The organism is Amycolatopsis sp. NPDC033938 (assembly GCF_055575975.1).
Genome location: NZ_JBVIRO010000013.1, coordinates 112,606 through 156,243, shown reverse-complemented (window position 1 = coordinate 156,243; position 43,638 = coordinate 112,606). Strand labels below are relative to the sequence as shown.

The window sequence follows — 43,638 nt, the reverse complement described above, 5'->3', positions numbered from 1 at the left end:
GCCCTCGCCAAACTTTTATTAAATTTAAATAATATCCACCGCCTTTATCCGCTGACATATCCGTGCCCCGGGGTCGGGGGTGGGGCCGCCGCCCCGCCCCCCCACGACCGGCTCACGAGGAGATCAGTACTCGCCCGGTTGTTCGCAAGGCGGAACAGGGCCTGCTCACATTTCGCGGTCGCGCATGACCCACCTCCCTTTCGACCGGCGCACCGGTGGGGAACGGGCGCGTTCTCGCTCAGTTTGCGGGCAGCCTTTCCCCCTCCACGCACCCGGTGGCCGTGTTGTGACCCATGTAATGGGAAGGTTGTCGCACGCGGAGCCATTTCGCCCAGCGGCGAATCGGCAGATGGCCCTGCCCGCCTTCTGGCCCGTTGTGGCACGATCTGCCGCGGAGCAGGGAGAAAGGTGCTTCTGGTGACCGAGAATTCCGGCTCGGCCAGATCCGGGGAAGCCGGGAAAGCACGGGCGGAACCGCGGCCGGTTTCGACGGCGGCGTCGGCGTTCGGCCGTGCGCTGCGGCAACGGCGGCAGGCCAAAGGACTGGCGCTGCGCGAACTCCAGAAAGTCGCCTATGTCGACAAGAGTCTCATCAGCCGGGTGGAACGCGGACTCACCCCGCCGAGCGCGGAATTCGCCGAAGCCTGCGATCGCGCGCTGGAGGCGGGCGGGACGCTGATCGTGCTCGCCGAAGCCGCCCGTGCGGAACCGTACGTTCACCTTCCGCCTCCGCCGAGCCATTTCGTCGGCCGCGAGGAACACTTCGCCCTGCTCGACGAAAAAGTCCTCACCGGACCGGCCAAGGTGGTCTTCGTGGCCGGGCCGCCCGGAGTCGGGAAGACCGCGCTGGTCCTGAAATGGGCGAACCGGCGGCAGGAGGAATTCGACGGCGTCCTCTGGTCGGATCTGCGCGGCTACGCGGCGGGCTCCCCCGCCCAGCCCGCCGACATCCTCGACGACCTCCTCCGCTGCGTCGGCGTCCGCCCCGACCGCATTCCCGCCGAGGAGCACATGCGGCTCGCCCTCCTGCGCGGTCTCTTGCGGGGCCAGCGCACGCTCGTCGTGCTGGACAACGCGCTCGACTCGTCTCAGGTGCGGCCGGTGCTGCCCGGCACCCCGGACACCACCGTGCTGATCACCAGCAGGCGACGGCTCTCCGGACTGGTCGTCGGCAGCGGCGCGGTCCAGGTTTCCTTGGAGCCGCTGGAAGATCTCGAAGCGACGCGGCTCATGGCCGAGCTCATCGGGGACGACCGCGCGGCGGGCGATCCCGACGGTGTCGGCGAACTCGTCCGGCTGTGCGCGGCGCTGCCGCTGGCGGTGAACATCGCCGCCGAACGGGTCGCCACCCATCCTCACCAGAGTGTCGGAGACCTCGCCGTCGAACTCGTCGCCGAGGGGCGGCGGCTGGAACTGCTCGCCGTCGACGACGACGCCGTCGGGGTCCGGGCCGCCTTCAGCTGGTCCTACCGCGCGCTCGAGGCCGAAACCGCCCGCATGTTCCGGCTGCTCGGCCTCCACCCCGGTCCGCGATTCACCGCCGGCGCGGCGGCCGCGCTCGCCGGACTGCCGGAACACGAAGCACGGCGACTTGTCGACAAGCTCGTCCAGGCGCATCTCGTCCAGCAGGTCGGCCCGCTGTACTACCGGTTCCACGACCTGCTCCGCGTCTACGCCGCCGAAGAGGCCGCCGCCGAACAGTGGCGCGACGAGCGGCAGGCGGCCGTTTCCCGGCTCACCCACTGGTATCTCCACGCGGCCAACGCGGCGAGCTGGACGCTGACGCCCGCCCGCGACCACCACGTCGACCTCGGCCCCGCTCCCGAAGGCGTCGAGCCGCTGCGGTTCGCCACCTTCGACGAGGCCTACATCTGGTGCGCGTCGGAGATGCCGAGCATCACCGGCGTCGCCCGCCTGGCGCTGGACCACGGGCTGTACGAGATCGGCTGGCGGCTGCCGGTGGAGATGTTCGACTACCACCTGCTCGGCAGGCCGTGGCAGACCTGGATCTCCAGCCATGACGTGGCGATCGAATCCGCGAAGGCGGGCGGCGACCTCGGCGGGCTGGCGTGGTCGGCGATCAACCTCGCCGAGGCGCACCGGCGGCGGGGCGCCCTCGACCGCGCGCACGAGCTGTACAGCCAGGCCGTCGACATCTCCGGCGAGATCGGCGAGAACCCGAGCCTCGGCTGGGCGCTGGTGGGGCTCGGCAACATCGCGCACGAGCGAGAGGACTACGCCGAAGCCGTGCGGCTGGCCGAGCAAAGCGTGGCGGTGAACGCGCGGATCGGTTACCAGCTCGGCGAAGCGACCGCGCGGGTGCACCTCGGCCGGGCCTACCGTGATCGCGGGGACCGCGATCTGGCCCTCGACCACGGCCGTCGCGCCCTCGACGTCTACGCCAAGGACGCCGACCAGCACGGCATGGGGTTCGCGCTGGTCCCGCTGGCCAGGACCTGCCGCCGGTTCGGCGACCTGGACCAAGCGCTCGAGTACTGCGAGCAGGCACTGACCGCTTATCGGAACTGCGGCGACGTCTGGGGCCAGGCCGACGCGCTCGACGAACGCGGCTGCGCGCTGGCGGCGCAGGGCCACACCGAGGAGGCGATGGCGGCGTGGCGCGACGCGCTCCAGCTCGTCATGGATCTCGACGACCGGAAGGCGAGTGTCCTGCGCGGCAGGCTCGAAGGCTCGGCTCAGTAACCCGCATTTATTGAGAGGTAAGGCAAACGTGGCGTGATCGGCTGACTGTCCGACGGCAGGCGAGGAGCTCCCCGTTGAGGCGGGGCGCGTCGCGCGACTGTCCACAAGGGACACCTTTCGAGGACTCGGTGTCCGATTGATGACGCTATGTGCGGTTCCGCGTGGGGTCGTGAGTGGCAAATAGGGTTAGAACCCTCATTGCCACACACGACCCCAGCACAAAACCGCACAAACCGTCCAATCCGGACAATTTTCTTCAGAAAAGCGTCCCTTGTGGACGCTGGAGGGGCGCGGCCCGGCTTCCGTCAGTCAGTCCAGTCCCGCGCCGGGACCGTCACTTTTGCCTTACCCTCAATAGTCCGCTGAATGCGGTCGGGTCACTCTCGGCGTGCGTCGCCGGCCCGGCTCAGTGGCGATGTCGGCGCCCTGGGCGCCGGAGGTTCCGGGGAGACGGGGGCAGGAGGAGCCACGACGACCCGGTTCCGTCCGCTCCGCTTCGCCGCGTACATCGCCGAGTCCGCCGCACGGAACAGCTCGCCGTAATCCGTCGAGTGCTCAGGCGAGAGGCCGACGCCGATCGACACCGTGCAGCCGTGGATCGGCCCCACCGCGCGGGGTTCGTTGGTGGCGTGTCCGCTGGCGAGTTCCGTCAGCCCGGTGATCGCGGTCTTCGCCACGGCCTCCCGGATCCGCTCGGCGATCCGCACGGCTTCCTCGCGTGTGGTGTCCGGGAGCAGTACCGCGAATTCCTCGCCGCCCCAGCGCCCGACGACGTCGGAAGCGCGCGTGTTCTGCCGCAGTACCGCGCTGACGCAGCCGAGCACGATGTCGCCGCCGGAATGCCCGTACTTGTCGTTCCACTGTTTGAAGTGGTCGAGATCCAGCATCAGGAACGCCGTCGGACGCCGATCGGTCTGGTCTTCGAGCAACCTGAGCGCGGCGGGCGCGTGGAAGGAGTCCTCGGTCAGCAGCCCGGTCTTCCGGTCGCGCTGGCTGCGCGCGATCGTGTCCGCCAGTGCCTGCGAGAGCCGGGTCGAGCGCAACGCGACCCCGATCATCACCAGCGGCACCAGCGCGATGTTGACCGCGCCGAGGATCGTGGTGCACGCGGCGAGCTGCAGCGCGTAGACGAAGTCCGCGTTGTCGGCCCAGCTGCCGATCAGCTTCTGACGGCGCCAGCCGCCCCAGGCCAGGCCGCGCGCGATACTGATCAGGAGCGTCTGTGAAGCGAAGTACCAGAGCGCGGCGCCCACCAGCGCGACGGCGGCGAACACGATGTCACCCGCTCGCTGAGGGAGCGTGCCCGATTCGAGCCAGGTGTGCAGCGAGGTCAGTTCGGTGATCGTGTGCACGCCGAGGATGGACGCGGCGTGCGCGGCGGTGGTGAAGAGGAACGTCGTCATCGCCTTGTGCGCGATGGAGTAGCGCTGGACGCGCACCATCAGCAGCAGCGCGAGCGAATACGCGGGCGGGAGCAGGACGGCCGCACTACCCAGCCAGACCGCGGTCTGGTCGATGTGCTCGCCACGCCGGTCGTCGGCGCGCCGCTGTTCCTCGGGATGCTGGGTCTGGACGAGGTACCAGATGGCGCAGCCCGCGATCACGCCGAAGCGGACGAGGTCGGTGGTGGTGGAGGAGGCCTTGAAACCGCTGTAGAGCGCCCAGCCGGAGACCGCGAGTTCGGCGCCGAGCATCCAGCCGATGGCCGCGGGCGGCAGCCGCCACAGCTCCCAGCCCGCCGGATGGCGCAGGGTGTTCCAGGCACGGCTTCGCAGCCGCCAGACGCGGGCGGCGGCGAGCCCGACGGTGTCGGCGAACCCGCGGACCGAACCGGTCTGCCGTTCAGGGACCACGTCGCGGTTCGCGGTCTTCAGTTCCTCCCGTAGCCCGAAGTCGCTGACGAGGGCCACCTCCATCCGTTACGCACCGCACCCGCCTCGATCTTGCTGGTCACCACAAGAGGGTGACAGGGGGACCGCGTTGACGATCGCGTGAGACAACGCAATGCCTGCGTTCGCCGGACACGATGCCGCCACAAGCTGGCAGGGTGGCTCGTATGCCAGACGCCGCATACGACGCCGCCGCGGTCCCGGTCATGTTCGGCCCGGACTTCGACCGGGACCCCTCGCCCGCCTACGCATGGCTGCGGGCGAACGCCCCGGCGTTCCGGCTTCCGCTGCCGGGTGACACCTGGACCTGGTTGCTGACCCGGCACGCGGACGTCGTCTCCGCGATGGCCGACCCCCGGTTGTCCAAATGTCCCTCCGTGGCCGCGGAACACTGGCGCAAAGCCAATCTCGGCCTGCCGGCCGACCACCGCCCGACACTCATCGGGCATATGAACAACGTCGAGGGCGACGAGCACGCGAGGCTGCGGAAAGCCTGTGCCGGCGCGTTCGGCCCGCGAAGGCTGCAACACATGCGCGACCGCACGCATCAGCTGGCGAACGAACTGCTCGACCCGATCCTGGAGCGCGGCGAGGGCGATCTCGTCGAGGATTTCGCCTACCCGCTGGGCATCCGGTCGATCTGCGAGCTGATCGGCATCCCGGACACCCTCCTGGACGAGGTCCGCCCGCCCGCGCTGGTGGTCGCCGCCGGTGACGTCACCGACATGCCGTCGATGCTGAAGGCGACCGACGAACTGGACGAACTGCTCGCCGACGTCGTCGCGCGGAAACGCGCCGAACCCGGCGCGGACCTGATCAGCGACCTGCTCGCACAGGAAGCCGCCGGAAAGCTCACCGCGGAAGAGGTCGCCGCGACGGCGTTCCTATCGCTGATCGCCGGGCACGAGACCACGATCAGTCTCATCGCCTCCACCGCGCTGACCCTCATCACGCATCCGGAGGAGGCGGCCCGCGCCCGCGCCGACGGCTCGCGGCTGACGCTCGTCATCGAGGAGGTCCTGCGCCGCGACACCCCGCTGCAGAACACCAGCTGGCGGTTCGTCACCGAGCCGATGGAACTGGCCGGGCAGCGGATGGAGCCCGGCGACCCGATCCTGTTGTCGTTGCTGGCGGCCAATCGTGACCCCGACGTCCACCCCGAACCGCTCGCGTTCCGCCCGGGCGAGCGGCCGGTGCGGCACGTGGCCTTCGGGGTCGGCCCGCATATCTGCATCGGCGCCGCGCTCGCGCGGATGCAGGCGTCCGCGGCGCTGGAGACGTTGTTCGACCGCGCGCCGTCGATGACGCTGACCGTGCCCGAAGACCGGCTCGTCTGGTGGCCGAGCGCGATCACCCGAGGCCTGCACAACCTGCCGGTGAAACTCTGATCGTGAGTGATAAGTCAAACGTGGCGTGCTCGGCTCGCTGCCGTGAAGGTCCCCTTGCCTACCCTCAAGGTAGCGAAGGAGGCCTTCACTACCTTGAGACTGTCCACAAGGGATAGGCACCGGCAATTGAGTGCCCGATTGATGCCTGTATGTACGGTTCTCATGCGCGTGAAGGCCCCCTTCCCTCGGCTGAGCCGAGGGAAGGGGGCCTTCACGCGCAAAGACGCCACCACAAAAGTCCCCTTAGGCACACCAGCCTCAGGTGCAACGATTCACGCACCAACGCTCATTGACACTCACGACCCCTCGTGAAACCGTGCAGTTCGACCAAATCGGGCGCTTCGGTCTCGGAAAGTGTCCCTTGCGGACAGTCCAGAACCGGGCCGGGCCGGCAGCGCTGCGACTTTGCCGGAACCCTGCTGCGCGCATTCGGCTTACCTCTCCGAGACCTGCGTCAGCGACGGGTCACGAGGCGAGTCTCGAGCAGGTCGTCGACCACCCGGGTCTCCACCCCGGCCCGCCGTTCGAACGCGGACCCGCGCAGCGGCCACAGCGCGACCAGCACGATGCCCACCGCGGACAGCGCGGCCAGCACCAGCGCGGCGACGAACTGGGCGGCACCGGCGGTCGCGGTACGCAGGACGACGAACCCGATCAGCACGATGACGGTCGGCAGCACCGCGGCCAAGGCCACCAGGACGGCGGGGGTGCGGCGGAGGTCGCGGCGCCGGGTGGTCAGCCAGGCGGCGAGAAGGCAGGCGAAGGACGCGCCCAGCAGGCAGGCACCCGCCGTGTCGCTCAGTCGGTGCCAGCCCAGCGCGACGGTCGACGACGCGACCCAGGCGACGGCGACGCCGCCGATCCCGATGATCGCCGCACGGAATCGTTGCGGCAGAACGAAAGCGAGAGCCATCAGAATCGCCATGGCGGCGCTGACGTGTCCGCTCGGGAAGCTGTTGTGCCCGGGACCGTAACCGCCGTCGGGCAGTTCGGGGCGGTCGAGCACGTACAGCTTGAGCAACTGCGCGGTGACGAGCGGGAACACCAGGACACTCAGCGCGGGGACCAGAAGACCGGGCTTCCGGCGAAGCGACGCCAAGACGACCAGCCCGACGACGGCGGCGCCGATCACCAGCACCATGTCCTGGTCCCGCAACGGCCCCGCCCAGTCCATTGTGGACCACCGGCCGGACTGCGCGCTGCGGACGACGCCGTTCTCCGCGAGCTGCCCGGCCGAGGTGTGCACGAACAGCACGAAGGTCACGACGAACGCGGCGGCCAGTCCCAGTCCGGTGGCGAGCTGGAACACGGCCCTGGACAGGGTGCGCCTGGTCTCGGCGTGCCGTCCCGGCAGGGGACGGTGGGCGGGGGTCGGCTTCGCTTCCTGGATGAGTACGGCCATACGTCCCACTGTCCCCACGGCGTTTCGCGGTGAGGTCCGGACAATGTCATGGTTCTGCTACAAGATCGAGCCGACTCGCATCCGCGCGCCGTTGTCCGAATAATGGCGGCGTGGCAAGTGTCCTTGTGATCGAAGACGACGCGTCCGTCCGGGAGGGTCTGGAACTCGCGCTGCGCCGTCAGGCGCACACCGTCCACACCGCCGAGAGCGGTGAGCTCGGGCTGGAGAAACTGCGGGTGTTCCAGCCCGACATCGTCGTACTCGACCTGATGCTGCCCGGGATCGACGGCTTCGAGACCTGCCGCCGCATCCGCGCCGCGGGCGAGGTGCCGATCATCATGCTCACCGCCCGCAGCGACGACTTCGACATCGTGGCCGGACTGGAGGCCGGCGCCGACGACTACGTGACCAAACCGATCGAGCCCCGCGTGCTCGACGCCCGGATCAGGGCGGTGCTGCGGCGCGCGGTGAGCGAGAAACCCGCCGGCGAGGAGAACCCGGGCGGGGAACGGCACGGCGAGCTGGTCATCGACCGCGCCGGGCTGGTGGTCACGAAGAACGGCGTGCCGGTCTCGCTCACCCCGACCGAGCTGAAACTGCTGCTGGAGCTGTCGCGCACGCCCGGACAGGTCTACAGCCGCCAGCAGATCCTCTCCGCCGTATGGGATCACGACTACCTCGGTGATTCCCGGCTGGTCGACGCCTGTGTCCAGCGGCTGCGCGCGAAGATCGAAGACGTGCCCGCGAAGCCCGATCACGTCCAGACCGTCCGGGGCTTCGGGTACCGGTTCGGCCGTTCATGAGGCTGCTCTCCGGCCTGCGGCCCCGGCTCATCCTGGCCTTCGCGGCGATGACGATCATCGGGGCGGCGGCCGCGGCGGGAGCCAGTTACGTCTCGGCCCGCAACGCCATTCTCGAAGCGGTCCAAGACGCGGCGATGAACCAGCTGAAGGACCGGGTCGCCGCGTACGGCCGCCCGCTGTCCACGCCACCGACCCAGGAACAGCTCAACGACTTCGCGGGCAGCCTGCGGTTGAACGCCGTCGCGGTCTACCGGGATCTGCGGTCGGTCAACGGTCCGGACCTGACCACGTTCTCCCCCGAACTCCGGGAAACGGTCGCCAACGACACCCGGATCCAGTTCCAGCGGCTGGATCGCGACGCCACCCCTGAACTCCTGGTCGGCTTGCCGGTGCTGGCGCGGCAACCGGACGGCTCGATGGGTGCCACCGGTGTCGAGGTGTACTCGCTCACCTCCCTCGTCCAGCAGCAACAGGCCATCGAGGAACTCGCGAAGTCCGCGTGGCAGATGGCGGCGCTCGCGCTGCCGCTGGCCGCCGCGCTCGCCTTGCTGGCCGCCAGGCAGGTGCTGCGGCCGGTACGGGCGCTCAACACCGCCGCCGCCCAGCTCGGCGAAGGCAGGCTCGACGTCCGGCTGCCCGCCAAGGGGTCCGACGAACTGGCCGAGCTGGTCACCACCTTCAACAACACGGCCGCAGAACTGGAACGCACGGTCGGCGAGCTGAGAGCCATGGAGGCCGACGCCCGCCGGTTCGTGGCCGACGTGTCGCACGAACTCCGCACCCCGCTCGCGGCGATGAACGCGGTCACCGACGTCCTGGACGAGGACGCCGAAACGCTGCCGCCGGACACCGCCGTCGCGGCGCGGCTGGTCTCCGGCGAGACCCGCAGGCTGACCCGGCTCGTCCAGGACCTGGTCGAGATCTCCCGCTTCGACGCGGGCCGCGCCGAACTCGCGCTCGACGAATGGGATCTCGCGACGGCGATCCGGGACAGCCTCGACGCCCGTGGCTGGCGCGACGGCGAAGACCTGGTCACCGACCTGCCCGACGGCGTCCTCGCCCGGGTGGACCGGCGGCGGCTCGACCTCATCGTGGCCAATCTCGTCGGCAACGCGCTCCGGCACGGCGCCGCGCCGGTCGAAGTCCGCCTGCGTACCGACGAGGAGAACGTCACGCTGGAGGTCGAAGACCACGGCCCCGGGATCGACCCCGAGGTCCTGCCGCACGTGTTCGACCGGTTCACCAAGGCCGACACCGCCCGCGCCCGGTCCGAGGGCAGCGGGCTGGGCCTGGCGATCGCACTGGAGAACGCCCGGTTGCACGGCGGCGACATCACGGCGGCCGACACCGGGCACGGCGCCCGGTTCGTCCTGCGCCTGCCGCACCGGGCCGAAGGAGTGACGCGATGAGGAAGATCCGGCTGCTGCCCGCACTCGCGGCCGCGGCACTGCTGACGGCCTGCGGTGTGCAGCCGACCGGCGTCGTCCCGGCCGGGCCGGGACCGTCGATCCGCGCCACCTCGGGGCCGGCGGTCCTCGGCGGGCTGACCCTGTACTTCGTCTCCGATGGCCGGGTCGTCCCGGTGACCCGGGCCAGCGAAGGGTTCATCTCCCCCGAGGGCGCGATCACGCTGCTGCTGAAGGGCCCGACGGATCGGGAGGCCGCGCAGGGGCTCACCACGTTCGTTCCGACCGAAGTGGGCAGGGTCGAGGTGTACTCGGGCGACCCGGCGACCATGGTGCTGCCGTTCCCCACGCGGAAATTGTCCGAACAGGCCCTCAATCAGCTGGTGTGCACCGCGATTGCCGCCCCGTCGGCGACGGGGCAGCCCCAGCGCGCCCGAGGGATGAACGTGACCTCGCCGGACGACAAGCAGTACTTCCAAGCCTGCAAAGCCGGCTGACCTCGTCACTCACCGTGCTCACAACAAAGCACTTCTAGGGTCTGTACGGACGTGAGCCCTGTTCGGTTCACCGATCAAGGTAACTGTGGGCGAGCACACTCGCGCGTGACATCGCCGTGTCCATTTCGTAATGTTGCCCGGAGCTCGCGGCCCCCGACGCGAGTTCCCGTCCCCGAAGTGGTGAGTGATCAGAGAAATGGCCGGCAGACATCGCAAGAAAAAGGCTCCGCAGTGGAAGCTCCCCGCGGGTATCGCGGCAGCGGTCGCCACGGCGCTCCCGGCGTCGATGTGGCTGACCACCGCGGGCTCCCCTGACGTCGAAGCGGCCAGTGCCGCGCTCGCGCTGCAGGCTCCCCCGGTCTCCAGCGTGACTCCCCCGCCGTCGACCAGCACGACCCCGCCCTCCAGCACGACCCCGCCGCCCTCGACCACGCCGGCTCCCCCGAAGCCGACGACGTCGACCAAGGCCCCCGCCCCGATCAAGAAGACCGTCCCCGCGGCGACGGCGTCGTGTTCGACCAGCCTCGCCGGCACCAAACCGCACGTGGCCCAGGTCGGCAACCACATCAAGGCGAAGTTCGGTGTCACGAACATCGGCGGTGTCGCGGGCCGCGCCAACGCCAGCGACCACCCGTCCGGCCTCGCACTGGACTTCATGGTGGACACCGCCACCGGCAACGCCATCGCCGACTACATCCTGGCCAACCAGAAGGACTTCGGCGTCACCTACGTCATCTGGCGCCAGCGGTACAACGACGGCAGCGGCTGGGACACCATGGAGGACCGCGGCGGCGCGACCGCCAACCACATGGACCACGTCCACGTCTCCTTCGCCAAAAGCGCGAAGGTCAGCGTCAGCTGCTGACGACGCCTTACTGACGACGCCGAGCGGACCGTTCGCCGGGCTGGACCACAGGTCGACCCATGACCTCTTCCACGCCTTTGACGGCGAGCCGGTCCGCTCGCTCGTTCTCCGGATGCCCGGCGTGCCCCTTGACCCAATGCCATTCGACGTCGTGCTGTGAAGCGGCTTCGTCGAGGCGGCGCCACAGGTCGGCGTTCTTGACCGGCGTCTTGGCCGAGGTCATCCAGCCGTTGTTCTTCCAGTTCCGCACCCAGCTGGTGATGCCGTTCCGGACATACGTGCTGTCGGTGTAGATGTTCACGGTGACCCGGCGTTTCAGGCTTTCCAGCGCTTCGATCGGCGCGGTCAGCTCCATCCGGTTGTTCGTCGTCGGCCCGGGATCCCCGCCGTAGATCTCCTTCTCGACCGTGCCGTACCGCAGCACCGCGCCCCAGCCGCCGGGGCCGGGGTTCCCGCTGCACGCACCATCGGTGTAGATCTCGACTGAAGCCGCTGAATCCGCCACCGGGACACCCTAGCGACGGGGCTCAGTCCGGCAGGAGCGGCACCCACGGCTCCTCGGCCTGCCCGAGATGCACCGCGCGCGTGATGGATTTCGAGCCGAAGCGGTCCCGGACCGTGTCGAGCGTCGAGTCGAGCGCGTCCCTCGGCTTCGTCTCGAAGGGCAAGGCCAGCTGGATCGCGTCGTCCTTCGACAGATTCGTGAGCGCGAGGCCGATCAGGGTGAGGCCCCGTTCGTCGATCAGTGGTCTCGCCGCGGCGAACAGCTCGCGCGCCGCGGCGACGATCGCGCCGGTCTGTTCGGTCGCTTCCAGCAGCGTGTGCGAGCGCGTCGCCTTGGTGAAGTCACCGAATCTCATGCGCAGCACGACCGTCCGGCACACCCGGTGCGCGGCGCGCAGCCGCCGCGCGAGGCGATCGGCCAGCGTCAGCAGCATCGCGTCGAGCTCGGCAGGCGAGCGCGGCCTGCTGCCGAGCGCGCGCTGCGCCCCCATGGACCCGCGACGGCGGCCGGTCCGCACCCGCCGCGGATCGTCGTTGTGGGACAGGGCGTGCAGGTGGGTACCGACGCCACGGCCCAGCAAGCGCACGAGTTCCTTCTCGCCGAACCCTTCCATCTGCCCGACCGTCGTGACGCCGCGCTCGCGCAGCTTCCGCGCGGTCACTTCGCCGACGCCCCACAGCCGTTCGACCGGCAGCGGGTGCAGGAACTCCAGTTCCTTGTCGTGCGGCACGACGAGCAGCCCGTCGGGTTTCGCGACGCCGCTGGCGACCTTCGCGAGGAACTTCGTCCGGGCGACGCCGACGGTGATCGGCAGGCCGACCTGCTCCAGGACGTCCCGGCGCAGTTTCGCGGCGATCCGGCTCGGCGTGCCGGCGATCTTCAGCAGTCCGCCGACGTCGAGGAAGGCCTCGTCGATCGAAATGCCTTCCACCAGCGGTGTCGTGTTGTCGAAGACCTCGAAAACCGCCTTGCTCGCCTCCGCGTAGGCGTGCATCCGCGGCGGGACCACGATCGCGTCCGGGCACAGGCGCCGCGCCTGGCCGCCGCCCATCGCCGTGCGGACGCCGTAGGCCTTGGCCTCGTAACTGGCCGCCAGCACGACCCCTCCGCCGACGATGACCGGCCGCCCGCGCAGGCTCGGGTCGTCCCGCTGTTCGACCGACGCGTAGAACGAATCCAGGTCGGCGTGCAGGATGGGACCCTCGGTCGGCATAGAACATATGTTCGCATCAAGCCGTCCGGGCGGCCAAGCCCCGGATCGGCCGAACCGTCAGACCGGCGAAGGTTCCCTGCGCGAACCGACGCGGGCACGCAGGAAGTCCGTCACCGATCGTCCGCCCGCGAAGCACCAGATCGCGATCACCGGATCGCAGATCGCGCAGCCGAACGAGGAATCGTGCAGGAACGGGATGATCGGGGCGCCCTTGAGATGGTGCACGACGTCCCAGCCGGTGTGCAGGAGCCAGGCGATCCCGACGAACGTCCATGACTCGAGGCCGCGGTAAGCCACGTAGGTCACCACCGCGGCGAACGCGAATTCCCAGATCCCGAGGCCGCCACCGCTGAGATACGCGGCGCCCGCGCCCGCGACCATGATCGCGTTGAAGCGGCGGCGGTGCGGTTCGTGGATGAGCGACATCAGGACGACGTAGGCGAGGCCGACCAGAATCGGCGCGATGATCATCATGGCTCGACGCTAGAACCGGACCGCGTCCGCGCCCAGTGGCGTGAACGACGCCTTCCAACGGGATCCCGCCATCGGCGCGGTAGGTTCCGGATATGCACACCGTCGCCGTGCTCGCACTGGACCAGGTGATCCCGTTCGATCTGTCGACCCCCATCGAGGTCTTCACCAGGACACGGCTGCCGGACGGCGGCGCGGGTTACCGGGTGCTCGTCTGCGCCGAACGGCCGGACGTCGACGCCGGGCATTTCACCTTGCGCGCGCCGTGGGGGCTGGAAGCGCTGCGCGAGGCCGACACGATCATCGTTCCCGGCACGGCCGAACCCGCCCGGCCGGTGCCGCGGGCCGTCCATGACGCGCTCACTGCGGCGGCCGCGGCGGGTACGCGGATCGCCTCGATCTGTTCCGGCACCTTCATCCTCGCCGCCGCCGGGCTGCTCGACGGCCTCCGCGCCACCACCCACTGGCTCGCGGCCGAATCGCTCGCCGAGGCCTACCCGGCGATCGAGGTCGACCCGGCCGTGCTCTACGTCGACAACGGGCAGATCCTGACGTCGGCGGGCGCCGCCGCGGGCCTGGATCTGTGCCTGCACCTGATCCGCCGCGACCACGGCTCCGCGATCGCGGCCGACGCCGCCCGGCTTTCGGTGATGGCGCTGGAACGTGAAGGCGGCCAGGCCCAGTTCATCGCGCTGCGGCATCCCCCGGCACCCCGCGGTTCGGCGCTGGAACCCACATTGCTCTGGATGCAGGAAAATCTCACGCGTGACCTCAGCCTCGCCGACATCGCCGCGCACGCCGGGATGAGCACCCGCACACTGATCCGGCACTTCCGCGAACAGACGGGGACGACACCGCTGCAATGGCTGCACCGGACGCGTATCCGGCAGGCACAGCATCTGCTCGAGACCACGCAGGACGCGGTCGAGCGGATCGGCGCCGAGGTCGGGTTCGGCTCACCGACCTCGTTCCGCGAGCGGTTCAAGCGCACGACGGGGGTCAGTCCCGGTACTTATCGACGCGCTTTCCGTTGAGCCGTAAGAAATTCAGGCGGCCAAGGCGGCTTCGGCGCCGGCACGCACCCTGGCCTGCTCGGCGAACCGCCTTCGGGCGACGACGACTCTGAGCCATCGTTCGGAGCGTTCGGCGTCCAGACCGGAGGTGGCGCGGGCGAGCACTTCGGCGGCGTGCGCGGCGGAATCGATCTCCGCGGCGGCGCCGAGGTAGTCGCCGGACTCGATGAGCTTGTACGCGTGGCGCATCTCGGTCTGCGCGGTCGAGTAGATGGCGTAGGCGGCCAGGTTGTGCGCCAGCGGACCCAGTGAATGCGACATCGGATTCTCCGTCCTTGTCTTCCTTGCCTCTCTACTGACACGTCGAACGGTGGCGCGGCGGTTCGACATGAGCACGGATATTTTTCGAACTTCCCCGCCGGGTTGCGCGAAGTGGCCGCTTCACGACAGCCTGAAGCGCATGCCAGCCCGAGCGGCGTCGTTCCGCAGCGTCTTCGCGGTCGCCGAGTTCCGCCGGATCTGGCTCGCGCATCTGCTCTCGGTCGCCGGTGACCAGCTGGCCAGGGTCGCGCTCACGGTGCTCGTGTTCGACCGGACGTCGTCGGCCGGCTGGGCCTCGGCCGCGTACGCGCTGACTTTCGTGCCCGATCTCCTCGGCGGTGCGCTGGGCGGCGTCGCGGACCGGTTCTCGCGCCGCACGGTGATGGTGGCCACCGACGTCGGCCGCGCGGTCCTGATCGCGCTGATGGCGGTGCCGGGGCTGCCGTTGCCCGCCGCGGCCGCCCTGTTGTTCCTCGTGCAGCTCATGGCCGGACCGTTCTACGCGGCGCGGCAGGCGATGCTGCCGGACCTGCTCGACCCGGACCGGTTGGTCGTCGGGCAGGCCGTCATCTCGTCGACGTATCAAGCCGGGCTCGTGGTGGGGTTCGGCGCGGGCGCCGCCGTCGTCACCGGCCTCGGCGTGCCTGGCGCGCTGCTGATCGACGCGGGCACGTTCGCGCTCTCGGCGCTCATGCTCCGCTTCGGGCTCAGGCGGTACCCGCCCTCGGCCCCACGCCACCACCAGCGCCCGTCGCTGCTCGCGGGCTGCCGTCTGGTCGCCCGCGACCGCAAGCTGCGGTGGCTGCTGCTCATCGCCTGCTGCTGCGGCTTCTACGTCGTCCCCGAGGGCCTCGCCGTCCCGGTCGCCGCCGAACTGGGCGGCGCGGGTGCGCTGCCGTGGCTGCTGGCCGCGAACCCGGTCGGCTCGGTTCTCGGCGGGATCCTGCTGAGCCGGATCCCGCGCGAACGGCAGGTCCGGCTGCTGGGCGCACTGACGGTGATGAGCAGCCTGGTGCTGATCCCGACAGTCTGGGTGTCGGGCCTGGTCCCCATCGTCGTGCTGTGGACGATCTCGGGTGCGTTCTCCGCGCACGACATGATCACCCAGACGCAGTACAGCCTCGCCGCGCCGCCCGACCATCGCGGTCAGGTGATCGGGGTCGCGATCGCCGCGTTGCGCGCGGCACAGGCGGCGGGTATCGCCGTGGCCGGGCTGGTGGCGCAGGTCGTCGCGCCGACCACCGTGGTCGCCGTCGCGGCGGCCGCGGGTGTGGTGGTCGCCGGGGTGGCCGGCGTCGGCTGGTCGCGTGCGGTGTCGTCCCGCCGTGGCCCCGGGGATCACGGGGATCACGTGGGGCCGGTCGGCGGGACGACACCGGTTGGTGAGCACGGTTCCTGACAGCGGCCGGTCATCACGTCCAGTTGTTGTCACGACGGGTCGTCCAGTTGTTGTCACGCACTACGTTCACCTCCCTTCCGAAAATCCGAGCGCACGCCCGTGGGGCAGATCACTCAGGTCCAGTTGTTGTCCCGCATGCTGTTCACCTCCCTCGAAATAGCGATGAACCCGGCAAATCACTCACCAGTTGTTGTCCTGCATCGGTGCACCTCCCTCGTTTCGGTTGGGCTGTCCGGGGGAATTCGCGGCCGCGCTTCTTATCGTCCGGACAACGAGGGTCGTCGCAGTCCCGGTTCGATTACGGTGTAGATCACCGACGGAAGAGGGTGCGTGGACGGACGACTCGGCGGCGCGCGGCGGCGGCTCAGGGCCTGGCACCTGTGGAGCCTGCCGCGACCTGTGCGTTCCTACGTGCTGGTCGTGAATCTCATCGCAGTCCTCTCGACCGCCGCCACGGCCCGGCTGGTCCCGGTCACCGGCACCGACCTGGTCCGTTTCGGCATCTTGACGCTCTGCGCGGCCATCGCGATCGAGGGCACCCGGCAGATCGAACGCCAACGGGAGTACGACAGGGCCCCGTCGGTCGCCTACGTCGACACCAAGGCGGTCTGGAGCGTCGCCGCCGTCATCGCGCTGCCGCCGGTGCTCGCCGCCGCGATGGTCGTCGTGACCTACACCATCGCATGGCTGCGGATCTGGCCACACCAACGGCCGGTCCTACCCCATCGGTGGATCTTTTCCGCCGCGACGGTGCTCTGCGGCACCCAGGCCGCCGTCGTCGTCCTCAGCCTCGGCATGCGCCACTACCCCGGTTCGCCCGACTCCGGACTGCTCGCCGGACTGGGTGACCTCGCCGTCATCATCGTGGCCGCGGCCCTGCGCTGGGCGATCAACACCGTGCTGGTGATGATCGCGATCGCGCTCTCGTCGCCACCGAAGTCGATCGGCGAACTGTTCTCCGGCTTCGGTGACCAGATCCTCGAGGCAGGCGCACTCGGGCTCGGCCTGGTGACGGCCGTCGTGCTCGTACAGGCGAACCCACTGGTGCTGGTCGGGGTCGTCATCGCGCTGGTCGCACTGCACCGCGGGCTGCTGCTCACGCAGTACCGGCGCGACGCGCACACCGACGCCACCACCGGACTCGTCACGAAACGCCGCTGGCGCCAACTGGCCGAGGAACATCTCGGCCGGACGCGCGCGGGCCGCAAACTCGGCGTGCTGTTCCTCGACCTCGACAACTTCAAGACGATCAACGACACCTACGGTCACCCCAACGGCGACCTCGTCCTGCGCGCCGTCGGCGACGCGCTGCGCGCCGAGATCCGCGAACAGGACGTCTGCGGACGGTGGGGCGGCGAGGAGTTCGCGATCGTCATCCCGGACGTCCACAGCGAGGAGACCCTGCGCCAGGTGGCCGAACGGATCCGGCACCAGGTCGCGATGGTCTCGGTCGCGCTGCCCGACCGCGACACGGTGCTGACCGACCTGACCGTGTCGATCGGCGGCGCGCTGTACCCGGCCGCCAACGTCTCCAGCGTCGACGATCTCCTCGTCGCCACCGACACCGCGCTCTATCGGGCGAAGCAAGGTGGCCGCAATCGCGTCGAGTTGGCCCCGCCTGTTCAGTAGGGGCTCGGTGACGGCCTTTCGGTCTCGCCTGGGTGGGGTTGTGTTGCCGGAATTCGGCGATGGTGCACCGGCTTCGGCAGTGGAGACCTGGTGCGAGACTCGCTCAAACCAGGGCACCCCTCGGGAACCAATCCACACGAGAGACTGTCGCCGGAATTCGGCAACAGCGCACCGACTGCCGAGAGCAGAGACCCGTCGCGATACTCACCCAAACCAGAGCACCTCTCGGGAATCAACCTACACACGAGGGTTTCGCCGGAATTCGGCAACGGCGTCTTCGGCTTCGGGGTGGGGAGCTGCCGTGGCTCGCGCAAGCCGGGGCGGCCCTTGGAACCGACCCACCCAGGAGACTGCTGCCGGAATTCGGCAACGGCGTCTCCGGCTCCATGGCGGAGACCTGTCACAAGGCTGGCGCAAACCAGGGCGGTCCTTGGGAACTGCCCCTAGGAGGCTGTTGCCGGAATTCGGCGATGGTGCACCGGCTTCGGCAGTGGAGACCTGTTGCGAGACTTGCCCAAACCAAGGCCCCCTCAGGAACCAATCCACGCAAGAGTCTGTCGCCGAAATCCGGCAACACTCCACCGAATCCATGAGCAGAGTTCTATCTCCAGTCATACCCAAATCAGAGCCGCCTGAAGGCTTTCGCCGAAATCCGGCAATGATTGTGTGGGTCGCATGATCCAGAATTGTCGGTGGCCGGTTGTACGGTTTTCGGCGTGGATACTTACCAGGCGGCGCCGGTGGCGCTTCTCGAGGAACTCACCGATCCTGATCTTGTGGAGTTGGTCAATGCTTCGATAGTTTCGTTGGACGACAAGGATTCTGTGGCTGTGGCGCGGGCGGCGTCGGCGGGGATCGCGCGGTTGGAGGCGGTCCGGTTCCGCGCGTTGGCTCAGCTGAGCCGGCACCGGCAGGGTGCGCGGAGTGTGGTGCAGGAGGTCGCGGTCGAGTTGTCTCTGGTGGACACTCATGCGGGCTCGATGGTCTCCACGGCCGAGGCGTTGACCACGCGCCTGCCCCGCACCCTGGCGTTGATGGACCAAGGGAAACTGTGTGGTTTCGGTGCGATGAAAGTCGCCGCCGCCACCGCCTGGCTCTCGGAGGAGAACGCGCGTGCCGCGGACGCTCTGTTGGAGGATCGGTTGCCGGGCAGGAATGCCGGCCAGATCCGGAAAGCGGCGAATCACGCGGCGGGCACCGTCGACCGTGACGGCGCCGACAAACGCGCCGCGCACCACCGCGAAGGGCGCCGTCTCACCCTGCGGCAGGGCGAGACCGGGGTCGCCTCGATCGAGGTCGAAGACGGGCCGGTCGAGAAGGTCACTGCCGCCTACCGCCGCATCGACCACGAAGCCCGCGCCCTGCGCAAGGATGGGGAGACCCGCACGCTGGACCAGCTCCGCGCGGACATCGCGCTCGATCTCCTGCTCGGCGGCCACGGCGGCGGCACCAGTGAACGCACCGAAGTGTTCCTGTACATGGATTTGTTCACCTATCTCGGGCTGAACAATGAGCCCGCCGAGCTGGCCGGACACGGCCACATCCCCGCGGGGCTGGCCCGCCACATCGCCACCGCACCGGACACCGTCCTGCGCCGCATCATCACCGACCCGCTGTCCGGGCAAGTCCTGGACCTGGGACGGGACCGGTACCGGCCTACGGCAGGTCTGGGTGAGTTTGTGCGGGTGCGGGATCGTGAGTGCCGAAGACCGGGGTGCGGGCGTCCGGCACAGGCCTGCGATCTCGACCATGTAGTGCCGTGGCAGCACGGCGGCCACACCACCGCCGACGACTTGATCGACCTCTGCCGCCGCGACCACCGCCTCAAAGACGAACCCGGCTGGAGCTACCGTCTCACCCCCGACGGCACCCTCACCATCACCACCCCGACTGGACACAGCTACGACAGCACCCCACCACCACTCCACGAACCCCGCCCATAAAGCCCCCAGACCGCCGAACCGCCACCCTTCTGATCCTCGTCGCCAGGAATCGGCAACGGACGGTGCGGTTTCGTGCCTAAGGTCCTGATCAACGACCGGTGAACACCTCTCGGGCACGTTCCCGGCGATGGCCGGCGTGATTTGGCGGCTGGAGAGTGCCGGCTTCCGACCCTTCCCGCAAGGGCGTGTCATGACAACCGCGTAAGCAGCGGCTGGCCCAAGATCGGGTCGCTGAACCCCATCGCCGGAAAACGGCAACGCCTGCCCCCGACACGGCGCCATCACCGAGGAACGACGACAGCTCCCGAACACACCGCACAGCCAGGCCCGCCCCGATGAAACCGGCGTGAACACCTGGTGACACCTCACGCACCCCGGCCACCGAGCTCAGCCCGCGATTGTCCACTTCATCACCTCATTCGCCCCCTCGCCGAGGTGTTCCAGGACACTTTTTGGCGGGTTCCTACAAGACCGGGCCCTCGGCATGCGCCACCGACGACATTCTCGTACCGGCCGGTAAGAGGCAGGCTGTAAGCAGGTACAGGTGACTGTCCCGCGCGTGATCCGGCGGGATGTCGCCTGTTGTGCTGCGTACTTTGGGAGGCTCAGTCGGTGTTCAGTCGTGTCGCCATCGTCAACCGCGGAGAAGCCGCGATGCGGCTCATCCATGCCGTCCGCGAGCTTTCGGCGGAGACCGGACAGCGGATCGAGACCGTCGCTCTCTACACGGATGCGGACCGGTCGGCGACGTTCGTGCGGGAAGCCGACATCAGCTACAACCTGGGTCCCGCCTCGGCGCGTCCCTATCTGGACTTCGCCGTGCTGGAACGGGCGCTGACCGAGACCGGGGCCGACTCGGCTTGGGTCGGCTGGGGTTTCGTGGCCGAGGATCCGGCCTTCGCCGAGCTGTGTGAGCGGCTGGGCGTCACCTTCATCGGCCCGAGCCCGGACGCGATGCGCAAGCTCGGTGACAAGATCGGCGCGAAGCTGATCGCCGAAGAGGTCGGCGTTCCGGTCGCCCCGTGGAGCCGCGGCGCCGTCGCGGATCTCGACGCCGCCATCAAGGCCGCCGACGAGATCGGCTACCCGCTGATGCTCAAGGCGACCGCGGGCGGTGGCGGCCGCGGTATCCGCGTCATCACCTCGGCCGACGAACTCAAGGACGCCTACGAGCGCACCAGCCTGGAGGCGGAGCGCGCCTTCGGCAGTGGTGTCGTGTTCCTGGAGCGCCTGGTCACCGGCGCCCGGCACGTCGAGGTCCAGGTCATCGCCGACGGCCAGGGCACCGCGTGGGCGCTCGGCGTCCGCGACTGTTCGGTGCAGCGCCGCAACCAGAAGATCATCGAAGAGTCCGCCTCCCCGGTGCTGAACCCCGAGCAGGCCGACGAGCTCAAGCGGTCAGCCGAGCGGCTCGCGCTCGCTGTCGGCTACCGCGGCGCCGGCACGGTCGAGTTCCTCTACCACCCTGGCGACAAGCTGTTCGCCTTCCTGGAGGTCAACACCCGCCTGCAGGTCGAGCATCCGATCACCGAGCTGACCACCGGCATGGACCTGGTCAAGGCCCAGCTGCACGTCGCGTCCGGCGGCAAACTCGAAGGTCTCCAGCCCGCCGAAGCCGGTCACGCTGTCGAGGCGCGGCTCAACGCCGAGGACCCCGACCGCGACTTCGCCCCTTCTCCCGGCCGCATCGCGCGCCTGGACCTGCCCGCGGGCCCCGGCATCCGCGTCGACACCGGGGTCAGCGAAGGCGACACGATCCCGGCCGACTTCGACTCGATGATCGCGAAGATCATCGCCTACGGCCGCGACCGCGACGAGGCACTCGGCCGTCTGCGCCGCGCGATGGCGCAGACCACGGTCATCATCGAGGGCGGCGCGACCAACAAGAGCTTCGTCCTCGACCTGCTCGACCAGCCCGAGGTGATCGACGGCAGCGCCGACACCGGCTGGATCGACCGCGTCCGCGGCGAGGGCAAGCTGGTCACCCACCGCCATTCGGCGATCGCGCTCGCGGCCGCCGCGATCGAGGCCTACGAGGACGAAGAAGCCGTTGAGCGCCAACGACTTCTCTCCACCGCGCACGGTGGCCGTCCCCAGGTCCAGCATGAGAGCGGCCGCCCGCTCGACCTCAAGCTGCGCGGCGCCGCGTACCGGGTGAGCGTGGCCAGGATCGGCCACCGCCGGTTCCGCGTCGGCGTCTCCGCGGGCGGCGGCGAAATCCACGCCGCCGACGTCGAGGTCGACCGCTTCGACGAGCACACCGGCCAGATCACCGTCAACGGCACCCGTTTCCGCCTGGTCACCGGCACGCACGGGCCGATCCACCTGGTCGAGGTCGACGGCGTCACCCACCGCGTCAGCCGCGACGAGGGCGGCGTCGTCCGCTCCCCCGCACCCGCGCTCGTCGTCGCGACACCGCTCGAGGTCGGCGCGGAGGTCGAGGCGGGCGCACCGGTGCTGGTGCTGGAAAGCATGAAGATGGAGACAGTGCTCCGCGCGCCGTTCCGCGCGAAGCTGCGCGAGTGCGTTGTCTCGGTCGGCAGCCAGGTCGAGACAGGCGCGCCGCTGCTGCGGCTCGAGCCGCTGGCGGAAGAGGGCGCCGAGGTCGTCGAGGACACCGGCAGCGTCGAGATCGAGCTGCCCGTGGAGCCGGACAGCGCGTCGACGCCGCAGCGGATCGCGCGGGGACAGCAGGATCTGCGCAGTCTCCTGCTCGGCTTCGACGTCGACCCGCACGACGAGCGCCGCACCCTCAGCGCGTATCTGGCCGCCCGTGCCGAAGTCGAGGACAACGGCGACCGCCCGCTGGAGGGCGAGGTCGAACTGCTGACCGTGTTCGCCGACCTCTCCGAGCTGATCCGCAACAAGCCGGCGGGTGAGGAGACCAAGACCGACACCCGGGTGCACAGCGCCCGCGAGTTCTTCCACACCTATCTGCAGAGCCTCGACGTCGAACGCGCCGGTCTGTCGGAGTCGTTCCAGAACAAGCTCAAGAAGGTACTGGCGCATTACGGCGTCAAGGAGCTGGAGCGGACGCCGGAGCTGGAGGAGGCGGTCTTCCGCATCTTCCTCGCCCAGCAGCGGGCCGCTTCCGACGTCGCGATCGTCACCGCCCTGCTGCGGCAGTGGCTCACCGAGGCGCAGCCGTTCGAGGCGATGCGCGAACCGGCGGGCAAGGCGCTGGAGCAGCTCATCGCCGCCACCCAGGTCCGCTTCCCGGTGGTCAGTGACCTCGCGCGCAGCGTGGTGTTCCGCTGGTTCGCCCAGCCGCTGCTGCGCCGCACCCGCGCCGAGGTCTACAGCGAGGTCCGCAAACACCTGCGCCACCTCGACCGGCACCCGGACTCGCCGGACCGCGCCGAGCGGATCGCGAGCATGCAGGCCAGTGCGCAACCGCTGGTCCGCCTGCTCGGGCAGCGGATCGGGCGCCCCGGCACCGACCACACCCCGCTGCTCGAAGTGCTGAGCCGTCGCTACTACGGCAACCGCGCGCTCACCGGCGTCGGGCAGGTCACCGTCGGCGACTGCACCTTCGTCACCGGTGACTACGCCGACGACGGCGAGCGGTTCCACATGGCCACCACCGCCGTCGACCGCGCCGGGCTGCCCGGGGCGATCAAGGCCGTCGCCGATCTCGCCGCCGGACTGCCCGCCGACACCGACGTCGAGGCGGATCTCTATCTGACCTGGGACGACGAGTCGGCCGACGACGACGCGATGGCCGCCGGACTGCGCGAGGTCCTCACGGCCGAGTCGCTGCCGAGCCGGATCCGGCGCATCACCACCACGGTCGCCGGGCACAGCGGCGCGGTGATGCACCACCACTTCACCTTCCGCCCGTCCTCGACCGGCTTCAGCGAGGAACGGCTCATCCGCGGGCTGCACCCGCTGATCGCCCAGCGGATGCAGTTGCAGCGGCTGGCGAACTTCGACCTCACGCGGCTGCCGTCCGGTGACGAGGACGTCTACCTGTTCAAGTGCGTGGCGCCGATGAACCCGGCGGACCAGCGCCTGGTCGCGCTCGCCCAGGTCCGCGACCTGACCCCGTTGCGGGACAACGACGGCAAACTGCTGGCGCTGCCCGCGGTCGAAGGCACCCTGGCCGGTTGCCTCGACGCGATCCGGGAAGTTCAGGCGAAGCTTCCGCCGAAGAAGCGCTTCGACACCAACCGGATCATGCTCTACGTGTGGCCGACCAGTGACCTCACCGGCGAGGAGCTGAACACGGTCGCGCAGCGCGTGCAGCCGTCGACGGCGGGCGCGGGTCTCGAAGAGGTCCAGTTCCTCGGCAGGCAGCGCGACCGCGCGACCGGTGAGGTCACCGAGGTCGCGGTGCGGATCGGCTACGACGTCAGCGGCGGCGTGCAGATGACCCTGTCCGAGCCCACCACCGGGCCGATCCTGCCGCTCGACGACTACCACCAGAACGTCCTGCGCGCCCGGCGCCGCGACACGGTGTACCCGTACGAGCTGACCAAGATGCTCGGTTCGTTCACCGAGTACGACATGGACGACAGCAACACCCTCGTCCCCGTCGAACGGCCGATGGGACGGAACAAGGCGGCGATCGTCGCCGGTGTGGTCACCACGCCGACCGAGCGGTACCCGGAGGGTGTCAAACGGGTGGTGCTGCTCGGCGATCCGACGAAGGCGCTCGGCGCGCTGTCGGAGCCGGAGTGCTCGCGGGTGATCGCGGCACTGGACCTCGCCGAGCGGATGCGGGTCCCGCTGGAGTGGTACGCGCTCTCGGCCGGTGCCCGGATCTCGATGGAGTCCGGTACCGAGAACATGGACTGGGTCGCGGCCGCGCTCAAGCGGATCGTGAACTTCACCCAGGACGGTGGCGAGATCAACATCGTGGTGGCGGGGATCAACGTCGGCGCCCAGCCGTACTGGAACGCCGAAGCGACGATGCTCATGCACACCAAGGGCATCCTGGTGATGACGCCGGATTCCGCGATGGTGCTGACCGGCAAGCAGTCGCTCGACTTCTCCGGTGGTGTCTCGGCAGAGGACAACTTCGGCATCGGCGGCTACGACCGTGTCATGGGCCCGAACGGCCAGGCGCAGTACTGGGCGCCGAACCTCGCCGCGGCCCGCGACGTGCTGATGGCGCACTACGACCACACCTACGTGGCACCGGAGGAGTCCGGTCCGCGCAAGGCGGTCACGAGCGACCCGATCGACCGGGACATCTCGTCGTTCCCGCACGCGGCCGTGGACAGCGACTTCACCACGGTCGGCCAGATCTTCTCGCGTGAGGCCAACCCCGACCGCAAGAAGCCGTTCGACATCCGCACCGTGATGCGCGCGCTGTCGGACCAGGACCACCCGGTGCTGGAACGCTGGCCGGGGATGGCCGACGCGGAGACCGCGGCCGTACAGGACGTGCACCTCGGCGGGCGGCCGGTCTGCCTGCTCGGTATCGAGTCGCGTTCGGTGCCGCGCCGCGGCTTCCCGCCCACCGACGGCCCGGACACCTACACCGCGGGCACGCTGTTCCCGCGGTCGTCGAAGAAGGCGGCGCGGGCGATCAACGCGGCCAGCGGGAACCGGCCGCTGGTGGTGCTGGCGAACCTGTCCGGCTTCGACGGCTCGCCGGAGTCGATGCGGAAACTGCAGCTGGAGTACGGCGCGGAGATCGGCAGGGCGATCGTCAACTTCGAGGGCCCGATCGTGTTCTGCGTGATCTCGCGGTACCACGGTGGCGCTTTCGTGGTCTTCTCGAAGGCGCTGAACCCGAACATGACGGTGCTGGCGCTGGAGGGTTCGTTCGCCTCCGTGCTCGGTGGCGCGCCCGCCGCGGCGGTCGTGTTCGCCGGTGAGGTCAACGCGCGGACCGCGGCGGATCAGCGGGTGCGGTCGCTGACCGAGAAGCTCAGCGGGGCGACCGGCGCCGAACGTGCCGCGCTGGCCGCGGAACTGGCCGAGGTCCAGTCGTCGGTGCGGTCCGAGAAACTGGGCGCGGTCGCCGCCGAGTTCGACGGCGTGCACAGCATCGAACGCGCGGTGAAGGTCGGTTCGGTGGACGCGATCATCAGCCCGGCCGAGATGCGGCCGCGTATCATCGAGGCGATCGAACGGGGCCTGGCGAAGCGCTAGCCCTCCCCCTAACGCGCCATGAAAGGTCCTTTCCTTGCAAATTTTGCAAGGAAAGGACCTTTCATGGCGTCGCCGGAGGGGCTAGTCAGCGGGAGGCAGGTCCCCGAAGTCCTCGGGCACGATCTTGTCCAACGCCGCCCGGAACTCCTCCACTTCCCGTTCCTGCTCGACCGGATCGGACGGCACCGTCGGCAGTTCGGCGTCGGGCCCGGATCCCACGATCTCGACCCGCACCGAAGCCACCTCCAGTACCGAGTCGGCCACCTTGATCCCGACACCGGCGCGCAACCCGATCGCGACCGCGTCGCTCGGCCGGGCCGAAATGCGGATATCGGAGTCGAGCACGAGGTCCGCGAAGAAGATCCCGTCGCGCAGCGCGGTGACCTCGACGCCGGTGACGTGGTGCCCGAACGATTCCACCACCTGGCCGATCAGTTCGATCGTGCCGGGGCGCGGCAACTGGATCTTCTCCTGCGCGAGCGCCACCGCGCTCGCCTCGGGCCCGCCGATCGTGATCGCCAGCCAGCGGCGTTCGCCCTCCCGCTCGCGCAGCAGCATCACCGGTGCGGCTTCCGGAGCCAGGACTGCCATCCCCTCGACGTCCATCGGGATCATGCGCGGTACCTCATTCCTTCGGTGAGCCGGTGTCGTCGTCCGCCAACGCCTTGTCCGCCACCACTTCCGAGGGTGCGGGCTGGTCGCGGCGCTGGAACGGGGTCGTATGGCCCTCGGCGCGCAGCCGCGGGATCATATGCGGATAGTGCAGTTCGAACGCCGGCCGTTCGGACCGGATCCTCGGCAGGTCGAAGAAGTTGTGCCGGGGAGGCGGGCAGGTCGTCGCCCACTCCAGGGAATTCCCGTGTCCCCACGGGTCGTCGACCTCGACGACTTCCCCGAACCGGTAGCTGCGGACGACGTTCCAGAGGAACGGCAGCACCGACGCGCCGAGCAGGAACGCGCCGATGGTGGAAATGGTGTGCAGCAAGGTGAAACCGTCGGTGCTCAGGTAGTCGGCGTAGCGGCGCGGCATGCCCTGGTTACCGAGCCAGTGCTGGACCAGGAACGTCGTGTGGAAACCGATGAAGGTGGTCCAGAAATGCAGTTTCGCGAGCCGCTCGTCGAGCAGGCGTCCGGTCATCTTGGGGAACCAGAAGTAGATCCCGGCGAATGTGGCGAACACGATCGTGCCGAACAGCACGTAGTGGAAATGCGCCACCACGAAATAGGTGTCGTGGATGTGGAAGTCCAAGGGCGGCGCGGCGAGGATGATCCCGGTCAGCCCGCCGAGCAGGAACGTCACCATGAACCCGATCGACCACAGCATCGGTGATTCGAAGGTCAGCTGCCCCTTCCACATGGTGCCGATCCAGTTGAAGAACTTGATCCCGGTCGGCACCGCGATGAGGAAGGTCATGAAGGAGAAGAACGGCAGCAGCACCGCGCCGGTGGCGAACATGTGATGTGCCCAGACTGCGAAGGACAGCGCAGTGATCCCGATCGTCGCGAACACCATGAGTTTGTAGCCGAACAGCGGTTTCCGGCTGAACACCGGGACGATCTCGGTGATGATGCCGAAATACGGCAACGCGACGATGTACACCTCGGGATGGCCGAAGAACCAGAACAGGTGCTGAAACAGGATCGCCCCGCCGTTGGCCGGATCGAAGACGTGCGCGCCGAGCCGTCTGTCCGCTTCCAGCCCGAACAGCGCCGCGGTGAGGATCGGGAAGACCGCCAGGATCAGGATCGTGGTGAACAGGATGTTCCAGGTGAACAGCGGCAACCGCCACATGGTCATCCCCGGCGCGCGCAGGCAGAGGATCGTGGTGACCATGTTGACCGCGCCGAGGATCGTCCCGAGCCCGGAGACGATCAGGCCCATGATCACCAGATCGGCGCCGACACCCGGCGTGTGCGCGGCGCTGGAGAGCGGCGTGTACATCGTCCAGCCGAAGTCCGGCGCGCCGCTCGGCGTGACGAACGAGCTGAGCACCATCAGCCCGCCGAAGAGGTAAAGCCAGTAGGAGAACGCGTTCAGTCTCGGGAAGGCGACGTCCGGTGACCCGATCTGCAGCGGCAGGATGTAGTTGGCGAAGGCGAAAAGGTTCGGTGTCGCGTACAGCAGCAGCATGATGAGGCCGTGCATGGTGAACAGCTGGTTGTACTGCTCCTGCGACAGGAACTGCATACCCGGCCTGCCCAGTTCGCCGCGCATCAGCAGCGCCATGAACCCGCCGGCGAGGAAGAACCCGAACGAGGTGCACAGGTAGAGCAGGCCGATCGTCTTGTGGTCGGTGGTGCGGATGACGCTGAGGAACACGCTGCCCTTGGGGGCACGACGGCGTCCGCCGAAGCGGACGGCCTCCGGCCGGGGCGATGTCTTCACGGCGGTCATGGCCACTCCCAGCACGAGGACACACCTTCTGACAGCTGGTACCCCTCCAGGAGAGTCCCTACACACCGGCTTTTCAAGAGCTGGTGGCCGATTCGCCCGTTCGCTTCAGCCGCGGGTACTCCGGGACCGGACGGCGAGCGCCAGCAGCGCGGCGGCCGGTCCGGCGAGGCGCCGCCCGGCGGGCCACACCGCCCGCAGTTCCCGGCCGAAATCGACACCCTCGACCGCGACCTGGACGAGCCTGCGGTCGGCGACGTCCCGCGCGACGTCGAGTTCGCTGATCACCGCCGGTCCCGCGCCCGCGACAACGGCGTTGCGGACCGCGGAGGCGGATCCCAGCTCCAGCAACGGTTTCGCCGGGCCGACGCCTGCCTTGCGCAACGCGGTGTCCACGGTTTCCCTTGTCCCGGAACCCGGCTCGCGGACCACCAGCGGCGTGACCGCCAGTTCGGCCGCGGTCAGCGGCCGTCGCCGTCGCGCCCAGGGATGGCTTCCGGCCACGACGAGGACCAGCCGATCGGTGGCCACCCGCTTGGCCGAAAGACCGGGCAGCGCGCCGGGCGACTCGACGAAACCGAGGTCGACCTTGCCCTCCCTGGCCAGTTCGGCGGCCTGGTCGGAGTTCGTGACCTCCAACCCGAGGTAGAGCCCCGGATTCCCGCGTTTGAGTTCGCCGATCCAGCCCGGTACCAGGTGTTCGGCCAGCGTCATGCTCGCGGCGACACGCAGTTGCGCCTCGTGCTGGGTGCGCAACGCTTCGGCACCGTCGAGGAGCCCGTCGAGTTCGGCGAGCACGCGGTGGGCCCAGCCCGCGATGACCCGGCCGTCGGGGGTGAGCGCGGATCCGCGCCGGGTGCGGTCGACCAGCACCAGCCCGAGCCGTCGTTCCACTGTGGACAGCCGTTTGCTCGCCGACGGCTGTGCGATCCCGAGCCTGGCCGCGGCCTGCCCGATACTGCCGAGCTCGTCCACGAGCACCAGCAGGCGCAGGGAGTCCAGATCGGGTGTGGTCATAGCCGGAGTCTATGACCTACCCCTCGTATTCCCCGCTACCGAGGCCGACCCGTCGCGGCGATGCTCGAACCATGAGCACCACGCACGCGAGACCGACCAAGCCCTACTTGACCGCTTTGGCCATCACCGGCGCCGGAGTGGCCGCCGCGTACCTGGTCGGCACCGCGGTCCCGGTCGTCAGCGCGCTCACCATCGCCGTCGTGCTCGGCATCCTCACGGGCTCGCTGCCCGCGCTGTCGGACGAGACCCGGAAGGCGATCTCCGGCGTCACCAAGAAACTGCTTCGCGCCGGCGTCGTGCTGTTGGGTCTGCAGCTCTCGCTCCCGTCGGTGCTGGCGCTCGGCCCCGGCACCCTGCTCGCCGTCGTGCTCACGGTGGGCGTCACTTTCCTCGGCACGATCGGCCTCGGCAGGCTCATCGGCGTGCCACGCGGGCTGGCGATGCTGGTCGCGACCGGGTTCTCGATCTGTGGCGCGTCGGCGATCGCCGCCATGGAAGGCGTCGTCGAACGGGAGGACTCCGACGTCGCGACCGCGGTCGCGCTGGTCACCTTCTACGGCGGGCTCGCCATCGCGGCCGTCCCGCTGCTCGGCGGCTGGCTGCGGCTCGACGCGGTCCGTATCGGCGAATGGGCCGGGCTCAGCGTGCACGAAGTCGCGCAGGTCGTCGCCGCGGCGACGCCGGCGGGCAGCGCCGCCGTCGCGGTCGCCATCGTGATCAAGCTCAGCCGGGTGGTCCTGCTGGCGCCGATGGTCGCCGCGGTCGGCGTGCACGAACGCCACCGCCCCGCCGACGGCGGCAAGCGTCCGCCGCTGGTCCCGCTGTTCGTCATCGGTTTCCTCGCGATGGCCGCCGTGCGCAGCACCGGGATCGTGCCGGGCGTCGCGCTCGACGTCGCCAAGGTCGCCTGCACGCTGCTGCTGGCCGCGGCGCTGTTCGGCCTCGGCTGCGCGGTCCGGATCGGCACGCTGATCCGGACCGGGGGCCGCGCCCTGCTGCTCGGTCTGCTCTCCACCCTGCTGGTCGGGACGACCGCGCTGGTCACGCTGGCCGTGCTCGGCTGAGCACGGCCACCGCGAGCAGCGCCACGACGCCGCCCGCGAGCATCACCGCCGGGACGGACACCGCGTCGACGACGAATCCGCCCAGCAGCGCGCCCGCCGAGAGGGTCGCTTGGAACGACGAGGTGAACAGCACCGACGCCGCCTCGGGAGCGTGCGGGGCCGCCTTCGCGAACCACGTGCCTGAGCAGACCGGGACCGCCCCGTAGGCGAAACCCCAGAGCACCAGCAGCGCCAGCGCGCCTGCCGGGGACTCCCCGAGGAGCGGCAGCGCACACGTCGCCACGCCGATCGACCCCGCCGCGGCGAGGAAGGTCAGCCGGAGATCGCGGGCGATCGCCGCCCCCGCGACGAAATTGCCCGCGATCCCGGCGGTGCCGTAGACGAGCAGGAAGACGGTGATCGGCTCCGGGCTCACCCGGGTCACCTCCCGCAGAAGCGGCGTGACGTAGGTGTAGGTGCCGAAATGAGCGAGCACGACCAGCAGGGTGACGAGCAGGCCGAGCCGGGTCGCCCGCTCGCGCGTCAGCTCGCGCAGGACGCGGAGGCGGGTGGCAGCCACCGGCGGCAGCGAAGGCAGCGTCACGGCGAGCAAGGCGAGGACACCGATGGTGAAGACGCCCATCATGGCGAAGGCCGCCCGCCAGCCGAACAGTTCACCGACGAAGGTCCCCGCCGGCACGCCGAGAACCGAGCCGAGCGGCACGGCCGAAAAGATCACCGCGGTCGCCGTACCCGCCCGTCCGGGGCCGACGAGCCGCGCGGCGAGCCCGGAACCGATCGCCCAGAACGCGCCGATCACCAGCCCCACCAGGATCCGGGAGACCAACACCGCCCAGTAGGCCTGCGCGGTCGCCGCGACGACGTCGGCCAGCGCCAGCACCGCCATCAAGGCGCACAACAACGCCCGCCGGTCGATCCGCCCGGCGGCGACGGTGACGGCCGGGGCGGCGAGCGCGGCGAGGAAGCCGGGCAGGGTCATGGTCAGGCCCGCCGTCCCCGGCGTGATCCGGAAGTCCTCGCCGATCGGGGTCAGGAGGCCGATCGGCAGGATCTCCGTGGTGACGAGGGAGAAGATCCCCAGCGTCACCGCGAGGACGGCGAGCCATCCCTTCAGCGGGGTCCGGGCGGAGGTGTCGAGGGTCGAGGCGGTCATAGGCCCCAGCCCATCACCGCGCGGACACCGCGGTCTGGCGGAATCGCGACGTGGCTGTGGAGCTAGTTACGCGAGCGCTGGGTCACCACGATGCAGGCGACCACGATCAACGCCGTCACCGGCGCGGCCGCCGGAAGGTGCTCGCCGAGCAGCAGGACCGCCCAGACCAGGGTCAGCAGCGGCTGCGCCAGCTGCAGCTGGCTCGCCCGCGCGACCCCGATCTCGGCCATTCCCCGGTACCAGACGAAGAATCCGCCGAACTGAGAGATGAGCGCTACGTACACCAGGCCGATGATCGCCTCGCCGCCGAGCTGCAGCGGTTCGGTCACCGACCCGAAGACCGTGAGCGCGGCGGTGACCGGCAGCGCGAGGACCAGCGCCCAGGCGATCACCTGCCAGCCGGCCATTTCCCTGGCCAGCCTGCCGCCCTCGGCGTACCCGAACGCGCACAGCACGAGCGCGGCGAACAGGAACAGGTCCGCTGTGGACAGTCCGCCACCGCTCTGGCTCACGGTGAACACCACCACCGCGAGCGCGCCCACCGCGGCGGCGAGCCAGAACCGGCGGGACGGCCGGTGCCCGGTGAGCCTCGACGAGACGATGGCGGTGGCCATCGGCAGCATGCCGATCACCACCGCGGAATGCGCCGTCGACGACGTCTGGAGGGCGAGGGTGGTCAGGGTCGGGAACCCGAGGACGCAGCCGATGGCGACCACGGCCAGACCGCGCCATTGTCCGCGCTTCGGCAGCGGGACCCGGAACGCGCGGAGAAAGGCGGCGGCGACGAGTGCCGCCAGGACGCACCGCGCCCCGGTGGCGGTCCACGGGCCGAAACCCTTGAGCGTCCAGACGGTGGCGGGGAACGTGAACGAGAAGGCGAAGACACCCAGCGCCGCCAGCACGGTCCCGGAGCGGACCGCTACTGCCCGATCTGCGATAGCGCTATCATCCAGTCTCATGTCCGATGGTAGCAGCGTCGCCAGCCTGGTCACACAGCTGCGTTCCGAGCTTGAGCGCTATCCGATCGACGGAAAGCTCCCGTCCAGCCGGGAGCTCGTCCGGCAGCTGAAGGTGAGCCCGGTGACGGTGTCGCGCGCCATCGCCGCGCTGGTCTCGGAAGGTCTGGTGATCACGCGCCCCGGCGCCGGTGTCTTCCGCGCCCCGCCGCGTCGCGAGTCGGTGGTGACCGGGGATGTCTCGTGGCAGGAGGTGTCACTGAGTTCGCAGTCCGGTCTCCGCGCGATCGACGCGACCGGGGTGCTCACCGCGCTGAGCGATCCGCCGTCGGGCGTCATCGACCTCAATGGCGGCTACACGCATCCCAGCCTGCAACCGGAACGGGAACTCGCGGCGGCGTCGGCAAGGGCCGGCCGTCGCCCCGGCGCGTGGACCCGGCCGCCGATCTGCGGTCTGCCCGAACTGCGGGCCTGGTTCGCCCGCGACATCGGCAGTCCGGTCAACGTCGAAAACGTCCTGGTCACCGCGGGCGGGCAGAGCGCGCTGACCACCGCGTTGCGCGCGCTCGGTGCCCCCGGCGCGCCGGTGCTGGTGGAATCGCCGACCTACCCGGGGATGCTGGCCATCGCGAGGGCGTCGGGGCTGCGGCCGGTCCCGGTGCCGATCGACCGCGACGGCGTCCGGCCCGAACTGCTCGCGGACGCCTTCCGCGACACCGGCGCGCGGCTGTTCGTCTGCCAGCCCGCGTTCCAGAACCCGACCGGCGCGGTCCTGTGCGCCGAACGCCGGGCCGAGGTCCTGCGGATCGCCCGTGACGCGGGCGCCTTCGTCATCGAGGACGATTTCGCGCGGCTGATGGCGCATCCCGGCAGTCCGGCTCCTCCGCCACCGCTCGTGGCCGACGACCCCGACGGCGTCGTGGTGCACATCCGGTCGCTCACGAAACCCGCGTCACCGAGCCTGCGGATCAGCGCGCTGGCCGCCCGCGGCCCGGCACTGGAGCGACTGCGGGGACTCCACGCCGTCGAGAGCTTCTTCGTACCCCGGCCACTGCAGGAAACCGCGCTGGAACTGGTGAGTTCTCCCGCCTGGACGCGCCACCTGCGGACGCTCGCCGCCGCGTTGCGCGAACGCCGCGACGTCGCCGTCTCGGCATTGCGGGAGTTCCTGCCCTCGTGGCGCGCCGTCCCGGTCCCGACCGGCGGCTATCACCTGTGGCAACCGCTACCCGGATCCGCCGACGAAGTGACGTTGACCAGCGCCGCTTTCCGCGCCGGAGTAGCGATCACCCCCGGCAGGCTCTACTTCGCGGCCGAGGCGCCGGGGCCCTATCTGCGCCTGAGCTACGTCAGCACCGCGACCGGCGCGCAGGTTCGGGACGGTATCCGACGCCTTTCCCAGGCGTACCAAGAGCTCCCCGGTTAACCCCCGGCGCGGTCTGCTCGTACCATCGCCCACGGAGGCGACGAGAAGGCATGACACAGCCGGCGGCGGAGCCGCACGATTCACCCGGCAGGCTCTGGGAGCTGCTCGACGACGTCGAGCGCAAGGCGCTGCGCGCCGAAGCCGAGCTGCGCCGGTACCCGGCCGGGACGGTGATCATCCGCGAGGGTGACCGGTCGGACTGGGTGCTGATCCTGATGACCGGACGGGTCAAGATCACGTCGGTGTCCACCGGCGGTTACGACGCCGTGCTGGCCGTGCGCGACCCCGGCGACATCATCGGTGAGATGGCGTCGATGGACGGCAGCCTGCGGTCGGCGACGGCGGTCGCCGTCGAACCGGTCACCGGGCTGTGGCTGTCCGCGCGGTCGTTCAACTCCGTGCTCCGCAGGCACGCCGGTATCTCCGTGGTCCTGCTCCGGATCATCACCTCCCGGCTGCGTTACGCCAATTCGCGTCGCACCGAATTCGGCGACAGCACCGCCGCCGAGCGGATCGCCGCGATCCTGGTCGACCTCGCCGAGCGCTACGGCGTCCCCGTCCCCGACGGCACCCTGATCGCGTTGCGGATCAGCCAGCGTGACCTGGCCGGTCTCGCGTCCGCGTCGCGGGAAGCGGTCGCCCGGACACTGCGGACCCTGCGCGCCGACGGACTGCTCAGCACCGGCCGCCAGCGGCTGGTCGTCCGGAGCCTGAACGACCTCAGGCAGCTCGCGCCCGACGACCACTGAGCCGCCACGGCAGGCCGAAGTGCCGCTCCACGCGTGCCCCGGTCACCGAGAACAGTTTCCGCACGCGTGGCTCGTTCTCCGGATCGAAGTCCGGCGTGGTCTCGATCACCGTCGCGAGTTCGCGGATGAGCCTGTCCGCGGCCGATCCCGGCACCAGCAGCACCCGCACCGGCGCGAGGCTGCGCACGGCCGGGGGCGGCGCGATGAGGTCGACCCTGGCGCGGACCAGGCCGGTGAGCCTCGCCAGCCAGAGGAAGCCGCCCGCCGCCGCCCAGGCGATGAGTTCCGCGAGGATGACCGGCGACAGGATCAGCGCCAATCCGGCCGCCTGACCGACGGCGAAGCCCAGCATCAGCCAGTCCTCGAAGCCCAGGCGTTCTTCGGCGCCGGACCGGCCCCGGTGCCGGGTGAACGACACTTCCCGGTAGCGCTCGCTCTCGGTGACGATGGCGAGCGGGCGGATCCGGCGCAGCCACGGCGCGAACCGGCGCACGATCAGCCACTCGCCGCCGTCGGAATCGGTCACCCGCATCGCACTCCCCCTTCCCGGTGACCGGATCCTGGCATAGATCGCCGGTCGTCATACGGCGACCCGGGGAGTCCGGCGGCGGAGCAGGGTGCGATGCCGCTCCACCTGCGCACCGAAGCGAGTGAGCACCTCGCGCACGACCGGATCGCCGGGGTCGAACATGACGCGATCGCGGAACAGGCCGCCCAGTTCGGCGACCAACGGGTCGGCGAGGTCTCTGTGGACCTTCAGGATCGTCAGCGAGACAAGGCCGTTCCGATCCTTGTTCCAGCCGGCGACATCGACCCGCTCCGGTGCCTTCCGGAACCACCGGACGGCCTGTGCGACGGTCCCCGCGACGACCTGCGCCAGCATCTCCAGCAGCCGAACCGGCACCAGCACCAGCCCGAAGAGCAGATAGAACAGGCCTTCGACGAGCCCTTCCAGGAGCCCCACCACGCCCAGCAGTCCGTAGACCGCCTTCTCCACGGGGCCGCCCGCGTCGCCTTCACGACTGTCCTTGCGGTCATTGGGCAAATCGTTGAGATACAGCGTCCAGTCCGCTGTGATCTTGTAGTGCCGGTAGCCGCCCTTGAGCAGCGCGAAGGGCTGTACCCACCGGCGCCACGGCGCGAAACGGCGAATGATCTCCCACTGACGCCCCTCGGGATCGATCACCTTCATTCGGCCCTCCCCTTTCCGATGTCACGCCGTGGCCGGCTGAAGGAACTTTGACAGAAGACGGTCTCTCGTTCTGCGTCACCTGACACAGAACGCGAAACCGGGTTGTACGCGCCTTGTACGACAGGGAGGGACGCTGCTGTCCCGTCACCCGGAATCGAATCCAGGACGGAGCACTCCCGTGAAGATCACTCGCGTCGCACAGGGCCTGTTCGCGGCCCTCGTCGCCATCGCGGCGGTCGGCGCCATCCCGGCCACCTCGCTCGCCGCTCCCACCGCGACGGCCGCCGTCGGAAACACGGTGGTGTACAAAGAGAAAACAGAAGGTTACGACTGTTTCAGAATCCCCGCCGTGGTCAAGGCGAACAACGGCGATCTGCTCGCGTTCGCCGAAGGCCGCAACGGCGGCGCCAGCTTCTGCAACGACAGCGGCGACATCGACCTCGTCGTGAAACGCTCCACCGACAACGGGAAGACCTGGAGCGCGCCGAAGATCGTCATCGAAGGTTTCGGTGACACCAAAGGAAATCCCACGCCGATCGTGATTCCCTCCACCGGGCGGATCGTACTGCTGTCGGTGATGGAATGCGTCAAGAATCCCGACTGCAACCGGATTCCGCGTGTTTCGATCAGCGACGACCACGGCCAGACCTGGACCGCGCCCAAGGTGCTCACCACCCAGCTCGGGTTCAGCACCGCGCCGGGATGGCTCGCGACCGGCCCGTCGCACGGCATCGTCCTGACCCGCGGCGCGCACGCCGGCCGGATCGTCGCCGGGATGAGCTACACCATCGACGGGAAGAACAGCGGCGCGCTCGTCTACAGCGACGACCAGGGCATCACCTGGAAGCGCGGTGCCACCGACACCCCGGCGACGTCGGCCGCGCTGAACCCGCAGGAGATCAGCGTCACCGAACTGCTCGACGGCCGGATCTACGCCGCGGCGCGTAACCAGGCCAACAACGACGACAAATGCCTCAGCGGTGGTGCGAGGAACCGCGCCTACGCCATCAGTTCCGACGGCGGGGCGAGCTTCTCCACCAAATTCACCTTCGAGGAGGACCTGATCACCCCGGTCGTGCAGGCCTCGACCGCGCGGATGACCGCGACCGACAAGGCGGGCAAGTACAACCGGATCCTGTTCGCCGCACCCTCGGTCTGCGACCGCCGCAAGGAACTCGTCGTGCGATCGTCGTTCGACGAAGGCGCGAACTGGCAGGGCAACTCCGCCGGGACGCTGGTGTGGAACGGCGACGCCGCGTACTCCGACATGGTCCAGCTGTCCTCGGGTTCGGTCGGCGTGCTGTACGAGGCGGGCCCGGCGGGCAACGCCAACGAAACCATCCGCTTCTCGACCGTGACCGAGACGACGCTCGGCGCCCCGGTGTGCGGCGGCGGATACGGCGTCATCGATTCGGCCCCACTCGGGACGGCGGGCACGGTTTACCTGTCCTACAACGCTTCCAACGGGCAGAACTGTGTCAGCACGATGAAGAGCACGGCCGCGGGCACCGCGACGGCGACGTCGGCCTACCTCGAGGTCCAGGGCGCGTCCCGGATCACCGACTCCGGCTCGTTCGCGTGGTTCGCCGGTCCGGTCCGCGCCTCCGCCGCGGACAAATGCGTCCGGTGGGGCGGTTCCGCGGGCGGCGTCACGTACAACAGCCCGTCGGAACACTGCGGCTGAGCACCGGGTCCCGTAAGTGGTGATGATGGTTGGGGCCAAGGGGTCTTAGGTGCCTACTGAAGGTGGCGGTCAGGTGGCCGCGTAAGTCCGTGAAGGCCTCCTTGCCTACCCTGAAGGGAGGGAAGGAGGCCTTCACGGACTACGCGAGCCATCCGCGGCCTCAGCAACACCACCAGCACCAGTAGTCACAGCGGCTGCGCGTGAAGGCCCCCTTCCCTCGGCTCAGCCGAGGAAACTCGACCTTCACACCTTCCCCAGGTACAGGATGGGCCCCTTCCTTGCGCCAGGCGCAAGGAAGGGGCCCATCATCCACTCACGAGGTCAAGCGCGACGCGAGACCCACCAGAGCCTTGCTCCCAGCACCACCGCGACCGCGGCGGAGGCGGTGAGCCACCAGAACGTCGCCCGGAACGCCGTCTCAGTCCCCGACGGCAGCAGGTTCGCGAGTACGACGGCGAACAGCGCCGTTCCCGCCGCGCCGCCGACGCGGCTGACGATGTTGATCTGCGCGGCGGCGTCGGGCATCTGTTCCTTGGTGACGGCCGCGTATCCGGCCGTCGTCGCGGGCATCAGCAGGAAGGCCACGGCGAATCCCCTGGCCAGCAACAGGATCTGCACGACGACGCCGTCCGGAGGGAAGCCGCCGATGGCGAACGGAACCGTGGTGGCGAGTGTCGCGACACTCCCCCATGCCGCGATGAGACCCGCACCGTAGCGGTCGGTGAGCCGCCCGGAGATCGGCAGCGCGATCGCGGTGCCGACCCCGAGACCCATCAGCAGCAGTCCCGTCTCGACGACGCCGTTTCCGCCAAGGACCTGAAAGTACAGCGGCAGCAGGAAAAGCGCGCCGAACAACGCCGGTGCGGCGAAGAAGGACAGGACGGCGGCCGCGGTGTAGACCCGGCTCCGGAACAGGGTCAGATCCATGACCGGGTTCTCGCGGCCCCACGAGCGCCGGACGAACAGCGCCAGCAGTACGACCCCTGCCACGAGGGGCACCAGCACACTCGCGCCGAATTGCTCGCCGCCCTCACCCCACGTGGTGAGCCCGTACAGCAACGCCGGGATCGCCGCGGTCACCAGGAGGAAGCCGAGCCAGTCGGGACGCGTCGCCGCACCCTTCTCGCCACGGGGAACCAGGCGCAGCCCGAGTACCAGCGCGATCACTCCGACCGGGATGTTGATCAGGAACAACCATTCCCACGACAGGGCGCGCAACAGGACACCGCCGAGAAGGGGACCGAACGTCGGGCCGACGCTCATCACGATGCCCAGCGTTCCCATGACCCGGCCGAGCCGGGCGGGTCCGACGGCCTGGCCGAGCACCGTTTGCCCGGCCGGCAGGAGCAGTCCGGCGGCGAGGCCCTGCAGCACGCGCAACCCGATCAGCCAGCCGATGTTCCCGGCGAGCGCGCACAGCACCGAAGCCACGGTGAACGCCGCCAACGAAACCAGCCAGACCCGGCCGGCGCCGAACCGACGGCTGAGCCAGCCGCACAGCGGCAGCGCGACCGCGAGCGCCACCAGGTACGCGGTGAAAACCCATTGCACGGAAGCGATTCCGGCGCCGAGTTCACGGGTGAGCGTCTCGGCGCCCACCGCGAGGACCGTGGTGTCCAGCATGGTCATGAACGCGCCGAGCACGATCACCCAGGCCATCCGCCAGGCCTCGGCCGGAACCTTGTCCGGCGGCGGGGCCGCCTCCGCCCGCCGTTCAACCGAAACAGCCATCGGGATGTTCTCCTCACGTGCCCGGGGAGCTTGACCCGGCTCACGCTAAGACCTCCAGCTAACTTGAGGTCAAGCGAAGAACATCCGCGTCACTTCGGCGGACGCAGCCGCGGGGAAAGTTTGGTGAGCGCCAATTTCTCCAGCTGACTGGAGATTTCCGCGAGCCCGGCGTCGAACCGGTCCAGGTCCACACCACGTTCGGACAACTCGTCGCGGACGTGCTTCTCGACCTTCGCCCAGTCGTTGCGATACCGGGTGGCGAGTTCCTTCCACGGCACGCCCGCCAGTTCGGCGGCGAGGTCGCGGTCATAGGTGAGCACCCCGCGCTCCATCAGGTACGCGATGCCCGGGTAGCCGAGATATCCCTGCCAGTACGACCCGTTGTCGTTGGCCGTGATCGACCCCGCGGCCGGATCGTGGCGCACGTCGTAGGTCTTCGCCTTGTCCGACGACGCGACGCGTGCCGTGTCACCCTCGACCTCGACCCGCCCGTCGGCCACCGCGCCGAGTGCCTCGTAGATCTTGATGACCGGGGACGGTTTCCATTCCGCGGCCACTCAGCCCTCCAGTCGTTCGAGCAGGACGACGTCCACGGTGTCGCCCTCTTCCTTGCCGATCGCCTTGCGCACGTCGGCCTTCACCGGGAGCTTGTGGGTGCCGTCGCCCAGCGCCATGAACGAACTCCGGAACGGATGCCCGTCGATGGTCCCGCGCACCTTGACCAGCCCCTTGGTGCCGAAGAACTCGGCGGAACCGGGCATGACCACGTACGTCCAGCCGCCCTTCTCCGGGCTCTTGAGCAGTGTCGCGGTGAACTGTTTGTCCATGGCGGCACCATACGACAGGGCACCGACAAAACCGTCTTTCAAAGTGCGACCCGGCCCGGCCGAAGGCCCCGCTATCGCGGACGCGGGTTCACCAACAGACACTCAAAGTGCGACCCGGGTACGCACGCGGCGGCCGACGTCGCGCGCCCAGGTCCGGATCGACGGCCAGTCACGGAAGTCGCCCGCCCAGGGGCCCGCGGCCATGATCTTCCAGAACAGGCCCCGTGCGGTGGCCGGGGTGAGCCTGCCGCCGAAGGTGGCCGTGCGCTCGGCGTCGATCCGCGCGGCGAGCAAGGCGACCCCGGCGGGCAGGCTGACCCGTTTGCCCGCGGCGAGCGGCCCGCACGGCCCGCTGTGGAACAGCCACACCGGGCGGTTCCGGAGCGCTTCCTCGTGTTCGGTGAGCAGGCGCACCGCCTCCGGCCGCCAGCGCCGGTGGTACAGCGCGCTCCCGACGATCACCGCGCCGTACGGTTCGACGTCCTCGACCTCGGCGGCGTCCAGCAGATCGGCCGTCAGGCCGATCTCCCGCAGCTCGGCGGCGATCACCTCGGCGATCTCCCTTGTCCCGCCCGATTGCCCGGCGTGGGCGACGAGTACTGCGGTCATGTCCCCATTGTCCGCGCGGCCGCAACCCGTGCCGCCGTCCGGCCCATCGACACGCCGCATTCGGTTCACCTCTTCACCCGTCGGGGGCGTCACTCACCCCGGTGGCAGGAAAGCCGGTCTCAAGGCCGGGTCGGGTTCGTCGTAGTAACGGTGGAACACCGCGGTCTGCCCGCCGGACAAGGGCGGGACGATCCAGCTCCACTCCGCCTGGCAACGGCGGCCCGCGCGTTCTTCCTTGGCGATATGGGTGAGGAACCGCCGCGATTCGGTGTGGTGGTCGGCGATGGTCACGCCCGCCGCGTCGAAGGAATGCTGGACAGCCAGCGTCAGTTCCACCAGTGCGCGGTCGCGCCACAGGGTGCGCTCCGACGCCGTCGAAAGGCCCATCAGGTCGGCGATCACCGGCAGCAGGTCGTAGCGGTCGGCGTCGGCGAGGTTGCGCGCGCCGACCTCGGTGCCGAGGTACCAGCCGTTGAACGGCGCGGCGGGGTAGGTGATCCCGCCGATCTCCAGGCGCATGTTGCTGATCGCCGGTACCGCGTGCCAGCGCAGCCCGAGGCCGGCGAACCACCGATGGTCGGGATGCGACAGCGGGACCTCCAGCACGGCGTCCGACGGCAGCCGGAACAGGCGCCTCTCCCCCGCTTCGGATTCGATGAGCAGCGGGAGCACGTCGAACGAGCCCTTGCGCTCGGGCGGGCGCCAACCGTGCGCCTGGACGGACTCGGTGAAGTCGGCGTAGCGCGGATCGCCCAGCACCGAGCCGTCGCTGAGCCGATAACCGGCGTACCGGATGAGCTGGTCGTTGTGGATCTTCGGCCCGGGCCCGGCCGGACCGTCCGGCGCGAACACGGTGACGGTCGAGCGGATCCGGCCGCCCCGGGTCGCCTCACGCAAATGGGTGACGCATTCCTCGGCGATGGCGGCCGCGCCGGTGACGTCACGACGGTCTCGCACCTTCAAGCCCTGCCAGTACAGCCTGCCGATGCAGCGCGCGGAGTTCCGCCAGGCCACCCGTGCGCCGAACTCGACTTCGGCCGTGGTGTGGCGATAGGTGCCGGTCTCGTGGATCTCGGCGCGGACCCGGTCGAGCCGCTCGCGCAGCCGCGCTTCCCCGCCGCCCTCTTCGGTATGGAAGAGCCGGAGAAAGCGCTCCGCCTCGGCCACGTCCACGCTGCGTCCCCGCGAGGCCACCTCCGGAGGCAAACGGGGGATGTCCGTCACCCGCATGGAGGCCGTCTTTACTTCGGCCTCCCACTCTCCGAATTCGACGCCGGCACCGGCGGCGGGAACGATCACCATTCCTCCTGCACTTCGGGAAATGCCCGGAGGATCACGCCTGATCGACGAGATGGCCGGGTCCGGGCCAGACGAAGGACGATACCCCACAGAAACACCGACACTATCCACCAAATGGCAGAAGCTCCATGTAAGGACCGGTTTTCGCAGGTGAAAAGCTTGCCGACGACAATATTTGGAATTGCTTGCGACTTCGAGGAAGATTCACCGAATTGCAGACGGTGAAATGATCACCTATTGTCAAGATCTCTTTTGTGATCGTTTCATCCGATAGCATCGATCACTCTTTCGAGTGCATTTACCCGCTTCTCCTCCTGCTTTATCCACGGACCGGTGTATTGACCCGCGCCCGCCGTCGCTAGAGTGCGGGGACCTCCGACGGAAAGGAAGCTCGTGGTCGACAGGCGGATCCCGGTCATCCTGGTCGCGGGCTTCCTCGGTTCCGGGAAGACCACCCTGCTCAATCACCTGCTGGCCAACCGCCAGGGTGCGCGGATCGGCGTCGTGGTCAACGACTTCGGGAGCATCGCGGTGGACGCGATGGCCGTCTCCGGCCAGGTCGACACGATGATGTCGTTCGGCAACGGCTGCCTGTGCTGCGCCGTCGACGCGAGCGGGCTCGACGCCATGCTCGCCAAGCTTTCCGAGGCCGAGGCCGGTATCGACGTCATCGTGATCGAAGCCAGCGGACTCGCCGAACCGCGTGATCTGATCCGGCTGATGATCGCCAGCGAGAACCCCGCCATCGCCTACGGCGGCCTGGTCGAGCTCGTCGACGCGGCCGAGTTCGAGCAGACCAGGCGGCGCCACCCGGAGCTGGACGAGCACCTCGGATTCGCCGACCTGATCGTGCTCAACAAGATCGACCGGGCCGACGAAGACGCCGTGGCCAAGCTGCGCGGCACGATCGACGAGATCGCGCCCGGCACGCCGGTGCTCGCGACCTCCCACGGCCGGATCGACCCCACCCTGTTCTTCGACGCCCGGCCGCGCGAACGGGTGGGGCAGCTGTCGTTCGACGACCTCCGCGAGGAGGAGCACGACCACGAGCACCACTTCCACACCGCCTACGACAGCGTCGCCTTCACCACCGAGCGACCGCTGGACCCGCGACGGCTGATGGACTTCCTGGAACAGCGTCCCGGTGGGCTCTACCGGATCAAAGGCTTCCTCGACTTCGGCCCGAACGGCCCGCGCTCCCGGTTCGGCCTGCACACGGTGGGTTCGTTCATCCAGGTGGAACGGTCGGCGTGGCCGTCCGGCTCGCCGCGCCGGAGTGAACTGGTGCTGATCGGCTCGGGGATCGACACCGAGGCCGTCACCGCGCGTCTCGAGGGGTGCGTCGCGGACGATCCCGGCGTCGTCGACGAGCGGGCAATGCTCCGCGTCCTGCGGTTCGTCCAGGACTGAACCCGGCCTGACACGCCGAAAGGCCGAAATACCGGGAATCGCCGCGTGTCTCCTTGACACTGATTCCCGGAAGGAATCTCGAGCTGGACCACCTGTATCGGGAGGACAGTTCCATGACGAACACCGCCGGACGCTGGTATCTGGTCGGCGCGCTGCCGGAGGATTCTCCCGCCGCGCATCTGATGACCCGCTCCGAAGACCTGCGCTACCGGCGTTCCGCCTGCGGGGACAAGGAAGCCCGCCTGTGGACTCCGGTGGATCTCACCACCACCGACGTCGTTCCGTGCCCCCGTTGTGCCGCGACCCTGCCGGGCCACCGGTCCACCCGCAAGGCCGAACCCGCCGCGAATACGCAACTCGCCTTCGACCTGCCGCTCTAGAACGCGTTTCGTCCTCTATTGGTGGGGAAGCCAAATATGGCATGTCCTCCTGCGGGTCCGGACCGCCAGAGGGGTGTCCGACTTGAGCGGTATGCATGGTTCCGCGTGGGGTCGGGGGTGGGGCACGTGGGGGGGTGACGGCATTGGCCCACAGCCCCCCGGCGCCAAAACCCACCGAATATCCCACTACGGGACTCGAA

The 43,638-nt window shown here is 69.3% G+C and carries 35 protein-coding genes; 17 read left to right on the top strand and 18 right to left on the bottom strand.

Features of this window, described 5'->3' with window-relative positions:
- Nucleotides 1–417: 417 nt before the first annotated feature.
- Entirely contained in the window at nucleotides 418–2,703 is a 2,286-nt protein-coding gene (locus ACZ5ZX_RS28655) for a tetratricopeptide repeat protein (RefSeq protein ID WP_465505076.1), read from the top strand.
- Nucleotides 2,704–3,080: 377 nt separating this feature from the next.
- On the opposite strand, the gene ACZ5ZX_RS28650 is transcribed toward ACZ5ZX_RS28655, so the two are convergent.
- A complete protein-coding gene (locus ACZ5ZX_RS28650) occupies nucleotides 3,081–4,619 on the bottom strand; it encodes a GGDEF domain-containing protein (protein WP_465505075.1) in 1,539 nt (512 codons plus the stop codon).
- A gap of 140 nt (nucleotides 4,620–4,759) precedes the next feature.
- Between ACZ5ZX_RS28650 and ACZ5ZX_RS28645 the strand changes: the two genes are divergently transcribed.
- Entirely contained in the window at nucleotides 4,760–5,980 is a 1,221-nt protein-coding gene (locus tag ACZ5ZX_RS28645) for a cytochrome P450 family protein (RefSeq protein ID WP_465505074.1), read from the top strand.
- Between the two features lie 454 nt (nucleotides 5,981–6,434).
- On the opposite strand, the gene ACZ5ZX_RS28640 is transcribed toward ACZ5ZX_RS28645, so the two are convergent.
- A complete protein-coding gene (locus ACZ5ZX_RS28640; protein ID WP_465505073.1) occupies nucleotides 6,435–7,382 on the bottom strand; it encodes a phosphatase PAP2 family protein in 948 nt (315 codons plus the stop codon).
- A gap of 110 nt (nucleotides 7,383–7,492) precedes the next feature.
- Between ACZ5ZX_RS28640 and ACZ5ZX_RS28635 the strand changes: the two genes are divergently transcribed.
- From ACZ5ZX_RS28635 to ACZ5ZX_RS28620, 4 genes are all read left to right on the top strand, one after another.
- Nucleotides 7,493–8,185 carry a response regulator gene (locus tag ACZ5ZX_RS28635; RefSeq protein WP_465505072.1) on the top strand — a complete coding sequence of 231 codons (693 nt, stop codon included), beginning with the start codon at nucleotides 7,493–7,495 and terminating at the stop codon, nucleotides 8,183–8,185.
- Entirely contained in the window at nucleotides 8,182–9,594 is a 1,413-nt protein-coding gene (locus ACZ5ZX_RS28630) for an ATP-binding protein (protein ID WP_465505071.1), read from the top strand. Before ACZ5ZX_RS28635 ends, ACZ5ZX_RS28630 begins: the two co-directional genes overlap by 4 nt.
- Complete coding sequence (locus ACZ5ZX_RS28625; protein WP_465505070.1) at nucleotides 9,591–10,088, top strand: GerMN domain-containing protein; 498 nt, start codon at nucleotides 9,591–9,593, stop codon at nucleotides 10,086–10,088. The genes ACZ5ZX_RS28630 and ACZ5ZX_RS28625 overlap by 4 nt, the downstream gene beginning before the upstream one ends.
- 196 nt (nucleotides 10,089–10,284) lie before the next feature.
- Complete coding sequence (locus tag ACZ5ZX_RS28620) at nucleotides 10,285–10,953, top strand: VldE C-terminal domain-containing protein (protein ID WP_465505069.1); 669 nt, start codon at nucleotides 10,285–10,287, stop codon at nucleotides 10,951–10,953.
- A 7-nt stretch (nucleotides 10,954–10,960) separates the two neighbouring features.
- Here the strand turns inward: ACZ5ZX_RS28620 and rnhA are convergent, their stop codons facing one another.
- From rnhA to ACZ5ZX_RS28605, 3 genes are read right to left on the bottom strand one after another with little or no spacing between them, the layout of a single operon-like run.
- On the bottom strand, nucleotides 10,961–11,458 hold the full coding sequence (gene rnhA, locus ACZ5ZX_RS28615) for a ribonuclease HI (RefSeq protein WP_465505068.1): 498 nt from the start codon (nucleotides 11,456–11,458) through the stop codon (nucleotides 10,961–10,963).
- A gap of 22 nt (nucleotides 11,459–11,480) precedes the next feature.
- Nucleotides 11,481–12,671, bottom strand: coding sequence for a DNA polymerase IV (dinB, locus tag ACZ5ZX_RS28610; RefSeq protein ID WP_465505067.1), 1,191 nt, complete (start codon nucleotides 12,669–12,671; stop codon nucleotides 11,481–11,483).
- 57 nt (nucleotides 12,672–12,728) lie between these two features.
- On the bottom strand, nucleotides 12,729–13,145 hold the full coding sequence (locus tag ACZ5ZX_RS28605) for a DUF6010 family protein (protein WP_465505066.1): 417 nt from the start codon (nucleotides 13,143–13,145) through the stop codon (nucleotides 12,729–12,731).
- 92 nt (nucleotides 13,146–13,237) lie between these two features.
- Here ACZ5ZX_RS28605 and ACZ5ZX_RS28600 point away from each other — a divergent pair, with 92 nt between their 5' ends.
- A complete protein-coding gene (locus tag ACZ5ZX_RS28600; RefSeq protein WP_465505065.1) occupies nucleotides 13,238–14,176 on the top strand; it encodes a GlxA family transcriptional regulator in 939 nt (312 codons plus the stop codon).
- Between the two features lie 12 nt (nucleotides 14,177–14,188).
- Here ACZ5ZX_RS28600 and ACZ5ZX_RS28595 read toward each other — a convergent pair whose 3' ends face one another.
- Entirely contained in the window at nucleotides 14,189–14,476 is a 288-nt protein-coding gene (locus ACZ5ZX_RS28595) for a hypothetical protein (protein WP_465505064.1), read from the bottom strand.
- Nucleotides 14,477–14,615: 139 nt separating this feature from the next.
- Between ACZ5ZX_RS28595 and ACZ5ZX_RS28590 the strand changes: the two genes are divergently transcribed.
- The 4 genes from ACZ5ZX_RS28590 to ACZ5ZX_RS28575 all read left to right on the top strand — a co-directional run bounded on the left by ACZ5ZX_RS28590 (nucleotide 14,616) and on the right by ACZ5ZX_RS28575 (nucleotide 25,549).
- Nucleotides 14,616–15,875, top strand: a complete 1,260-nt coding sequence (locus tag ACZ5ZX_RS28590) for an MFS transporter (protein ID WP_465505063.1) — start codon at nucleotides 14,616–14,618, stop codon at nucleotides 15,873–15,875.
- Between the two features lie 330 nt (nucleotides 15,876–16,205).
- Nucleotides 16,206–17,504 carry a GGDEF domain-containing protein gene (locus ACZ5ZX_RS28585; protein ID WP_465505062.1) on the top strand — a complete coding sequence of 433 codons (1,299 nt, stop codon included), beginning with the start codon at nucleotides 16,206–16,208 and terminating at the stop codon, nucleotides 17,502–17,504.
- A 740-nt stretch (nucleotides 17,505–18,244) separates the two neighbouring features.
- Nucleotides 18,245–19,447, top strand: a complete 1,203-nt coding sequence (locus ACZ5ZX_RS28580) for an HNH endonuclease signature motif containing protein (RefSeq protein ID WP_465505164.1) — start codon at nucleotides 18,245–18,247, stop codon at nucleotides 19,445–19,447.
- Between the two features lie 612 nt (nucleotides 19,448–20,059).
- Entirely contained in the window at nucleotides 20,060–25,549 is a 5,490-nt protein-coding gene (locus tag ACZ5ZX_RS28575; protein WP_465505061.1) for an ATP-binding protein, read from the top strand.
- An 81-nt stretch (nucleotides 25,550–25,630) separates the two neighbouring features.
- Here ACZ5ZX_RS28575 and ACZ5ZX_RS28570 read toward each other — a convergent pair whose 3' ends face one another.
- The 3 genes from ACZ5ZX_RS28570 to ACZ5ZX_RS28560 form a co-directional block, all read right to left on the bottom strand.
- Nucleotides 25,631–26,164, bottom strand: a complete 534-nt coding sequence (locus ACZ5ZX_RS28570; RefSeq protein WP_465505060.1) for a bifunctional nuclease family protein — start codon at nucleotides 26,162–26,164, stop codon at nucleotides 25,631–25,633.
- A gap of 10 nt (nucleotides 26,165–26,174) precedes the next feature.
- Entirely contained in the window at nucleotides 26,175–27,944 is a 1,770-nt protein-coding gene (ctaD, locus tag ACZ5ZX_RS28565; RefSeq protein WP_465505059.1) for an aa3-type cytochrome oxidase subunit I, read from the bottom strand.
- A 105-nt stretch (nucleotides 27,945–28,049) separates the two neighbouring features.
- Nucleotides 28,050–28,958 carry a LysR family transcriptional regulator gene (locus ACZ5ZX_RS28560; RefSeq protein WP_465505058.1) on the bottom strand — a complete coding sequence of 303 codons (909 nt, stop codon included), beginning with the start codon at nucleotides 28,956–28,958 and terminating at the stop codon, nucleotides 28,050–28,052.
- 71 nt (nucleotides 28,959–29,029) lie between these two features.
- On the opposite strand from ACZ5ZX_RS28560, the gene ACZ5ZX_RS28555 reads away from it, so the two are divergent.
- Entirely contained in the window at nucleotides 29,030–30,022 is a 993-nt protein-coding gene (locus ACZ5ZX_RS28555) for a YeiH family protein (RefSeq protein ID WP_465505057.1), read from the top strand.
- Here the strand turns inward: ACZ5ZX_RS28555 and ACZ5ZX_RS28550 are convergent.
- A complete protein-coding gene (locus ACZ5ZX_RS28550) occupies nucleotides 30,000–31,175 on the bottom strand; it encodes an MFS transporter (RefSeq protein ID WP_465505056.1) in 1,176 nt (391 codons plus the stop codon). The two genes, ACZ5ZX_RS28555 and ACZ5ZX_RS28550, sit on opposite strands and share 23 nt — an antisense overlap.
- A 62-nt stretch (nucleotides 31,176–31,237) precedes the next feature.
- On the bottom strand, nucleotides 31,238–32,134 hold the full coding sequence (locus tag ACZ5ZX_RS28545) for a DMT family transporter (RefSeq protein ID WP_465505055.1): 897 nt from the start codon (nucleotides 32,132–32,134) through the stop codon (nucleotides 31,238–31,240).
- Here ACZ5ZX_RS28545 and ACZ5ZX_RS28540 point away from each other — a divergent pair.
- Together ACZ5ZX_RS28540 and ACZ5ZX_RS28535 are read left to right on the top strand one after the other, a co-directional pair.
- Entirely contained in the window at nucleotides 32,133–33,557 is a 1,425-nt protein-coding gene (locus ACZ5ZX_RS28540; RefSeq protein ID WP_465505054.1) for an aminotransferase-like domain-containing protein, read from the top strand. The two genes, ACZ5ZX_RS28545 and ACZ5ZX_RS28540, sit on opposite strands and share 2 nt — an antisense overlap.
- A gap of 50 nt (nucleotides 33,558–33,607) precedes the next feature.
- On the top strand, nucleotides 33,608–34,306 hold the full coding sequence (locus ACZ5ZX_RS28535; RefSeq protein ID WP_465505053.1) for a Crp/Fnr family transcriptional regulator: 699 nt from the start codon (nucleotides 33,608–33,610) through the stop codon (nucleotides 34,304–34,306).
- On the opposite strand, the gene ACZ5ZX_RS28530 is transcribed toward ACZ5ZX_RS28535, so the two are convergent.
- Nucleotides 34,278–34,838, bottom strand: a complete 561-nt coding sequence (locus tag ACZ5ZX_RS28530; protein ID WP_465505052.1) for a hypothetical protein — start codon at nucleotides 34,836–34,838, stop codon at nucleotides 34,278–34,280. The genes ACZ5ZX_RS28535 and ACZ5ZX_RS28530 overlap by 29 nt on opposite strands.
- 48 nt (nucleotides 34,839–34,886) lie before the next feature.
- The gene (locus tag ACZ5ZX_RS28525; RefSeq protein WP_465505051.1) at nucleotides 34,887–35,498 is read right to left on the bottom strand and encodes a hypothetical protein; all 612 of its coding nucleotides are present in this window, start codon (nucleotides 35,496–35,498) and stop codon (nucleotides 34,887–34,889) included.
- A gap of 178 nt (nucleotides 35,499–35,676) precedes the next feature.
- Here ACZ5ZX_RS28525 and ACZ5ZX_RS28520 point away from each other — a divergent pair, with 178 nt between their 5' ends.
- Nucleotides 35,677–37,182 carry a sialidase family protein gene (locus tag ACZ5ZX_RS28520; RefSeq protein ID WP_465505050.1) on the top strand — a complete coding sequence of 502 codons (1,506 nt, stop codon included), beginning with the start codon at nucleotides 35,677–35,679 and terminating at the stop codon, nucleotides 37,180–37,182.
- Nucleotides 37,183–37,503: 321 nt separating this feature from the next.
- On the opposite strand, the gene ACZ5ZX_RS28515 is transcribed toward ACZ5ZX_RS28520, so the two are convergent.
- The 5 genes from ACZ5ZX_RS28515 to ACZ5ZX_RS28495 form a co-directional block, all read right to left on the bottom strand.
- Nucleotides 37,504–38,913 carry a DHA2 family efflux MFS transporter permease subunit gene (locus tag ACZ5ZX_RS28515; protein ID WP_465505049.1) on the bottom strand — a complete coding sequence of 470 codons (1,410 nt, stop codon included), beginning with the start codon at nucleotides 38,911–38,913 and terminating at the stop codon, nucleotides 37,504–37,506.
- Between the two features lie 89 nt (nucleotides 38,914–39,002).
- Nucleotides 39,003–39,470 carry a hypothetical protein gene (locus ACZ5ZX_RS28510; RefSeq protein WP_465505048.1) on the bottom strand — a complete coding sequence of 156 codons (468 nt, stop codon included), beginning with the start codon at nucleotides 39,468–39,470 and terminating at the stop codon, nucleotides 39,003–39,005.
- Complete coding sequence (locus ACZ5ZX_RS28505) at nucleotides 39,471–39,740, bottom strand: DUF1905 domain-containing protein (protein WP_465505047.1); 270 nt, start codon at nucleotides 39,738–39,740, stop codon at nucleotides 39,471–39,473. It lies immediately after the preceding gene.
- A gap of 102 nt (nucleotides 39,741–39,842) precedes the next feature.
- Complete coding sequence (locus ACZ5ZX_RS28500; protein ID WP_465505046.1) at nucleotides 39,843–40,349, bottom strand: flavodoxin domain-containing protein; 507 nt, start codon at nucleotides 40,347–40,349, stop codon at nucleotides 39,843–39,845.
- 93 nt (nucleotides 40,350–40,442) lie between these two features.
- Nucleotides 40,443–41,651: a nitric oxide synthase oxygenase gene (locus tag ACZ5ZX_RS28495; RefSeq protein WP_465505045.1), complete on the bottom strand. Its 1,209-nt coding sequence runs from the start codon at nucleotides 41,649–41,651 to the stop codon at nucleotides 40,443–40,445.
- A gap of 390 nt (nucleotides 41,652–42,041) precedes the next feature.
- Between ACZ5ZX_RS28495 and ACZ5ZX_RS28490 the strand changes: the two genes are divergently transcribed.
- On the top strand, nucleotides 42,042–43,058 hold the full coding sequence (locus ACZ5ZX_RS28490; RefSeq protein ID WP_465505044.1) for a CobW family GTP-binding protein: 1,017 nt from the start codon (nucleotides 42,042–42,044) through the stop codon (nucleotides 43,056–43,058).
- A gap of 113 nt (nucleotides 43,059–43,171) precedes the next feature.
- Nucleotides 43,172–43,438: a hypothetical protein gene (locus ACZ5ZX_RS28485; RefSeq protein WP_465505043.1), complete on the top strand. Its 267-nt coding sequence runs from the start codon at nucleotides 43,172–43,174 to the stop codon at nucleotides 43,436–43,438.
- Nucleotides 43,439–43,638: the final 200 nt, after the last annotated feature.

Excerpts from the sequence above, each read along its gene's own strand:
- ACZ5ZX_RS28650 (WP_465505075.1), bottom strand. The coding sequence starts at position 4,619 with ATGGAGGTGGCCCTCGTCAGCGACTTCGGGCTACGGGAGGAACTGAAG.
- ACZ5ZX_RS28645 (WP_465505074.1), top strand. The coding sequence starts at position 4,760 with ATGCCAGACGCCGCATACGACGCCGCCGCGGTCCCGGTCATGTTCGGC.
- ACZ5ZX_RS28640 (WP_465505073.1), bottom strand. The coding sequence starts at position 7,382 with ATGGCCGTACTCATCCAGGAAGCGAAGCCGACCCCCGCCCACCGTCCC.
- ACZ5ZX_RS28630 (WP_465505071.1), top strand. The coding sequence starts at position 8,182 with ATGAGGCTGCTCTCCGGCCTGCGGCCCCGGCTCATCCTGGCCTTCGCG.
- ACZ5ZX_RS28625 (WP_465505070.1), top strand. The coding sequence starts at position 9,591 with ATGAGGAAGATCCGGCTGCTGCCCGCACTCGCGGCCGCGGCACTGCTG.
- ACZ5ZX_RS28620 (WP_465505069.1), top strand. The coding sequence starts at position 10,285 with ATGGCCGGCAGACATCGCAAGAAAAAGGCTCCGCAGTGGAAGCTCCCC.
- dinB (WP_465505067.1), bottom strand. The coding sequence starts at position 12,671 with ATGCCGACCGAGGGTCCCATCCTGCACGCCGACCTGGATTCGTTCTAC.
- ACZ5ZX_RS28605 (WP_465505066.1), bottom strand. The coding sequence starts at position 13,145 with ATGATGATCATCGCGCCGATTCTGGTCGGCCTCGCCTACGTCGTCCTG.
- ACZ5ZX_RS28600 (WP_465505065.1), top strand. The coding sequence starts at position 13,238 with ATGCACACCGTCGCCGTGCTCGCACTGGACCAGGTGATCCCGTTCGAT.
- ACZ5ZX_RS28595 (WP_465505064.1), bottom strand. The coding sequence starts at position 14,476 with ATGTCGCATTCACTGGGTCCGCTGGCGCACAACCTGGCCGCCTACGCC.
- ACZ5ZX_RS28590 (WP_465505063.1), top strand. The coding sequence starts at position 14,616 with ATGCCAGCCCGAGCGGCGTCGTTCCGCAGCGTCTTCGCGGTCGCCGAG.
- ACZ5ZX_RS28570 (WP_465505060.1), bottom strand. The coding sequence starts at position 26,164 with ATGATCCCGATGGACGTCGAGGGGATGGCAGTCCTGGCTCCGGAAGCC.
- ctaD (WP_465505059.1), bottom strand. The coding sequence starts at position 27,944 with ATGACCGCCGTGAAGACATCGCCCCGGCCGGAGGCCGTCCGCTTCGGC.
- ACZ5ZX_RS28560 (WP_465505058.1), bottom strand. The coding sequence starts at position 28,958 with ATGACCACACCCGATCTGGACTCCCTGCGCCTGCTGGTGCTCGTGGAC.
- ACZ5ZX_RS28555 (WP_465505057.1), top strand. The coding sequence starts at position 29,030 with ATGAGCACCACGCACGCGAGACCGACCAAGCCCTACTTGACCGCTTTG.
- ACZ5ZX_RS28550 (WP_465505056.1), bottom strand. The coding sequence starts at position 31,175 with ATGACCGCCTCGACCCTCGACACCTCCGCCCGGACCCCGCTGAAGGGA.
- ACZ5ZX_RS28540 (WP_465505054.1), top strand. The coding sequence starts at position 32,133 with ATGTCCGATGGTAGCAGCGTCGCCAGCCTGGTCACACAGCTGCGTTCC.
- ACZ5ZX_RS28545 (WP_465505055.1), bottom strand. The coding sequence starts at position 32,134 with ATGAGACTGGATGATAGCGCTATCGCAGATCGGGCAGTAGCGGTCCGC.
- ACZ5ZX_RS28535 (WP_465505053.1), top strand. The coding sequence starts at position 33,608 with ATGACACAGCCGGCGGCGGAGCCGCACGATTCACCCGGCAGGCTCTGG.
- ACZ5ZX_RS28530 (WP_465505052.1), bottom strand. The coding sequence starts at position 34,838 with ATGCGGGTGACCGATTCCGACGGCGGCGAGTGGCTGATCGTGCGCCGG.
- ACZ5ZX_RS28525 (WP_465505051.1), bottom strand. The coding sequence starts at position 35,498 with ATGAAGGTGATCGATCCCGAGGGGCGTCAGTGGGAGATCATTCGCCGT.
- ACZ5ZX_RS28515 (WP_465505049.1), bottom strand. The coding sequence starts at position 38,913 with ATGGCTGTTTCGGTTGAACGGCGGGCGGAGGCGGCCCCGCCGCCGGAC.
- ACZ5ZX_RS28505 (WP_465505047.1), bottom strand. The coding sequence starts at position 39,740 with ATGGACAAACAGTTCACCGCGACACTGCTCAAGAGCCCGGAGAAGGGC.
- ACZ5ZX_RS28500 (WP_465505046.1), bottom strand. The coding sequence starts at position 40,349 with ATGACCGCAGTACTCGTCGCCCACGCCGGGCAATCGGGCGGGACAAGG.
- ACZ5ZX_RS28495 (WP_465505045.1), bottom strand. The coding sequence starts at position 41,651 with ATGGTGATCGTTCCCGCCGCCGGTGCCGGCGTCGAATTCGGAGAGTGG.
- ACZ5ZX_RS28485 (WP_465505043.1), top strand. The coding sequence starts at position 43,172 with ATGACGAACACCGCCGGACGCTGGTATCTGGTCGGCGCGCTGCCGGAG.